This window comes from Nitrosomonas marina, from assembly GCF_900111605.1.
Classification (GTDB): domain Bacteria; phylum Pseudomonadota; class Gammaproteobacteria; order Burkholderiales; family Nitrosomonadaceae; genus Nitrosomonas; species Nitrosomonas marina_A.
Genome location: NZ_FOIA01000001.1, coordinates 173,015 through 230,685, shown reverse-complemented (window position 1 = coordinate 230,685; position 57,671 = coordinate 173,015). Strand labels below are relative to the sequence as shown.

Below are 57,671 nucleotides of genomic sequence, written 5' to 3'. Positions count from 1 at the left end.
TCTCATAATTTCACTGATCAGAACACTTCCGGGCTGACAGTTTTTTTCGATACGAGAAGCTGTATTTACAACATCACCTATTGTTGTCCAATCCAGTCGTTCCGGTGTACCAACATTACCTATGATCACTTTTCCCCAGTGTATTCCAATACGTAACTGAAGTTTCTCCAGATCCGCACGTTCTCGCAATGAATTGATATCTTGAGAGTGTCTTTGCATTTCCAGCGCCGCCATCACCGCATCGTATGGATTTCGAAACAACACCATAATACAATCACCCATAAACTTGTCTATAAATCCGCCAAATTTTTTTACAGACAATGAAATTCTGCGCAAAACCGAATTTAATACATGAATAATTGACTCTTCCTCTTCACTCTGTTCTACAAACCTGGTAAATCCAACAATGTCACAAAACAACACAGCAAAATAACACTCTTCATTTTTGAGCAAATTGCTGCCAAGCCTGACCACTTCCCTGGCCTTCTTTTCAACCAGTTGTGGTACATAATTTCGGGTTATATTATGTACCTTGGCTTCATTGATAAGGTCGCCTTCCGACAGGTTGTTCGTATTACCACCATCCAGCGAAATTTTTTGCCATAACGTGTGAATGGTCGCATTGCCATCACGGAAGCCGCTGACATTAAACAAGACTGATTCTTCAGGATTTTTTTGCGTCTTTACTCGTACTCTGTAATTTTCAAATTTACCGCTCGATGATTCAAGCACCATACCCCATATCACATCGTTATAAAAATGAATTGAAATGGATCTGGCGAATATTTCATGAGACGCCTTATTTACCTGCAACCCAAGAAGTCCCAAGATTGACGGCGAAACTGCCTGAATACCACCAATTCCGGTAAAACACACTATGCCGTAGGCAAGCTGAGAAAAAATGTCCTTCAGGCTGCTTAACTCATTCTTCCTTGTGACCAACTCCGGCAGAATGTCAGGATGCTGATTCGCCAGATGTTTTACAAGTTTAATCGAATAATATCTTGCATTAGACGCCGGTTTGTTGTTTTCAACTGCGTAACCCAGTGTTTGAATCAGTTTATGACTGCGTTGCACCGCATCTCTACAGAATTCTGGTGCATTGATTACAACAATGGTTTCTTCTGTATCGTCAAAAGCCAGAGAAATATACAAATCATTCAATTCACAGAATTTAGCGATATTTCTGTCACCATGATCGGCCAGTTCGCTATTAAACAGCGCTTTCAGTTCTGTTTCATCATTGTTTGCCCCCAAGCCGAAGTCAGTTCGTACGACTTGCCGAAACACATTGTAGTGTAAAGCATTAATCAAATTTGTCACCAGCTGGTGCATCAAAAAAAACGAAGGCTCGGCTAATTGCTCTATCCGGAGCTTGCTTAACCTACTATTCAGTAAAATTTTCACATCGTCCCAGATATTCTGCTCAAGGGATGTAATAATGATATGTTGTGTTAAACGTGTATCAGCGCTTGCATCCATAGACATCAATGATCATATTAATCGCCCCGGCCTTATCCGTACTTCAAATACACAACCGATAGATTTCGCTTTGAACCAGTTGCTGCATAAACGATTCATCCAATAGATAATCACTAAAATTATCGCTTGCACCCAATTTCATCAGTTTCTCCTTGCGTTCTGACGGATCGGATTTGTTTGCACCAAATCCCGCATATTTGACAAAACTATTCGCAATAGCTAAAAAATGTACAGCACTGCTATTTGCCGGAAAAGTCGCTGGCGTATCGAGATGGGTAGCAACGTAGTAGTTAAAATATGCAGGTAATCTCCATTCAGCAACCGCTTTCTTGCCAACTTCATAATGATCGATTCCGAGAAATTTTTGCTCTGCATCTGCATAGGAACAAGGCGTTTCTAATGCATGGCCAAGGACCAGACTGTATTTATCCGGACTATTGTAAAATAACAGTACTTTCCCTATATCATGCAATAACCCCGCAACAAACGCTTCTTCGGCATGCGATTTCTTTCCCATTTCAACACAAATTTGCTGGCTTGCCAGTGCTGTCAACAATGAGTGCTGCCAGACATGCTGCTTAATCAGCCGGTTTTTATTGCGTGTAAAAATAGAGCGGGATACCGATAGCACCGCTAGAGAACGAATAACATTGATACCCAACAAATTAATCGCATGCGGTATTGTCTTAATATCTTTGCCTCTGCTATACATTGCTGAATTTGCCACACGAAGTATCAAAGACACAGCGCCTTGATCGGTGCGTAACAGGCTATCCATTTCCTGAAAACAACGATCTGAGTTTGCATCAATGTGAATAACTTTTGCCAGGAAATCGGGCTGTGCAGTGATAATTTTATAATTGATTGAGTCGGGCTTCATTCAACGTATTGAAATCTAGGCAAATGAGTCATATACATGTCATATCTGTGCTCGGCATCATTTAACGCAGCCGCGAATAGATAACGTGCTGCGAACCTCCTCTATGTATCAATACTGCAGATGCAGTTAATGTCCACGCAAAACAATATTGTATGTATAAACATCCATACCATCATATTCATCGGTTTTTTGTGCAACCATAGCTTTCTGCTCCTCCTGGGTTTTGTTACTAAACAATAAATCGGATGCATTCAGCGGTTCATTAGGAAAATACATCTGCGTAATCAATTCCGGATATCCCTTTTTGAAGATCTTAAAATGAATATGTGGTGGGCGCGTCCACGATCTGGACGCCGGATATGCACCCGGTTTAACCGTCTTGAAGCGAAATAGGCCGTTCGTATCGCTATGGATTACGGCCCATCCCTGGAAGTAAGGATCCACTGGGGCCCGATTCGAGTCCCGCGGGTGATCGTATCGACCGGCAGCATTTGCTTGCCAAATATCAATAGTTGCATTTTCGACTGGAACGCCGAAGCGATCTTTTACAGCTCCACGAATAATAATATACTGACCAAGTGCCTGCCCGCTGCGTCCAGTCACCTGCGTCATATCCGCATCCTTGTCTATTTGATCAGCAACCGGATAAAATGGCCCCTCGACTTCTTCCGGTGTTGGCATTATTATCACTTCACTCCAGCTTTCGGTCGCTTTGGACAAACCTGCAACCGCGCCAACTACGCCAAACTTCACCAAATCTCTTCTGGACAGTTTTTTCATCATGTTCTTTCCATGTTGACTGTAGTAACTTCTACCATATCGCCCATCTTTAATAAACAAAATTTAAAAAAAATCACAATTTTCTGCTTTTTTTAAAAAAATACTGTGCAGTTAGTATATTTATTTGGCAGAATTAGGCATTCACGAATAACCTTTCTTATACCGGGGAAATAAAAAGATGAAATATAAAAGTTTTCAGGAATTCTGCGACTATGTCGCGGGACGTAATCCTGTTCAGCCGGAATTTATACAGGCTGTGAAAGAGGTCATGGAAAGCTTATGGCCATTTATCAGCGAACATCCTCGTTACGCTGAACATGGCGTACTTGATCGCCTGGTTGAACCCGAACGCGCCGTTATTTTTCGCGTGGCGTGGGTGGATGATCAAGGAGAAGTTAAAGTCAACCGCGGCTACCGTATACAGCACAGCTCCGCAATCGGGCCTTACAAAGGCGGCACGCGTTTTCACCCTTCGGTTAATCTGTCAATTCTTAAATTCCTGGCATTTGAACAAACATTCAAAAATGCTTTAACCACATTGCCGATGGGAGGGGGAAAAGGCGGATCAGATTTTGATCCCAAAGGAAAAAGTCCGGGTGAAATCATGCGTTTCTGTCAAGCATATGCCTGCGAACTGTTCCGTCATATTGGTTCAGATACCGATGTTCCGGCTGGTGACATAGGTGTTGGTGGGCGTGAAGTCGGTTATATGGCCGGAATGGTCAAAAAACTTGTCAACCGGTCTGATTGCATATTTACCGGTAAAGGATTGAGTTTTGGCGGCTCACTGGTTCGCCCCGAAGCAACCGGCTACGGTACGGTTTATTTTGCCAATGAAGTCCTTAAACATGCCGGCCGCTCATTCGATGGCATGCGCGTGTCCATTTCCGGTTCAGGCAATGTCGCACAGTACGCGATCGAGAAAGCCATGACACTGGGTGCAAAAGTTATTACTGTATCCGATTCGAGCGGGACAGTTGTTGATGAAGCCGGTTTCACAACGGAAAAACTGGCCATTCTGTCTGAAGTCAAAAACCATTTGTATGCACGTGTTGACGAATATGCCAAACGGGTCAACGCGACATTCCTGCCAAACACTAAACCATGGCATGTACCCGTCGATGTCGCACTCCCCTGCGCAACTCAAAACGAAATCAGTGAAGTAGATGCAAAAGAACTGGTTAAAAATGGCGTTATTTGTGTTGCCGAAGGTGCAAATATGCCGTCAACCGCCGAGGCCGTTGAATGCTTCGAACAACATAATGTACTGTATGCGCCGGGCAAGGCCAGTAACGCCGGCGGAGTCGCCACTTCGGGTCTGGAAATGAGTCAACATGCAATGCGACTTTCATGGACGCATGATGAAGTTGATGCGCGTTTGCTGGAGATCATGCAGGCGATACATCGTTCCTGCCTGCAATATGGCACCAAACCCGATGGCAGCGTAAACTATGTAGACGGTGCGAATATCGCCGGTTTCGTAAAAGTTGCCGACGCCATGCTTGGACAGGGAGTTACCTGATTATTTCAGGATATTTGAAATACAGCGTATAAATGCATCAGAATAACATTGGTGAACTGCCGCAGCAGGATGATCATGCTGCGGCAGTTTTAATTTGACACGGTAGTGCCGATACAACCTATACAGCCTGTTGTCGCGCATTCGTCTGCGCGGTTTTATTTGATAATTTAGGATCAGATTCTATATTTTATGTCCAGTTTGTATCCCCCTGCTACAATCAAATTCCTGATGGCGCTGGCTCTCGTGATTTATTCCGGTACCTTGCCTGCAAGCCTGTCGCAACTTGACGATCAATTCCTTGCTGCACGCAAAGCGTTCCAGGAAGGCAAAGCCGCGTTGGTGCACGAGTACGCCCAGCGTTTACAGCATCATGTATTAGCACCTTATATCGAGTATTATCAGCTGCGCATGTATTTACGCACAGCCGATATTACAACGATAGAGGCCTTTCTGACACGCTACGAGAACCATCTGCTCGCAGACAGGCTGCGTGCAGACTGGTTAAAAATGCTGGCCAATAATCATCAATGGCAACTTTTTGAACATGAATTTCAAAAACTGATCGACAAAAAAACCGAATTACTTTGTCTGGCCTATCAATATCGAATCGAAAAACAGGATCAGACTGCAATTGATAGCGCGCGCGCTTTGTGGTTTACCGCCAACAGTATGCCCGATAGCTGCACACCGGTTTTTAACACACTGATCTCAAGAAACATTATTACTGTAAACGACCGATGGGCACGTATCAGGCTGGCGTTGGAAGCAGGACAAACCGGTATGGCACGTTATATCAATCGTCGAATACCAGAAGGTGAGGCGCTTAATGTCGATGAATTAAACGCAGCAGCACAAAATCCACTGCACTACCTCAAAACACGACAGAACAGGATCAGAACACGTGCAGATCGTGAAATTGCTCTGTTTGCGTTATTGCGCCTGTTAACCAGCGACACCAATCCTGCTCTGGTAAAATGGCATAAATTCAAGGACAAGCTTACAGCCTCAGACCAGTCCTATTTTCTTGGCAGACTGGGGTATCGGGCAGCCATGCGACATGACCCGCGTGCATTAAACTGGTTTCATGACGCCCACCGCACCAAGGATCCCTACCCGATGACCGATACGTTACTGGCATGGCAGGTACGTGCTGCACTGCGTGCTGAGAACTGGGACGGCGTCCTGGACGGCATTAACCGCATGTCTGCAACCGAACAGGCTGACAGTACATGGCAATACTGGCAGGCGAGAGCGCTCAAGGCAAAAGGAAAATTAACCGAAGCAAATGCTTTACTGATTCCGCTCAGCAACCAGCACCATTATTATGGTCAGCTGGCCAAAGAAGAACTGGGCACTGTGCTTGGCGCGCCACAAAAATCTATTCAGGTCAGCGAAGCAGAAGTAACTGCCATGGAAAAAACACCCGGCATTCAGCGCACGCTGGCTTTTTACCGTATGAACTTACGTACGGAGGCGTACTGGGAATGGGTATGGACTATCCGTGATTTCAATGACAGGCAATTGCTCGCTGCAGCTGAAGTTGCCCGGCGCCATGGACATTATGATCGCGCAATTAACACCGCCAGTAAAACCATTGATCTGCATGATTTCAGGCTGCGCTTTCCTACACCGCACCGGGAGGTGTTACGCCATATTCTGCAAGATCAGGAACTTGATGAAGCCTGGGTTTATGGTCTTATCCGCCAGGAAAGCCGGTTTCTGGCTGAAGTCAGGTCCAGTGCAGGTGCAATGGGATTAATGCAATTGATGCCTGACACCGCGAAATGGGTCTCCAAGCAACTCGGCATGGCCAATTTCCAGCAAAATCTGATTACGCAAATCGATACAAATTTAAGACTAGGCACCTATTATTTAAAGCATGTCCTCACCACGCTCGACAATCAGCCTTTACTTGCTTCGGCAGCCTACAATGCCGGGCCAGGCCGTGCAAAACGCTGGCGCGATACGGAAAGAAACCTCGAGGGCGCGATCTATGCTGAAACCATTCCATTTAGCGAAACACGAGATTATGTAAAAAAAGTACTGAAAAATTCCGTTTATTACTCAAATGTACTTGAACAGGATCGCACTCCCCCAACATTAAAAGAACGTCTGGGTATTGTTGCAAAAAAATGAGTATCTGCAGTAGCATACATTTAATAATCGCTACTCGGGATATGTATGCCAAAGATATTTACAACAACTTTATCCAGCAACCCATTAACTATTTCTATTTAAACACGTTGTCTTGAAAGTTTATCTGGTTGGCGGCTCAGTTCGCGACGAACTACTGGGGCTGCCCGTTAAAGATCATGATTATGTAGTTGTCGGCAGCACCCCTGAGGAAATGGAACAACTCGGCTACCGTCCAGTCGGCAAGGATTTTCCGGTGTTTCTGCACCCCGAAACTAATGAACAGTATGCGCTGGCGCGAACCGAGCGTAAAATTTCGCGCGGTTACAAAGGCTTTGAGATTTTCACCACACCGGCAGTCACATTACAACAGGATCTGGTCCGCCGCGACTTGACCATCAACGCTATAGCCAAGGACGAGGCGGGAAACATCATTGACCCGTTCAATGGTGTTGCAGACCTTGAAGCAGGAATTCTTCGCCATATCAGCCCGGCATTCTCGGAAGACCCCGTTCGCATACTCCGTACGGCACGTTTCGCAGCACGGTTCAGTTTCCGGATTGCACCTGAAACACTCACTCTGATGAATGATATGGTTCACAATGGTGAAGTCGAAGCATTGGTGCCGGAAAGGGTCTGGCAGGAAATTTCCCGGGGACTGATGGAAAACAATCCATCCCGGATGTTTTATATGCTTAGGGAATGCGGCGCCTTGACTCGTATTTTACCTGAAATCGACGTATTGTTTGGTGTGCCCCAGCCACCAGAGGCGCATCCTGAGATCGACACCGGATTGCATACCATGCTTACAATAGACTATGCAGCCAGCCAGCATCATTCTCTGCCGGTACGCTTTGCCGCGCTGCTTCACGATGTTGGCAAAGGCATAACACCGCCTGAACAATGGCCAAGACATATCGGTCATGAACAACGCAGTATACAGCTGATCGCAGACTTATGCGAACGCATTAGAATACCCAAAGATTCGCGCGACCTGGCCATCCTGGTTGCTAAATTTCATGGTACCGTGCATCGCGCTGAAGAACTTAGGCCGTCAACAATTGCCGATTTGTTACAAGCCACTGATGCATACCGCAAGCCAAACCGGTTTGCAGAGTTCATACAGGCATGTGCCTGCGATTTTCACGGTCGTCCCGGTTATGCCCAGAAACTTTATCCACCCGCAGCCCGCTTACACAACGCACTATCTGCCGCCAGCAATGTCAACGCTGGAGAAATTGCCGGCTTGCTTCGGGAAAAAATAACCGACAGTGCTTTGTTGCCTGCAGCCATCAATACGAAAGTCCGCGAGGCACGTATATCAAAAATCAAACAGTCACAAAATCAGCCTGACTGATACTACAGTCCGGACATAACATATTTCTTTCATGGTTTTGTAGTAAATAAAATTTAGTATGACTGATTTACCAATAAACTTACATAACCAGTCATGCCACACGGTCAAAAGAAAATATTTGTGCTGGACACTTCAGTTATTCTATACAACCATCAGGCGATATACAGTTTTGCTGATAATGATGTGGCCGTTCCGATCACCGTGCTTGAAGAACTCGATCATTTTAAAAAAGGAAACGATACGAAAAATTTCGAAGCAAGGGAATTTATTCGGATCATGGACAATCTGTCACTCCATCATTCCCTGCAGCAGTGGATTCCGATCGACCGGCCGAATCACGGCCGTTTCAAGGTTGTCATGCAGGAGCACGCAAACGGACTCGATGCAACGCATATTTTTGGAGAAAACACGGCTGATCATCGCATTCTCAATACTGCCATTTCGCTGAGCAAGGAATTTACAAGAAAAAAAATTATTCTGGTCACCAAAGATATCAATTTGCGGTTAAAAGCCAAGTCGCTGAATATCACTGCTGAAGACTTTAAAACCGGAAAAATCAAAGATCTTGAGTCACTTCATAAGGGCAGCGCCATTTTAGAAGGTCTGTCAAAATCGGTTATCGACGGCATCTACACCAACAATTTCTGCTTGCCTGAGGACATAGGCATTGATACAGCCACACCCAATCAGTACTATATCCTGAGGAATGGTCGAACATCGGTATTGGTTTTTTTCAACCCGGCATCACAGCGAATAGAACGCATACAAAAAAAATCCGCTTACCGGATTTCGCCCCGTAATGCGGAACAGGTGTTTGCCTTACATGCCATCACACATCCCAACATCAAACTGGTCACACTGCAGGGTGTTGCCGGAACAGGAAAAACACTGCTCGCGCTGGCAGGTGCGCTGGACCAGAAAAGAAATTTCAAACAAATTTACCTGGCGCGCCCCATTGTGCCGCTGAGCAATAAGGATATCGGCTATTTGCCTGGCGATATTTCATCCAAAATCAATCCGTACATGGAACCACTCTGGGACAATCTGAAATTTATTAAAAGCCAGTTCAATGAAAGAGACCGGGAATTCAAGCAGATAACAGAAGCCGTTGAACAGGAAAAACTGACCATTACACCGCTTGCGTATATTCGTGGCAGAAGTATTTCGAATGTGTGCTTTATCGTTGATGAGGCACAGAATCTGACACCCCATGAAGTCAAAACAATAATTACGCGCGCGGGCGAGAACACCAAAATTATTTTCACTGGAGATATTTATCAGATTGATACGCCCTATCTGGATTCTCAGAGCAACGGCCTGTCATATCTTATCGACAAAATCAAACATCATGAGATTTTTGCACACGTCCGGCTGGAAAAAGGCGAACGATCACATCTGGCCAATCTTGCGAATGAATTACTCTAGTACTATCAATATGATATTGCCGGGTTCAGTGAGCTTGCCAGTGTTCATGGCAAGGCGTGTCTTGCTGGAAATAATCGTTCTATTACCAAAAGACACAACGCAGCCCATGGACGCTGACAAGCTCACCAACAGGGCGGTTACCGTGGTGTCCTGCAGCCGCGTTACAGTACTTGAAAAGGGAACAACCCTTTCCCGCGTACTGTGCCTTGCTCCATAACACCACGGCAACGCTGTACCTGGCAATATCATATTGATAGTACTAGAACTTTCTGATACCTGGAACAGTGTAAAATGCCCCGTCAGGCAGACAGGATTTTGTCAGCAATAAATAACCTTTGACCTAAATGATTTTCAATCTTCGTTCAGTGCAGAAGGTAGCAATTTTTTTTCATATAAAAATGGGAAGGCCGTTTTTAAAGATAAAAGGTGGCCTCCAGCAGCCACCCTCAGCACCCACAATGCCAGGACGTTGTTTACCGCTAACTTCCAACAACACCGCCATCGTCTTTTGTAATCACAATAATGGAAGAACGCGGTTTATGTACAGACACACCGGCAAAAGTGGTTGAACCGTTATAACCATTGTCCGGCCAGGCCGAATTATCGGTAAAGTCCGTTTCCCAGTCTTCTCCGGGATGCTGAATACCCACAAACATGGTTCGACCGTCAGGTGTCGTGACAACACCGGTTACTTCTGAATTGGGAGGGCTGGTCAGAAAACGCCTGGTTTCACCGGATACGGGATCGGCGCACATCATTACATTACCGCCAATGTTGATCCAGTCGCCGGTGGCATCGCCCGACTGATCAGTCTGAATCCACAGACGCCCCTCCCTGTCGAACCAAAGTCCATCAGGTGCGCCATAGTCATCTCCGTTGATATTACCGGTATAACCATCATGACCATCGGCAACATAGCCACTGCCGAGCGTTTTGGTTGTGGCTTTGTCACCGCATTGAACAAAAATATCCCATTCAAAATACGTTGACTGCACACTGCCACGATCATCACGCCAACGGATAATATGGCCGAAATCGTTATCCGGACGTGGATTTGCTGCATCAATGGCAGGACGCGAACTGCCCGCACCGCTGGTTCCGTCAAAATTATTGCTGGAAGTCGGCGTGCTGCCACGGCGGTTATTGTTGGTTAGCGTCAGATATATCTCATTAGTAACAGGATGTGCAGCGATCCATTCAGGACGGTCCATCATGGTGGCACCAACACGATCAGCCGCCTGACGGGTTTTGATCAGCACTTCCGCCTGATCGGCAAAACCATTCTCCGGCGTCAGGCCGTTCTGTCCCCAGACCATGGGCAACCATTCGCCGCTGCCATCGGCATCAAACCGGGCGACATACAAAATACCTTCTTCCAGCAAATTACGATTGGAAGCAGCGTTACCGCGCTTCATTTTACTGGCACTTACAAATTTATAGACATACTCATTACGTTCGTCGTCGCCCATGTATACAGCCACGCGGTCTTCACGATCCACAACCACCATCGCGCTCTCATGCTTAAAACGGCCTAAAGCGGTGCGTTTGACAGGCGTGTCCCAAGGATTGAAAGGGTCTATTTCCACCACCCAACCGAACCGGTTTGGTTCATTACGGTGCATTTCAACGTCAAATCGTTCATCCACTTCGTGCCAGCGATAACCGAATCCATTTTTGCTGATACCATACCGACTTTCATGTGCCGAAGGAGAAAACGCTTCTGACCGGCTGCCAAAATAGCCGTTCCAATTCTCCTCGCAGCTAAGATAGGTACCCCAGGGTGTATAACCGTGGGCGCAGTTATTAAGCGTGCCCAGGACATGCCTGCCCCTGGGATCGGTGGCTGTTTTCATCAAATCATGCCCTGCGGCGGGACCGCTGATTTTACATGGTGTATTTCCGGTAATACGGCGATTGAATGGTGATCGGCGATTGATTTCCCATTGCCCTTGTCGCTTGCTGATCATGACTATGTTGACGCCATGCGCTGCCTGTTGCGCACGAACCATATCCAAAGTTATCGCGGCAGTGCTGTACTCGACAGCCGGTGTGATGTTATTGACAAGTGCAGGATCACAATACTCGCTGTTAGCAACCAGTAGCCCTCGCCTGTTTCCCAGTGGTCCGGGCATGGGAAAAAAATGCATGCCGTCAGTATGTGCGCCGAAAGTATGAAGTTGAGTCGCTTCATCCATGGCACCCGCAGTGTCCCAATGCGGTTCCATAGTCAATGAATCCCCCCATGAAACAAGAACTCTGGCAGTATACCCTTGCGGGACACTGACACCATCGGTCATGGGTGCTGTATTGGGACTGATTGCCGAGAACCCGATTGCACCGATTGCAGGTTCAATCTTTGGGTGACGCTTTGCGGTAACTTCCTGGGCGGCAATCCCCAGAACGGTCGCAGCACTGATGCCGGCAACAGTTCCCGCTGAAGATTTCAGAAAATTTCGTCGGGTGACCCGGCGCTGCTCGATAATATCAAGAATAGAGTGATTTGAACTGTAATTGGTAACCAAATTACTCGGATTGAGCTTACCATCAGGATGTAGCTTGCTGCTCATTTGAATATCTCCTTGTTTTTATTTAATCGATTTGTCTGCGAATAAACTGGAAATTAACCCAAAGACATGACGAATCCATGACATTCAAATGAATCTTTAATGAAATCTTGACTATTGCATTAACCCGTTGTTTTCACACATACAAATTGGGCATGCCAGGATGTGTTATATATAACGGTTGCAACATTTGGATACAATACAAAACATGCGCGGCGAATGCTTTAATGTGGATTACATGCTAAGATTGGGCTTGCCTGAATTGTGAATCTGACCAAGGTTGTTCCCGGGTTACTCTCATGTCACTTTTGTTTCAATTGGCAATCAAAAGGAGAAAAAATGACGAGCATTACAACTATTCTAAAAGATGAAACCGACAAACTGCTCAATCATGTCTGCAAGAGCATTCCAAAGGAAACGCTTCATCTACCGGGGCCGGATTTTGTTGATCGCGTGCTGATCGACAATAATCGAAAACCAAGTGTGTTACGCAATCTGCAGGCGCTCTACAATCACGGGCGACTGGCCGGGACTGGTTATCTATCGCTGCTACCGGTTGATCAGGGCGTGGAACATTCTGCCGGTGCCTCATTCGCTCCTAACCCAAAGTTCTTTGATCCGCAAAAGATCGCCCAATTAGCCATTGAAGGTGGCTGTAACGGCGTCGCATCCACGTTGGGTGTCCTCGGCAGCATCGCACGCAAATACGCGCACAAAATACCAATGATACTGAAAATCAATCATAATGAATTACTGACCTATCCCAATCATTATGATCAGACAATTTTTGCCAGTGTCGATCAGGCTTTCGACATGGGCGCCTGTGCTGTCGGCGCTACCGTTTTCTTTGGCTCCGCTGAGTCGCGACGCCAAATACAGGAAATCACCGAGGCTTTCGAGCACGCGCACGATCTGGGCATGATCACTATTCTGTGGGCCTACACGCGCAATGCAGCGTTCAAAACAGCTGAAAAAGACTATCATGTCAGTGCCGATTTGACGGGACAGGCCAATCACCTCGCGGCCACCATCGGTGCGGATATCATCAAACAGAAAATGGCTGTTAACAATGGTGGCTATACCGCGCTTAAATTCGGCAAAACCAGTCCCAGAGTATACGACGAACTGACTACCGATCATCCGATCGACCTGGTGCGTTATCAGGTGGCCAATTGCTATATGGGACGCATTGGCATGATCAATTCAGGTGGCGAGTCCGGCAGCGACGATCTGCACCAGGCTGTACGCACAGCCGTCATCAACAAGCGGGCTGGAGGCATGGGATTGATTTCTGGACGCAAGGCATTCCAGAAGCCGTTTGCAGAAGGTATCAAATTACTCAACGCGATCCAGGATGTATATCTGTCCGAAGAAGTCACAGTTGCCTGATAAATATTGCGAAATTTTCAGCTGCGTGAACTGAACCGCGCACCGAAAGCGCAATCCATGAACTGCTTATACCATTCTGGACAATATTTTCACGCAGCCCGCCAGTCACTCGTTAAACCATCCAGCCAAGGGAGATTATTTTCCGTGATTACTGCCATGTGCTATTGTGCAGGACTATAATGATGCCTTGAATCAGGAGGACAAAAAATGAAAACAATTGTTGGCCTGCTACTTGTAGCACTCATAGCAGCCTGGTATTTCATGGGAACGGGCGTATATAATATGGCTGCCACCGAAAAACACTGGCCGATTACCGAAAAGCTCATCGAATGGGTACGTATCAATTCAATAGCGGCACGTGCAAGTGAACTTGAAATTCCGGCTATGGACGATACTGAAATCATGATGACCGGCGCAACACATTACGACGCTATGTGCACCGACTGCCATCTTTCACCAGTCCAGGCGTCCACGGAGCTTTCGCAGGGTCTATATCCGCAGGCACCCGTGTTTCATCTCCGTCAGCCCTTAATCTCCCCAGAGGACCTGCAGGAACAGAGCAAGGCCTATTTCTGGGTCATCAAAAACGGTATCAAAATGACAGCCATGCCGGCATGGGGATTGACGCACGACGATCATACCATTTGGGCCATGGCCTTTTTTGTTCAACGGATGGGAAATATGTCAGCCAATCAATATAAAGAACTCACACATGGCAGCGGTGATCATCCGCACACAAATAAACACCATCATGAACACAAACATGAACTTGATATTGATCTAGAGCTCGAACTTGAACATGATCGGCACGATGAACATGATTGAAGCAAAAGTGACAGCAAGGTTTCATGGAAATTTATTAGTGTGAATCGCATTACAGTCATTGGTTTTCTGGACAACTGAAAGGCGCGGAAATCTGGACTTCTTCCGGTCATTTTACTGTCAGTCACCAAATAACACAACACACTACGCTCCTTTGAACCTGCCTCTCGCACATCAAGGAAAATCATCCTATTCTGATGCTCAATTTAAAACCGGACTTAACCCGGACTGAGATAACGGGCTATAGCATTGTATTGACAAGCACTTTATTTTCGGAACAACCTATACCTGATCCTTTTCCAGCCAGACCGAATGTATGAAACCACAACAAGACGAATCGTACGCAGCCATTGATTTAGGCTCCAACAGCTTCCACATGATCGTTGCCAATTACTCGGACGGACGCTTGCAGATCATTGACCGGATTAAAGAAATGGTCAGGCTCGCTTCCGGGCTTGATGAAAAAAACGAACTGACGGAAGAGTCGATACAACGAGCACTGGCATGCCTGCAGCGCTTTGGACAGCGCATCAAGGAAATTCCGCAGGCAAATATACGTGCAGTAGGTACAAATACTGTACGGCAGGCCCGAAATGACGGATATTTTTTGGCACTTGCGGACTCGGCGCTGGGCCACCCGATAGAAATCATTGCAGGCCAGGAAGAAGCGCGGTTAATTTATCAGGGCGTTGCGCATACCACGTACGATGAAGCCAATAAACGACTGGTCATTGATATTGGCGGCGGCAGCACCGAACTGATTATCGGTCGAGGGTTTGAGATCTTCAGTATGGACAGTTTGTATATGGGCTGCGTTAACATGAGCAAACGCTTTTTTGACGATGGTAAAATCAAAACCAAAAAAATCAATAAAACCATTCTATACGCCCGGCAGGAGCTGGAATCAGTCGAGACTGCCTACAAAAAGACCGGCTGGGATCTGGCACTGGGTTCTTCCGGTACCATCACCACAATACGTGATGTAGTGCAAGCGCAGAAATGGTGCGAAACTGGTATTACGGCCGCTGCGCTGTCCAAATTAATTGATGCGCTGATTGATTTTGGTCACACCAGCGCCATCGAACTAGATGGTTTGTCGGAACACAGAAAACCGGTTTTCGCGAGTGGAGTCGCAGTATTGGCCGGTATTTTCGAAGGATTGGGTCTGGAGAAGATCAGCGTGTCCGACGGTGCGTTACGCGAAGGACTGCTGCATGATCTGATCGGACGCATGCACAATGAGGATATTCGTGACAAAACCATTCTGGGCATTTCCCAACGTTATGGGATAGATCAGGAGCAGGCAAATCTTGTCAGGGAAACGGCAGAAAAGCTTTTTCATCAGGTGAGTGTTGACTGGGCGCTGCAGGATAAAGAATCGTTGAAGCTGCTGCAGTGGGGTGCGATGGTCCATGAAATCGGCCTGTCGATTGCACATGCCCAGCACCATCATCATGGCAGCTATCTGGTCCGCTACTCCGATCTGGCCGGTTTTTCCCGACAGGAGCAAATCAAGCTGGCCAAACTGGTTCGCGGCCACCGCAGGAAATTTCCACTCGCGGAATTTGAGACGATTTCGAGTCAGGCCAGGCAAACCGTGATCAGACTAAGCATTCTGCTGAGACTGGCTGCAGTCCTGCACCGCAGCCGTTCCAATAATTCCCTGCCCGATATTCGAATCGAGGCGGATGAAGATGCCATTAACCTGTATTTCCCACCACAGTGGTTATTCGACCACCCATTAACCCTCGCCGATCTGAAAACTGAACAGGGATACCTTCAGTCAGCCGGTTTCACGCTCACGTTTCAATAAACACTAATCGCAATAATGCTCGAGTATATGCTGCTGGGCCGAGCGCGGCTTCGAACTCGTTTTGCTGCGCTTGTAAGAGCCGTCACTTTGCAGCACCCAAGACTGCATATTATCGGAAAGATAATTCATCAGACCGTATGCGATGACACTGTCTCTGGGACGTTTTTCCTCGATCGGAAAAGAGACTTCCACGCGATAATGAAGATTGCGCGTCATCCAGTCTGCGCTGGAACAAAATACACGGTCTTCCCCGCTGTTATAAAAATAATAAATCCGCGTATGCTCGAGAAAACGACCAACGATGGAACGTACCTGGATATTTTCAGAGACACCCTGAACGCCCGGCCGCAGACAACAGATCCCGCGAACGATCAGATCAACTTTAACACCCGCTTGGGAAGCACGGTATAAGGCCTTGATGATCTCGGGGTCTGTTAACGCATTCATTTTGGCGATAATCCAGGCTTTTTTTCCTTCTGTTGCCGCTTTGATTTCATCTTCGATAAAACCCAGCATACTTTTGTATAGCGTAAAAGGCGATTGCAGCAACTTCTTCAATTTACCCGCGCGACCCAGTCCGGTTAATTGATGAAACAGCTTGTTAACGTCTTCACCAGTTGACTTGTCACACGTTAACAATCCGTAATCAGTATACAGCCGCGCTGTCCTGGCATGATAATTACCGGTACCCAAATGCACATAGCGCCGCAAACTGCGCCCTTCACGCCGAACGACCAGAATCATTTTTGCATGCGTTTTAAAACCGACAACACCATAAACCACATGCGCCCCGGCTTTTTGCAGTTCGCTGGCCAGTTCAATATTGGCCTCCTCGTCAAATCTTGCCCGCAATTCAATTACGACCGTCACCTCCTTGCCCTCGCGAGCCGCCACCTTCAACGCTTCAACCAGTGCGGAATCAGCGCCGGTTCGATAAAGTGTCTGCTTGATCGACAGCACATTCGGGTCTGTTGACGCCTGCCTGACAAAATCAATGACAGGAGCAAAAGACTGAAACGGATGGTGAAGCAGTATATCGCCGTGATGCAACACTTCGAAAATATTGGTGTTTTTTAGCAGCCGATTGGGAATTTCCGGTTTGAATCCGGCAAATTTGAGCTCAGGGCGGTCGACCAGATCGCAAATGGCCAGTAATCTGCCCAGGTTGACAGGACCTGACACTCTGTATAAGTCATCCTTTTGCAATTCAAATTTTTGCAACAAAAAATCACTCAAATGATCCGGACAATTGTCTGCGACTTCCAGTCTCACTGCATTACTGAATCTGCGGGAAGGCAGCTCCCCTTCCAGAGCACGCAACAGGTCATCCACTTCTTCATCATCAATCAGCAAATCGCTGTCTCGTGTGACCTTGAACTGATAGCAGCCCAGTACGTTCATGCCCGGAAACAAGTCCTTGACGTGCGCATGAATAATCGAGGACAGCATAACAAAATCATGATTGCCGTTACTGTGCGCGGATGGTATCTGCACGACCCTGGGCAATGAACGCGGCGCCTGTACGATTGCAAGCCCCGAATCCCGCCCGAAAGCGTCTTTGCCTTCCAGTGAAATAATAAAGTAAAGGTTCTTGTTTAACACGCGCGGAAACGGATGCGCAGGATCCAGTCCTATGGGGCTTAAAATCGGCAGTACTTCGGCGTTAAAGTAACGCTGCACCCAGCGGCTCACCATTGGCTTCCAGTGCGATCGTCTCAAAAGCCTGATTTTGTCATTCGCCATGGCGGGAATAATCATGTTATTCCATATTTGGTACTGCTCTGTGACGATTTGATGCGCCGTTTCGCCGACCCGCGACATCACCTCAGATGGAAGCAAATTGTCCGGTCCTGTCTGTACCGACCCGTACTTGATCTGTTGTTTAAGTCCTGCGACCCGTATTTCAAAAAACTCATCCAGGTTAGTACTTGCAATACAAAGAAATTTCAAGCGTTCAAGCAATGGCAGATTTTCATCTTTAGCCTGCTCGATAACGCGCCGGTTAAATTCCAGCAAACTCAGTTCGCGATTAATATATAACGTCGGATTTTTAAGGTCTGGTGTATCCATGAATCTAGTAACGCTTAATGCAAATTAATTATTATTTTCATATCATATTACAGTGTACCTGATGAACATGACAGAATTAATAAGTCATTTAAATACACGCTACGTTATTACGGTGCACGGCGGCAGAAAAACAAAATCCCGACACCCAAAAGAATGAAAAGAACCGGGAAACACTGCAGGAAACCGGGCGTCAGGCTGCTTCCAGAATCAGATTTTTGCCATTTTTTTTAGCGCGATAGAGTGCCTCATCCGCCCGTTTGAAAATCTGCTCCTGTTTTTCACCCTGTCTGTATTCAGCTACGCCCGCACTAAAGGTAATCAAGATTCGGTTGTTTTCATGCAAAAAAAACTTTTTGGTCATATCGCGTCTGATTCTGGACAAGATATCGATTGCTTCAACCAGATCGGTGTTAGGTAGCAGAATGACAAATTCTTCGCCGCCATATCGTGCTACGATATCATCATTTCTCGTAACGTTTTTCACGGCATTTATCAGATACACGATGGCTTCGTCACCGACTTTGTGACCGTGCGTATCATTGACCTTTTTAAAGTTATCGATGTCAAGAAGTGCGTAGCAGATCGACCATTGCAGGCGCTGCGCGCGATGCACCTCGCGTTCAAACGCCAGATCCAGGCCGCGACGATTTAGAACCCCGGTCAGATGGTCTTCATGGACCTTCTCGCTCATTTGCTGCAGTTCGGTTTCAAGCTGCACAATTTTTTCCTGGGCACCTTCAACTTCAGCACGTGCAGACAAAAAACCGTCCCGATAGTTTTGAGCACTTTTTTGCATCTGCCGGGTATCATGCATGATCTCGATCAGCAGATGGCTCAGGGAGTTCAGATCATCCGCTTTGCTGATCTGCTTGGAATAATGCTCGATTTTGGCGTTGTATTCGCCTGTTTCATCGGAAAATTCTTCAATATTGCTGATCAGGCTGCTTACCATTTGCTTTAACGTGGACCTGGCATCACCCAGACTGCGTTTAATGACACGCTGCCTTTGAATAATTTCATCCAGATAATTTTCTGCTTCGATTATCAGTCGCTTATCCAGTGGCTTGTGAATGGTTTCACGCAGCCTGGATATCTGGCTTTTTATCCATTCATCTTCGTACAAGAGTTTACTGGTACTCTCTAAAAGCTTGTCCAGCAAGCGCAACAGTCCCTGCTGCAATTTCGAACTGCCTTCGGCACAATAATCAAACTTATCCAGGAATAGCCTAAAGGATGAAACGAATCGTTCCAACTCATCCCTGTTGTGAATCTCTCGCACCTGCTGCGCAAGCGCTCCAGCTTCGTTGCTCAGCTCGGTATCAGCATTTTTCACTGCGGCCACATGCTCCAGTGTCTGCGTAAATAAATCAAGCAGCTGATCACTGATATTGTTGACTTTACTCTGGTTTATCTGCAGTTGGCTGTCAACAGAATCCGTTGCTTCATCTTGCACGTCCGCTACCTGTTTCAGCGCCGATATTTTTTCCGGCTCCGTATATTCAGTTTCGGACACCTGATTCTCATTACTCGCCAAATAATCCCATGATTCCATCAATGCAATGATCTTATTCTGCAACACACCGGAATCTTTTGAGAATCCGTTTAGCACACGACCCAGGCCTTCACGCTTTCTGGCAGGCGTTACTTTGGCGTGACTTGCATCCAATTGCTGTACTAGTCTGGCGATTACATCTACCCAGCTATTTTCTTCTGTCTGATCAAGACCCTTCACGCAAACGGACTGCAAAGGGGCTACCGTGTTGATACCGGCAAGTTTCAACAAACCGTCCTTGTACTCTTTCCAGCTTTTGTTCTGGATCGCCTGTTCCAGTCCGTTGGCAATATTATTCAGTTCCCGTGTATGACGTGGAAATTCTTTGACTAATGTGGACAGCAGCTTGATTGTCGTTGAATTCAGCCGGTGACTTGGAAATCCTGCAACCTGGTCATAAATTTTCTGATAATTGTCCGGCGTTGGTTGAAGTTTTAATTCGGCAAGTTTTAGCAATGTTTTACGCGCTATAATCGAAGGGTTCTCATCCATAAGCTGACCCATTTACATCACTCTGAAAATAGAAAATAGTTATTTTTTTATTGCACACTTTTAGTTATTTATAACTTAATAACAAGGTGTTTTGAAAGAAAGCATCATAACCCTATTGACAACCACTATATTATCACAATGCCAACAGCCAGCTATCCTGAAATAATTGTTTTTTTCCCTTTAAACTGTTTTTTTCAGGATAAATTGATCTGCAAAACGATTATCAACAATCTGCAATATTTGCACCATTTAATCGAATTGCCGATAATGCAGGTCTTATCATCTGAGGTGAGATTATGATTACCATACAAAAACAAAATAGTCTGATTATCGTAGCCGTCATTGGTGAATTTACCTTATCCGATTACAAATCTTTTGAAGAGCAGATCATCTATCAATCCACCTTTGAAGGAAAAGCAAACGTCGTTATCGACCTGCGTGACATGATTGATTACACTGTTGATGTTGCCTGGGAAGATCTCAAATTCATGCACGAGCACGGCAATGACTTTAATCATATCGCCGTGGTCACCGACGATCAGTGGCAGGCATGGAGCGCCTGGATTTCGAATCTGTTTACAGATGCCGAAGTGGTTGTATTTCAGGACTATGATAAGGCCATTGACTGGGTTACGCGTGAAGATTCCTCCTCAACTGCCGATTAACCGGGAGCCGCCGATCAATCCTTTTTTGTGATAGCCAATGGATGATTTTATTTTAGCCAGGGTGCTGCACGTCATTGGCGTCGTTCTCTGGATTGGCGGCGTTGCCATGGTGACGCTGGTATTGCTCCCCGCATTAAGAAGCAGGACATCGCCCACAGAGGCAATGGTGTTTTTTAACGGTTTCAGGCGCCGTTTTGCCGCCCAGGCACGCTATACAACGTTGCTGGTTGGACTAAGCGGTTTATATATGACGTATCTACTGGATGCCTGGCACCGCTTCATTCAGTGGCAATACTGGTGGATGCATACCATGTTACTGATCTGGCTGCTGTTTACATACATGCTTTTTATCAATGAGCCCAGATCAAGAAAGCGTTCGCAATCTGCATCACTGCAGGACATCTCCGCACAAACTTTTGACTCGATCCAGCGCAAGCATATGGTACTGTTGGTCTTGAGTCTGATCACCATTGCCGGCGCAGTTGCGGGGAGTCACGGCTGGCTGATTTCGGGAGACAGTCTATGACTTATTCGCTGATCAAAATGATTCATGTCAGCAGCGTGATCACCAGCTTTCTTTTTTTCTTCGTGCGCGGTATCTGGCTTATCAAGGATTCACCAATATTGCACCAGCGCTGGGTGAGAATCCTGCCGCACATTGTCGATACTGTCCTGCTGACCAGTGCAATTACCCTGGCCTTTAAAATTCAGCAGAGCCCGTTTGTAGACGCATGGCTGACTGCCAAAGTTATCGGTATTTTGGTTTATATCAGTCTGGGCATGGTTGCAATGCGTTTCGGTAAAACGCGGCAGACACGCATCAAGGCCTGGATTGCTGCGGAATGCGTCTTTATTTATATTGTTCTGGTCGCCTTGACCAAAAGCCCCGTTCTAGGATTGTTATAACAACACCTGAATCAAAGCAACATTGAAACAGAAACTGGAAACAATCGATCTTTCCCAGCTCATCCTTGAACCGGCCGTTCCCGTTCATTGCCGCGACATCTGCGACTTAATCAACCTGACATACCGTGGAGAGACCGGCTGGACGCGTGAAACACATATCATCGGCGGTGACCGCACCAACCTCGACGAAATCTCCACCGCAATGGCAAAACCCGACGCGCGGTTTTATGTGGTCTATCTGGAACAACTGCTCACCGCATGTATCTATTTGTCCAGAGAACAATGTCATGCGTATATCGGCTTTTTCTCGGTACACCCGAATTACCAGGGTATCGGTGTCGGCAAGCATATCCTGCATCAGGCTGAAGATATCGCCAGGCAGGAACTGGCGGCACGGAGAATCCGCATGTTCGTCGTCTCGCAGCGCCCCGAACTCATTGCATTTTATCAGCGCCGCGGCTATCAGCGGATCGGTAGCCAGGAGCCTTATCCACTACAATTGAAAATCGGTGTTCCGAAGGTCGATGGACTGACAATCGAATATCTGGAAAAGCGCATTTAATATGGACAAATCAATGCGTATATCAATGACATGCCTGGGCGGGCTGACGCATACCTTATCGCATAGTCTCACTGCAATATGTTTGCTGTTTTTCTCTTTTAGCGCACACAGTGATGTCTATTGGTCGCAGGGCAGCGAAGCAATCAGGGACGGTGCAACCTTTATTTATGCCGACGGCTCCGCAAAGCTGTTATGGCGGCGCGAGCTTGGTGACTGGATCGACCGCAATGGCACACCATATGGCAATGCGGCATTCTCGACAACGCTTGTCGAGGACCTGGACACGACCAGACCGGTCTCGCTGGACGTAACTGCGCTGATCAAGTACTGGATTGACAAACCCGGCAGCTATCATGGCGCCTATCTAAAAGAAGAATCCGGTGATGGCGCGATTGTCTTCGACGCAACCGAAGCCGGTTATCCGGCAGCGCCCTTTCTGGCGATAACCACAACCGATAACGAAATTAAAACATTTGAAGTTACACGGGATACCACATTATCGGCCACGACGCATTACTCACTTGGTCATCAGCCACAATTGCAGGTTGGCGCGCATACCCCGGCCCTGATTGCGTTCAACGAACGCTTTCTGGAACTGGACAGTGCTAAAATCAGCAAAGCAAGCTTGTATCTAACGACTACCGACAAGCAATACGGCACCGTGCAAATCGGCGTATATACGGTTGCGCCATTACCGCCAGCCAGTGAAGTTGAACGCGGGATTGCCTGGCATTATCCAGGTGATCACGGGCTGGCCGATCATCCCGATGTCATTCTCGCCGAGACTTTCGATAAGCCACGAGGTTTTTTAACACTGAATGCGGGCTGGCAGGAACACCTAAGCGACGTAGGTCACTACGACACATACCGGCTTGTCGATACCGATTACCGCATCGACCGTTTCAAACCACTTGATGGCAGCGCCCTGCAGATTGCATTCAATTCAAAAACAAATTTTGGTTTTACCGGCCATTACCGATTTAGGCGTCTTATCGGTCGCGAGCCGGAGCAAATGTACTTTCGCTATTATTTACGGTTCGGAAACAACTGGCAGCCAACAGACGGTGGCAAACTGCCGGGTTTCTCGGGCACGTATGATAGGGCTGGATGGGGCGGCAGGGCGATTGACGGTTACAACGGCTGGTCAGCGCGCGGCGCCTATTTTCTGCAGGCAACACCCAATTCGAAATACAATGGTACGATCCCACTCGGCAATTATGTCTATCATCTGGACAGTCAATCAAATTATGGCGAAACGATTTCCTGGAACAATACCTTGAGTCTGCTGCAGAAAAACCGCTGGTACGCGGTTGAACAGTTTCTGAAACTGAACGATCCCGGTATGGCCAATGGCGAATTGACGGTATGGATTGACGGGCGCAAAATCTTTCACAAATCGGATCTTCGCTTTCGTAAAACGACAGAACTCAACATCGAAAGCTTATGGCTCAATTTTTATCACGGTGGTACAGCCAAACCGGCATCTGCATTTTTTGTATATATCGACAATCTGGTGATTGCTTCACGATATATCGGTCCGATGCGATCATCACGCGTTAAATAACCGATTGCCGGTCAAAGCAACACAGCCAATCCGATCAACCCGCAGCTCAACCGTTTTTCCCGGCGTTATGTATCAGTGAAGCGGCTTCCATCAGCAAAAAATCCCTGAATGTTTGCGCCAGGGCGGACAAACGTTTGTTTTTTCGAATGACCACGTGCCAGAAACGTGGTATCGGAAAACCCTGCACATCGAGCACTTTTAATCGCTGTGTTTCCAATTCCAGCTCAACTGTATGAAGCGATACAATCCCCAACCCCATACCTGCCTGCACGGCCTGTTTGATGGCTTCGGTTGTATCGGTTTCCATGCCTTTGTTAATCCGCACACCATGCTGTTGAAAGAACCGTTCCATAGCGCTTCGGGTACCCGAACCGGGCTCGCGTACCAGAAAAGTCTCCTGAGCCAGCCGCTTTACTGAAATTCGCTGCTTTCTGCAGAGTAAATGATTTGTCGGCGCGACAACAACCAGCGGATTTTCCATAAACGACTGACTGGTAATATCCAGATTATCCGGCGGCTGCCCCATAATCGCCAGATCGACAGCATTTTCGTCGAGCTGCTTCAGAATCGATTCACGATTGGAAACATTCAGGCTCACCGTGACACCGCTATAACGCTGGCAAAACTTGGCCAGCAGATGCGGAGCAAAATAATTGGCTGTCGTAACGACCGCAATATTTAGCTTACCGCGCTCCATACCTTTTAGTTCGTCAAGCGCCACTTCCAGATCAGCCAGACGCTGCAGAATGTCCCGGCTGTACAGATACAGTTCGTTTCCTGCCTCAGTTAAATGAATTTGCTTGCCCATTTGCTCAAACAAAGGCAAACTTATATTCTCTTCCAGTTGTTTTATCTGCATTGAAACAGCAGGTTGAGATAGATACAGCTCTTCCGCCGCACGTGAAAAACTCAAATGGCGGGCGACTGTCTCAAATACGGTCAGTTGTCTTATTGTCACATGTAACATCGATCAGTATTTAAATGGATGGCTGGTTGAAGGGTTGGGGGTTACTATAAGCATAATATTATCATATACATCAAAATAATTGATTTGTTCTTATGATAAATATTCTTTATAGTGCCACCTATGTTGCAAATGTTCTCGTTTGTTTCGTTGATTGTTACTTAATTTCGTTACTAATTTGTTACTTAACCCTCCTCTCTTTTCTTGTTTAGTTTTGCAAACCGAATCGAGTGGATTAATCAGGAGAGAAAATCATGGCAAAGACATATAGCGCTGGTGTCAAAGAATATCGGCAAACATACTGGATGCCCGAATATACACCTTTGGACACGGATATTCTGGCGTGTTTCAAAATCACCGCTCAGCCTGGCGTTGACCGTGAAGAAGCCGCAGCTGCCGTTGCGGCCGAGTCTTCAACAGGTACATGGACAACCGTTTGGACTGATCTGTTAACCGATCTGGACTACTACAAAGGACGCGCTTATCACATTGAAGACGTACCTGGCGATGATACCTGTTTCTATGCCTTTATCGCATATCCGATTGATCTGTTCGAGGAAGGTTCTGTCGTCAACGTATTTACATCTCTGGTCGGTAACGTGTTCGGCTTTAAAGCGATCCGCGCCCTTCGCCTGGAGGATGTCCGCTTTCCAATTGCTTTCGTTAAAACCTGCGGTGGACCACCTAATGGTATTCAGGTTGAACGTGACAAACTCAACAAATACGGTCGTGCATTGCTGGGCTGTACCATTAAACCAAAACTGGGGCTCTCTGCAAAAAACTACGGTCGTGCCGTATATGAATGTCTGCGCGGCGGTCTTGATTTGACCAAGGATGACGAAAACATTAACAGCCAACCTTTCATGCGCTGGCGTCAGCGTTTTGAATTTGTGATGGAAGCCATTCACAAAGCTGAACGCGAAACCGGCGAGCGCAAAGGCCACTATCTTAACGTTACCGCGCCAACACCGGAAGAAATGTACAAACGTGCTGAATTCGCGAAAGAACTTGGCGCACCAATTATCATGCATGACTACCTGACCGGTGGTTTCACAGCGAATACAGGGCTGGCCAACTGGTGCCGTGATAACGGCCTTCTGCTGCACATTCACCGTGCAATGCATGCAGTAATCGACCGGAACCCGCATCATGGTATCCATTTCCGTGTACTGGCAAAAGCACTGCGTCTATCCGGTGGCGACCATCTCCATTCCGGTACGGTTGTTGGAAAACTTGAAGGCGACCGCGCCGCTACACTCGGCTGGATCGATCTCATGCGCGACAGCTTTATCAAGGAAGACCGCAACCGTGGCATTATGTTCGATCAGGACTGGGGTTCTATGCCTGGCGTATTCCCGGTTGCTTCCGGTGGTATTCATGTCTGGCATATGCCGGCACTGGTTGCCATTTTCGGTGACGATGCGTGCCTGCAGTTTGGTGGCGGTACATTAGGTCACCCATGGGGCAACGCTGCCGGCGCAGCCGCAAACCGTGTGGCACTCGAAGCCTGTGTAGAAGCACGTAACCGTGGTGTTGAAATCGAGAAAGAAGGCAAAGCGATTTTGACCGATGCTGCCAAGCACAGTCCGGAGCTGAAAATCGCCATGGAAACATGGAAAGAAATCAAGTTCGAATTCGACACAGTCGACAAGCTGGACGTGGCACACAAGTAAACAATTTTCCGGCGCACATGTTTTGTGCGCCGGCACTCGAAATTTTAATCAGGAGTCATACAAATGTCTGAAATGTTGGATTACAAAAGCCGCCTGAGCGACCCAGCCAGCCGGAAATTTGAAACATTCTCTTATCTGCCCCCGATGGATAAAAAGCAGATCAAGAAGCAAGTTGAATATATTGTCAAAAAAGGCTGGAACCCCGCCATCGAGCATACCGAACCAGAGCATCTGATGGACAACTACTGGTATATGTGGAAACTGCCCATGTTCGGCGAAACAGACGTGGCGCGCATCCTGGCTGAAGCGGAAGCCTGCCATAAGGCCAACCCAAACAATCATGTACGTTTGATCGGATATGATAATTTTGCACAAAGCCAGGGTACATCCATGGTTATTTATCGCGGCAAAACCGTATAAGGTTTCAAACACGAGAAATACCATAAGCTTATTGAGGCCCCCTACCCGAAAGGGGCGGGGGTTTTTTTTCGGCCTTTTTTAATTTGTTTATATTTTTTGTTAGACCGCTGACTGATCCATTACTCAACAGCGATCTTCCACCAGACAGAAAACCCTGATGGGTTAATCACAGGAGTTCGTTATGAGCAAAATTACTGACCAATACCGTGTTAAAACAGAACCTTATTACCATCCTGTCAGCGATGAAGTGGAACTTTATGAAGCGGCCTACTCCGTACGTATGCCGATGATGCTAAAAGGGCCCACCGGTTGTGGGAAAACCCGTTTTGTCGAGTATATGGCCTGGAAGCTCAAGAAACCACTGATCACCGTCGCCTGCAACGAGGACATGACCGCATCCGATCTGGTGGGGCGATATCTGCTAGACGCCAGTGGCACCACTTGGCAGGATGGTCCGCTTGCCGTTGCTGCGCGTCACGGTGCGATCTGCTATCTGGATGAAGTTGTCGAAGCACGCCAGGACACAACCGTTGTCATCCACCCGCTTACTGATAACCGTCGCGTTTTACCACTGGAGAAAAAAGGCGAGTTAATCAACGCCCATAAAGATTTCCAAATTGTGATTTCCTATAACCCCGGCTATCAGAGCCTGATGAAGGATCTCAAGCAATCGACCAAGCAGCGTTTTGGCGCACTGGATTTTAATTATCCCAACCATGCGATCGAGAGTGAAATTGTCGCACATGAAACTGGCGTTTCACATGATATTGCAGAAAAACTGGTTTCAATCGCTGAACGTGCGCGTAATCTGAAAGGACACGGTCTCGATGAGGGTATTTCCACGCGCATGCTGATTTATGCCGGCAGCCTGATTGTCAAGAAAGTCGATCCGAAAGCTGCCTGCCGTGTCGCTCTGGTACGACCAATCACAGATGACCCCGATATGCGTGATGCGCTTGATGCGGCCGTATCGACATTTTTTAATTGATATTGCATCAACGAAATAATATTCCACTGTCAGACTAACTAATGCGGGTGATGTCATGAGTGTACATCTGGATGACTACAATGAGCTGCTGAAAAACTTGGAACCTGAGTCGATGGCGCTTTTGAAAAACGCCTGGCCCGAAGCGGTCAAGGTTTTTTCACCGCGCGGCCTGGATAATTATCTGAAAGGCATATCTGCGCTGCGCAACCTGGGTCGCGGGCGCGGACCGGTTGACTGCTGGATTGATGAAATACCCCAGGTTGCCAAGGAAATCGGTGAAGACGTACTCGCCGATCTGGCAACATCGGTACTGGCGCTGGCATCGAAAACTTCCGGCGCAGTAATAGAACTGGTGCTGGCAACGGCACCTACCGCAGCCAGACGTCTGGGGGATGCGCAGTTGTTTCAGCATTATCTGCAGTTTCTCAGCACCCTGATCGCGCAGGCGCCCCGTGGTGCACGACCGATGCTCGACAAGCTGGAGATTCTGTTTGAACATCTCACACTAGGCGGTCTGCGCCGCTGGGCGATGTGGGGCGCGCATGCCCACCGTACCGATTACGAAGAACAGGTGCGTTATTTCAACCTGGAATCCAAGGAATCACTTGCCGTATTACAGAAAGAGCGTAAAGGAACACTGTTTGTCGATGTTCAGCGCCGTATCAACATGTACCTGCGCGCACTGTGGGCCCGTGATTTTTTCATGAAACCCACCTCCGGAGACTATGAAACGCGCGAAGGCTACAAACCGTTTATTGAAAACTATTTCATTCATCTGCCCGATGCATTTGATAATTTCGGCGATGTACCCGCCACCGAAGTTTACCGTGCTGCATCAGCGCATGCTGCTGCACATCTGGTCGAAACCAGGCAACCGATTTCGGCCGAAAGTCTGAACCCGTTGCAGATGGCCGTCATATCCATCATTGAGGATGCGCGCGTGGAGGAATTATCAATACGCCGCTTTCCGGGCCTGCGCCAGACCTGGTCCGCCCTGCACTCAGCTACGCCTGACATGAACACCACCATGGGCGACTTTCTCAACCGCCTCGCGCGCGCCCTGCTGGATCCAGCATACAAGGACAAAGACAAATGGATTGCAGAGGGCCGTCGTTTGTTTAAAGCTGCGCAAAACAGACTTGATGATCACCAGACTTCATGGGATATCGGTGTTCAGCTTGCCCACAGTATTCTTGAAAAAAATATTCCGTTTAACCCGCGTACCGACGTACTTAGCACACCGTACCGCGATGATAACCGTTATTTCTGGGAATTTGAGGAATTTGATTTTGAGAAAGCACAAATCGCCGGTTATGAACCGCCAAAACAGGTACGCAAATATGTCAGCGTCATGGAATTCGCCAATGAAATAGATGTTGAAACTGCCGGCGATGATGCTCAGGAAATCTGGGTCATGGGCACTGAATTCTTTCCGTATGAAGATTCCGGCGTCTCTTATAATGATATGGAAGGCAGAGAACCGGTATCGCCCCCCTTTCATTATTCCGAGTGGGATTACCAGATTCAGCTTGAACGTCCCGACTGGGCCACGGTTCAGGAAAAACGCGCCAGACTCGGTGACATACAGTGCATCGATGACATCGCCGCACAGTACAAACGTGAAATCGGTCGCATGAAATTTCTGCTAGACGCCATGCAGCCTCAGGGAACGCGCCGGATTCGCAAACTCGAAGACGGTGATGAAATCGATATTAACGCGGCGATACGATCGATTATCGATATTCGCATGCATATGCAGCCTGACCCCAGAATCATGATGCGTTCGGTGCGCAAGATACGCGATATTTCCGTACTGGTATTGCTCGATATGTCGGAATCGACCAACGAGAAGGTTGAGGGCCAGGATTTTACTGTGCTCGACCTGACACGTCAGGCCACCGTGCTACTGGCCAACGCCATCGACAAAATCGGCGATCCGTTCGCAATTCATGGTTTTTGCTCCGACGGCCGCCATGACGTGGAGTATTATCGCTATAAAGATTTCGAACAACCCTATAACGAAATTCCGAAAGCCAAGCTGGCAGGCATGACTGGACAGCTCTCTACACGTATGGGTGCGGCCATCCGTCATGCCAGTCAATACCTGAAACAGCAGAAATCGGCAAAGAAACTGCTCCTCGTTATCACCGACGGCGAACCGGCTGATATTGATGTACGCGACCCGCAATACCTGCGCTTCGATACCAAAAAAGCCGTTGAGGAAGCCGGTCGATCAGGTGTTATCACCTTCTGCATGAGTCTTGATCCACGTGCCGATCAATATGTATCTCGTATTTTCGGAGAGCGAAATTATATGGTTGTCGACCATGTGGAACGGCTTCCGGAAAAACTGCCGGTACTGTATGCCGGGTTGACACGCTGATTGACTCACTACCCAGTCTGCTAATCGGAGCAATACCTGAAGCGGATTGAATGAATCAGGCTGGTTCTATCGATGACAGCTTAACGATCACAAAAACCGTGTCATTTGCTGTAAGCTTCAGTTAAGCACACATCAACCTGTCTAACTGCGTTAATTACATATACACATGATCGCTTTACCCACTGCTGATCCGCAGCGCACATCCTTGCATAACGAAGTTCACGCACGACCGAGCCAGCGTATTTCGCTGCCGGCTCTGGTTGTCCGGATTGCAGTGCTTAACAATGGCATAACACCTGAACAGGAATACCGGCACCTGTCTCATCTACCGGATCAGGAATCACTGGCACCCGAGCATTTGCAGAGCAATTTTTTACGTTTAAGACTGCAGGGCTGTACCCTGACCTGGGAACGTCATTCCGAGTATACAAGCTATACATCGGTGCAGCCACTGCCTGAGAGTGCTCAGCTTGATGCGACAGAACCCGAGCTTCTTTCGTTTTTGGCTTTACCAGAAGACTGGGTTACAGGAATACCGGGACAGACAATCGCTGCAATTAAAATTGTCATGGTAAAGGGTGACCTGAAGCGACCCAAAGAAATGCTGGCGTTAGCCAATCACTGGTTTGGCAATCGCCCTGTCGTTGCATCTCTCGTCGGCAGAAACAATCATTCAATTGCCGTGACAGATTTTATGCTGCGAGACAACGGCTTTGAGCGTATGCTCGTCATTTCAGCCGCTGATACATCCAATTCACGGGCGGGCAGAATAGCCCAGCGACTGCTGGAAATCGAAACATATCGCCTTATGGCGCTGCGCAGCCTGCCGATCGCAAGGCAACTCGGCCCTAAACTGACCGAAGCTGAACAGCAACTGGCTGCTATTACAACTCAACTTGAAAACAAGGCGACTTCTGATCAAGCCTTGCTGAAAACGCTTATTTCACTGGCAGTAAGCATCGAAAGAGCCACAGTTGAACATATGTATCGATTTTCAGCGACACACGCATATAACAGACTGGTGAACCATCGCATTGCGGAGCTGAGAGAAAAAGCGGTACCTGGAACGCAAACTATCGGAGAGTTTATGCTGCGGCGTCTCTCTCCAGCCATAACAACAGTTGAAACGACCGCCCAGCGCCTGGTATCGATCTCTGAACGTACGGCCCAGACCAGTTCACTGTTACGTACGCGGGTTGACATTCTGGTCGAGACACAAAATCAGCAACTGCTTGAAAAGCTCTCGCGTGGACAGGAACTGCAGTTGCGGTTGCAGCATACCGTGGAAGGCCTGTCCATTGCAGCCATATCATATTACGTGATCAGTTTGCTATTGTATCTGACCAAAGCAGGCAAGGCTGCCGGATTTCCAGTCCATCCCGAACTGACTGTCGGATTAATGATACCGATCGTGATTTGTGTCGTGTGGTATGTAACACGCCGTATTCACGATAAATTTCTCAAATTGGATTAAAACGGAAGCTTACCATTTCAGCATTTATTCTATTCTCTTTGTGTAACCGGTCACCTGATATCTGGCATACAGACCGTTTATAAATGAAGCTCAATTGCAAGAAATGATATTGCAGAACCAGAACCCAGAGAAACAACTTGTATCTGCAGCAGATTAATACTCAAATTACCAGGCCATGTCCGTCAAACCACTTAATCATTTTCCATCGGATACCCGGCATCACGCCAGCTTTTAATGCCGCCTGCCATTGATAATACATTGGTATAGCCCATTTGCTGCAGCGCATCCGCTGCCAGAGCTGATCGATACCCACCGCCGCAGTACAATATGATAGGCGCATGTTTGTCAGGAATCTGTGTTTCTATGTCTCGTTCGATGATACCTTTACCCAGATGACGGGCACCTGCGGCGTGATCACTCTGATACTCATGATCTTCGCGTACATCGATAAAATGAAATGACACTCCTTTATCCAGCCTGGCCATCACTTCAGCCGCCGTACATTCTCTGATCCGCTGTTTTGCATTATCAACCAATTTCAGAAAACCTGTGTTATGCAGCATTTCTCCTCCTTTTTGTCGGGCATCGTAACTGACGGATGAGAATATAAATTCGCATCATCACGGCTGCAATGCGCACCGTTGAAAACAACATTACTTCAAAAAAAAAACGCAGCGCCGATGAACAAGGGTTTGCAGTCGCATTTTCCGGTTCAAATTGAACAGTCATCATTCTGCCGCTATCCGAAAATGTTTCCCCGTGCGTTGATGGCTACCAGACAATACACGCAAATCGTTTTCCCATTTCTTCAGCTTGTCGTGCGCATGCTCACGCTGCGCTTTGGTAGTGTTATTGTGCAAGTGGGCAATGAAGCTGCAGATATGTTCAGACAGCCTGAGCTGATACGACCGGTAATCGGCATCGTCAGAACGGTGCGTGCGTTCAATCAGTTGACGCAATTCCGCTGCTGCAGCCGAAGCCGGTACGGATTCAGCGGCGATCCGCCGCAAGACGGTCAATGTCGACCGCTGCCTGCGTTGCCGTTCGTTCAACCAAGCTTCGGGATCGAATGGAGAAGCCTGAAGACCGGAGATAATGAGCGCCCGCTGACTCTTGTTTATCGCACCGTACAAATTTTCAACACGCTTGATTGTCCGTTTCACAGCGGCATCCAATCTGTCTTCAGGATCAGGTTGCAGATATTCGCTGCGCAATTTGTCATTGCTTTTTGCGTAACGCTTTTCCAGATGTTTCCATTGCGCCTCACCGAGCCGCAGTGCTATCGGAGCACCCAATTGTGCGCCGTGATCAAATGCAGGCGCGAGCATTTCCTGCAGTTCCTCTGACCAGCGACAAACCTGTTCTGAAGTCAACGGACCGTCTATCCGGCTGCGTACGTCAGACAGCCAGTCGACATAGACCGGCAGTTGAGCACCGCGGTGCCAGTCAAACCAGTCTTGTATTGCCTGCTTTACATGCGGTTTCTGGTTCCGGTCGAAATCGACATAGCTGTCCAGCCACCACCACGCCAGACTAGCCCCATGATCATATCCCAGCCGCACAACACTGCACCCGCCAGACAGCAACAACAGACCTGACAGCATCATGATTGCAATCGATTTATTCATACACTTTTTCATTTCGTTCAGTTTAAATCATACACAGACGGGTTACAAAACCGAAGACACTTTCATTGTATCTTGGCAGCCAGCTCTGAGCGTTTTTGTTCATTCTGGCGACAGCCGTTTTGATTATCATCATTGCGGCACACGCTTGGAGCGCACAAATCTGCCAAACCATACCATCACCTGGGTTTGTCACTTAACAATAACATGTCGATGTCAATGAAAGAGATAATTTCAGTTAGTTGTTGATGCCATTGGCCATTGCATGATCGCTGAATTTCTCGTCTACGGGTATAATCTATATACGATAACAAGAATTAATCGCATTCTTATTATTGTTAGAATAATAATCATACATACAAAGGGGAATAAGAGATGAAATTTTTTATCAGAATGATGACAACGTTGCTCATCCTGTTTTCCGGGTGTCCCGGTCTTTCAGCCGCCGAAGGGGAATTTGATCCGGCTGAAATTGCCATTGGAGAACGTTTGTTTCTGGAAACCCGCTTTGCCCAGTTCTTTGCTGTACACAACAGTGGCGGCGATACGACAATGGATGTTACCGAAACAACCGGCAGCCCGCTCCCGGGACCGTTTTCCGGGCAATCTATGAATTGCGCAGCCTGCCATCTTGTCGATCAGCACCTTGATACTGAAGATGGCGGCATGCGCACCTATGCTGATTTTGCACGGCGCAGTCCGTTACAACCGCGCGAAGATGGCAGAACGCATGCTGTACGCAACAGCCCGCCGCTGGTTAATGCGTCGCTGCCACGCAAGAAGCGCCCGGGGTTCAAAGGCGGTGTCATGTTTCACTTTGACGGTGAATTCGCATCCCTGCATGATCTGGTCAAAGCCACTTATACCGGCCGCATGGCTGGATGGTTACCCGGAGAAAAGGACGAAGCAATCAGACACTTTGCCCATATCATTCGCAGCGACGACGGACAGGGAGAGCTTGCCCGAGAATTCGGCGGCGCATATGCAGTCATTTTAAAAGGTACCGACCCGTCAATACCGGAAGCATTCCGTTTACCGGAAGAATTTCGAATTGATGTTGAAACGGCCAGCGACGAGGTAATATTTGACGCAGTTACGCGCATTACGGCCGCTTATGTCGAAGATCTGCAATTTTCAAGAGATGAGGACGGAAATTTCAATTTGACACCTTATGATGTGTTTCTGGCAAAAAACGGTCTGCCGCAAAAACCGGCAAAAGGTGAAAGCGATGCTCACTACAGTCAGCGGCTGTCAAAACGAATCAGCCGGTTGCAAAACCCGCAGTATGTTACCGAACAGGATGACGAATTTGTCTTTCATGACCAGCCGTTCGTTTTTGGACCTGAAGAACTGGCAGGTATGAAAATTTTTTTCAATGCAGCAACGCACGGACAACTTGGTGCAGGCAAGGCAGCCAATTGCATTGCCTGTCACCAGGCGCCGAATTTTACGGATTCTGCGGTGCATAATACCGGTATCACTCAAATTGAATATGACAGTATTCATGGTGAAGGTGCATTTTCCACCATGTTCATTCCGGGTCTTGCCGAGCGCCGCAAGAATCCCCTGACATATCTGCCAGCGACTGAAAAACATCCGAACGCAATGGAGCCCTATCGTGCCATACCCGACATCAGCCATCCCGAGCGCATCGATCTGGGTGTATGGAATATTTATGCTAATGCGGATTTTCCAAAAACACAGATAATGCTAAGTCAGTTGCTGTGCGAGGAAGCGCGCAAGGATAAAAACCGGCAGCCGCATTTTTATACTGATACACGGCGCCATCCGTGTGCTGCAGAGAATCTGCTTGATCGAAGTATTGCCATGTTCAAAACACCCGGACTTCGCGATCTGGAGCATTCGGCACCTTTTATGCATAACGGGCAATTCGACACACTTGAAGACGTCATCGAGTTATATAGACAAACTGCCGCGCTTGCACGTAACGGACAATTAAGAAATGCGTCACCGGATCTTCTGGATGTTCACATCCATGAAAACGATGCTGCCCCACTGGCAGCTTTTCTTCGTGCATTAAACGAAGATTATGAATAAGTTACGGACGAGGTAATCGTCTGTCCGCATTTCCCGTTGGCCGGAAACTCTCAGCCGAAAAATGAATGCTGAGTGTTCCGACCCGTCTGAAGTAGATTGCATGATGGCCCTGCCGCTTTTTTCACGAAATGTCATGCTGCTACGACAGTCACACAGATACATTTTTTTGATGGCGACAATTCAAGATGCTGCAGCGCAACCTGAAAACAATGTCGACATAACTTACAGTTTACTGGTGTTAAAAATTGTCAGCCAGCAAACTTTCAGGATAACCATCTGATTATAAGCCAACTTAATTTTCTGGCATATTTCTTGCATTTAGCTCATATATATTTATTCAAACCATCATCATGTAAATAATCTACGAGTATTATCTGGAGGAAAATATGAATAATAAAAATATAGTTAAAACAACTATTGCCACCTGCCTGCTGGCGGGCTCAGTTGCGGCGCATTCGGCAAATATTTTATTTGCCCATGTAGATGATTACGGTGCTTATGTCGACGATGGAAACCGCATAGCCCAGTTTTTGGCTAACGCCGGACACACCGTTACAACACGCTTTCTTGATGCCGCCATCTACTCTGACTATTCGTCGTTTGATCAGGTATTTGTGTACGACCTGTATGCGGGTACTGATCTAAATGCCAACCAGGTGCAAAACTACAATAATATTGGCGACTGGTACAATGGCTTGACCAACCAGAATCTTATTCTCGATGGCCGTATCATTTCATCTGATGTAACCTGGACGAACGCGAATGGCATGTCTTCAGAAGAAGCATGGATTCAGAATTACGCACAACAGCTGGCACTGCGCGGCGGGGGACTGGTGCTGGGTACCGATCATTATTCTTTCCAATCGGGTATTAACAACATTAATGACCGAATCGGCGTTGGCCAGTTCAGCGGAATTTTCGGCGGTTATCCAACGTCACAGGCAGTTGTCGATCCGCTGTCACCACTATTTGTTTCCGGCCTGGATGCCTGCCGTGCCGATCCCTCGACCTATTGCATCAACGACAACTCCACAACAGGTTTTGTCGCGACGGGTCTGCAGGCGAATGGCGACACTTTGACGCCCGGCGCTTACCATGGATCGAACATTGATGCATGGAATTTTGCTGCCGTTTCCCATAATATGGGAAGTATTACTTTCGGCACATGCGGCGGGCCGGGCCAGCCGTCCTGCACCGTTCAGTCACCATCCCCCCTCATGTTACTGATACTGGGACTGGCCACGTTTGGACTGTTCAGACACCGTTTTGCCTGACAGGCCGATAAAGTCCAGCCAAAAGGCCGCCATACGAACAATAACGGGCAGCAGTGCGGCAAAAACTGATACGAGTGACTCATAAAGATATCCAGTATCGTGCTGTTAAACTCTCAAAACAGCGCGATAATGGATATCGCCAGCTTTTAACCTGGCAATGGCCGTGTTGGCGTCAGCCATATCAAAAACCTCAACGACGGGCTTAATATCATGCAGGATCGCAAAGTTCAGCATTTTCGCAATTGTTGATGGATCACCAACCGGAGAACCTGAAACCGACCGCTGCTGCATAATCAGATCGAAGACGTTCAGGTCCAGCGGCTCCAGTGTGGCGCCGACAAAATGCAGGCGGCCTTTGGCCGCCAGCGTGCTTAAATACAGGTGCCAGTCCAGCTTGACATTTACTGTAGAAATAATCAGATCGAAACGCCCTGCAGCTGCTTCAAGTGCCGCCGGATCACGGGAATTGAGCGTTTGATGAGCACCCAGGCCCAATGCCTCCTTGCGTTTGGCTTCGCTGGTTGTAAATGCCGTTACCTCACATCCCCAGGCATTTAAAAACTGCAGCGCCAGGTGACCTAACCCACCAATTCCGATCACTGCAACTTTGTCTGTCGGCCTGACATCAAACTGCAACAAAGGGTTGAATACCGTCACACCACCACAAAACAAAGGGCCTACGATTTCCAGATCCATTGCGTCCGGAATCTTTACAATACTGTTTGCATCTGCATACACCTTGTTGGCAAATCCGCCATGGCGGCCCACAATTGTCTGTTCAGCCGTTGCACAGAGATTATGATCGCCCGTATTGCAGGCGGCGCAATGATTGCAATAACCCGAGTGCCAGCCAAGCCCTACCCGGTCGCCAATTTTCAGTGAAGTCACATTGCGTCCGACTTTTGAAACTGTGCCGGCGACTTCATGACCTGGTACAAGCGGATACGTGCTCATTCCCCATTCATTGTCTATCATGCTGATGTCGCTATGACAGATACCGCAATAGGCAACTTCTATTTCAGCCTGATAATCGCCCAGTGCGCCAGGATCGTATTCAAATGATTGCAACACCTGTTTTTCTTCCATTGCAGCATAGGCCTTAATCATGTCAATTGTCCTCGTTGTCAGATTTTATGTATCCCAAAAATATAAGTATCGGTGTTGTGCATGCCAGAAAGCAAATGCCATTACACTTCGTTTACCCGGGAAAGACAGAAAACACGTTGTATCCTGGATGTATCTGGGCATCAATTAATTATACAGAAAGCAACTTTTAAGCCGGGACATACATTAAACGCTAGTAAAGGCGGATTCTTCAGTTGTTCAACCGCGACAGCTCGATGATGATTTCGGAACCGGTTGCCCGTTTTGTGTAGTCCCGCATTGCATGTTTAAAAATGATTTGTCCTTTACCGGGAGCGATGATATAGGTCGCTGGCACGTTCAATTCGCTAGTGTCGAAATAACCTTCGACATCGCCAATTATGTCCAGATCATTATAGATCTGCGTTATCTCCTGGGTGGCAAAATATGTCATTCCGAGTTTTTTACCGAAATCGTTTGTCAAATCTGTGACCAGAACCGCCGCTTCTGATGAGAAAGTCGATTCCTCGGGCGTTTCTCTCGTAATGACCACGATCTCACACCCCAGTTGTTTGAAGGATTTTGCCATGCCGTTAATCATCTCCATTTGAGCGCGACAGTACGGACACCAAGAAGCCCGCATAAAGGCGATGAGCAGTGGTTTTGTCTGGTGAAATTCACTGATTTTCTGTTCACGGCCGTCGAAAGTCCTGATTGTTACATTGGGCAGGATGCTGCCTACCGGAATAATTTTTCGCTCAATTCTTTCGTTGAGAACTTCGATGGCACGAAGTTTCAAGTGTTCGGTTTTGGATAACATAATCTGATCCTCTGTCAATTGATGCTGAATGATGTTTGTCTGTAGCTGAGCGTATACTTGCTGGCCAGCGTTAATCCTTCATCTGATGTTGAGAAATGACAAGAAAACGTGGAAGAGTCAACACCGGATTTAGTTCGAAATCAGCGTATCTTTCGAAAGCAATCGCGTACTTCTTTAACAAAGATTTGCGGCTGTTCAAACGCCGCGAAATGGCCACCTTTATCCACGAGATTAAAATGGATCAGATTGTTAAACCGTTTCCTGGCCCACCGTTCCGAGGTCTTGAAAAACTCTTTCGGAAAAATACTGCATCCGACCGGTAGGGTAACGGGTTCATTATTGTTCACACTGCTGACAAAGCTTTCCCAGTAGAGGCGCGCCGAGGAGACGCCGGCGTTAGGCAACCAATACAACATGACGTTGTCAAGCAACTCGTCAAAGGTAACGACGCTTTCAGGCTGTCCATTACAATCCATCCATTGATAGAATTTCTCAATGATCCAGGCAGCCTGACCTATGGGTGAATCGGCCAGAGCGTAACCAAGTGTTTGTGGACGTGTCGTTTGCTGCTTGGAGTAGCCCGAATCCTGTTCCTGATAAAATTCAACCGCTGCCAAAATTGATTTTTCAAGTGCACTCAGATCATCCATCGTATCAGGGTCGGGTTTGACCAGCGGCATGGTCAGATGAATGCCTTTACAGTTTCCTGAATTCTGTATGCCAATCATCGTAGTTACGATGGCTCCCCAGTCGCCGCCTTGCGCAAAATACTGGTCGTAACCCAAACGCACCATCAGCGTGTTCCAGGCCGTGGCGATTTTTTCTACCCCCCAACCGGGTATTGTAGGTTTTCCCGAAAAGCCAAATCCGGGCAAGGATGGGCATACCACATGAAATGCATCTTCCAGATTGCCATTATGCGCGACAGGATCCGTCAAAGGTGAAATAACTTTCTGGAATTCAACAATCGAGCCTGGCCACCCATGGGTTAGCAATAGCGGTTTTGCATTGCTATGTGGTGACCGGATATGCAGAAAATGTATGTCAAGTCCGTCAAGATTGGTGGTATACCCTGGCCACTGGTTGAGTTTCTCTTGCCGTGCCCGCCAGTCATATTGATTTAGCCAATAACCATGAAGCCTTTGCATATAGGCCAGTGGAACGCCTTGCGTCCAATCATCGGGCGTTTCTTTGCTGGGCCAGCGGGTCAGCTTAAGCCGTGCTTTCAAATTGCTAAGCTGTTCTTCGGTAGCGTTAATTTTAAATTCGTGAATTTCGTTCATGGTTGTTTTCCTCGTTAATGTTAAGCCAGTCGAATCTTTCAGCGTTATTCCGCAGCGTATCAACTTTATGCACATCCGGTGTTTTTCTGCATTGAATTAAACTGGTAGCGCCGGTCATGCATGCTGCCTATTGGCGATTTTGTTCAAACTGGATTTTTTCTGCCGGTTTTGGAGAAGCGCGCTGTTCCCACAAGCTTGCCTGATATTCCTTCACATCTTCTATAAAACGCTCGGGATAAACATTGCGAAACTTATGTTCATCTTTCGGAATGATGCCCACCATGAAATCTATCATGGCTTGCGGGTCAAGCTGCAATTCATCGCCACTAAAGCGTTTTTGCACATCACGAATCGGTTTTTCCGGTGTAAAATTTTTGGCGGGGTCATACCATTGGTCCAGCGTGTCATACATGCGGTCATTAAAGCCGGTGCGGAACGGGCCTGGATTGATGGTGGCGATCTGAACACCTGTGCCTTCCATTTCCTCGCGCATCAATTGAACAATAGCCTCCAGCGCATGTTTAGAAGCTACATAGGGCGCAAGAAACGGGAAAGTTGAAAACCCGACAATCGAAGAAGTGAAAAAAATCTTACCATAGCCGCGCCTGGCAAAAACTGCAGCAAAACGTTGTGCCAGTGCCAATGTATTGAACACATTGACTTCAAAGACATGGCGAACTCTGTCAACCGGTATTTCAGCAATCGGTCCGGTTTCGCCTGTGGCGGCATTAGGGCAGAAAATATCAATTTTTTCTCCATACTTACGCAGGATGTTGTCGTGATCATCCTTGTTCAGGTAGTCCAGTTTTTCAACAGTGAGTGCTACGCCAGCCTGCCTGGCATCGCTTATCAAAGTGCTCGCCTGCGGCCAGTTCTCAACGGTTGCGATGACCTTGTGCTTGTTTTTTGCCAGCCCAATTGCGGTACCATGGCCCAGGCCGGAACCTGCGCCTGTTATCAAGATTGTCTTATTCATTTTTCAGTCTCCTTTGATTGAATGGTTTTGTTAAATGATTTTTGAGCCCTTGTGAATGACCGGCGCACCATCCAGAATATCTTCCAGCTGTTTAATTGCATGAACCAGATGCGGCGTTTTCCAATGCTTGCGCTCTTCTTCAGCATTTATCCATTTTTCATAGGATACAATTGTGTTGGTATCGTGGTTTTGGTCATGCACGAAAAAATATTCCAGGGCACCCGGTTCTTTACTTGTTTCCAGGGCCAACGCCTCCAGTATTCTCTTCAAATCGCTCAGGCGGCCTTCCTTTGCCGTGAATACGGCAATCGTATAAAAATGTGCGTCCATCTTTAACTCGCTTTCATCAAGTAATCAGGGTTTCCAAACAGTTTGTCTAAATGTGCTTGGAAGCGCTTGAAATCATTGTCGATATCTGCGTTTTTCATGACGTCAAAACAGGCAAACATCTCTAAAGGCGCCATACCGAAGAAGCGGAAATTCATATGCATCGGGAATAACAGGTCATCCACACTTTTACCCTGAAAGAGATATTCGCTGGGATTGTTAAACGCTTCTTCGGGCGCGTTGAAGGTGAGGGACAGCATATATTTCTTACCAGTCATCGTACCGCCCGTACCGTAATTTTCTTTTGGCGCTTCTGCACTACGACCGTCGCCAACGGTCAAAGCACCACGCATTCCTGCTGTGTAAACCTCGTCCATGTATTTCTTAAAAGACCATGGCACCATCATCCAGTTTACGGGCATCTGCAAGATAACCACATCGGCCCATTGATGTTTTCTCAGTTCTTCCTCCACACCATAGCTTTCTTGCGAGATGGTGGTTTTGACTTCATAGTTGTTACTTCTGAAATAGCTGTGCGCCTTTTCAAATAACGACTTGTTTAAAAGCCCTTCTGCCAACGGATAATATTGGTGTCCATTTATCATTAAAATGTTATTCATATACCCTCCTATTCATCAATTTCTTGTAAAGTTTATGGCGCTTGGTTACAATAAGCAACCAGTTACTTTTTTGTAACCTATTTTATTTAAGAAGAAGGAGTTTTTTTCGATAATGGGAAAAATGGAATTTCACACAGATATCACGAGACAGCGTAAAGCGTTGGATCCCTGTTTTGAGCCATGCCCGATTGAACGTGGCATGCGCGTTATTGGAGGGAAATGGACGGGGTCAATTTTATGGCACCTGAAAGATCATCCAGTTCGTTTTAATGATCTGGCCAGACAACTCGGCGGTGCAAGTAAAAAGGTTCTCAATGATCGCCTCAAACAAATGGAAGAAAACAAACTGATCAAACGAGAAGTGATCAGCACCAAACCATTTGCAGTATGTTACGAAATCACGGATTTTGGCCGAACAGCCTTGGACTTCCTGGAGGCCTTAAAAGACTGGTCACTAGAACACAGGATATAAAACATTCACTAAGATCACATCATTTTTATCAGCTTCAAGCATACACCTGATTTGACTGAATAGTTACTATGCAATCATAGCGTGTCATTTGTTTCTTCTGTCAACACCCAGCAATCGAATTCTTCAGTAATTTCGAACCCCACACTGGCATAAACACAATTCGATACACGCATCAAATGATAAATTTCAATACTGCATCCAGAAACCGGGGATCATGTATTTTTACAAAAGAAAACGGCAACCGGACTTATAAAATACTCAGCCATGCAGCAAGACCGGTTAAGGTTACAAGTAATACCGGAACAGTCAATACAATACCTACTTTGAAATAATATGCCCATGTGATGACCATTTGCTTACGCGCAAGAACGTGCAGCCACAGCAACGTTGCCAAACTGCCGATCGGTGTTATTTTAGGTCCCAGATCACATCCAATAATATTGGCGTAAATCATGGCTTCCCTGACCATGCCTGTTGCCACGGATGCATCGATAGACAACGCACCAATCAGTACGGTGGGCATGTTATTCATAACGGATGATAAAAAGGCTGTCAGAAAACCGGTTCCTAAAGTTGCACCCCATACGCCGTAACCGGCAAAAAAATCCAGTAAACTGGTGATGTAACCGGTCAAACCTTCGTTGCGCAAACCATACACCACCAGATACATGCCTAGCGAAAAAATAACGATTTGCCATGGTGCATCAAGAATTACCTTGCGCGTATTTATCACATGACTGCACGCTGCAACGGCAAGCAGTATTAGAGAACCGGTCACCGCAACCAAACTGACCGGCACACCAACTGGCTCGAGACCAAAAAAACCAATCAGCAACAATACCAGCACCAGCCATCCGGCGCGAAATGTGGCAAGGTCACGTATCGCTTCTCTGGGTGCCTTGAGCTGATAAACATCATACTGAACGGGGACACTACGATGAAAATATATAAAAAGCACAATCAGACTTGCGCTTACGGAAATGACATTAACGGGAATCATGACTGCGGCGTACTCGGCAAATCCCACGCTGAAATAATCGGCGGTTACTATGTTTACCAAGTTGGACACCACAAGCGGCAAACTCGCTGTATCGGCGATAAAGCCAGCCGCCATGACAAAGGCAAGTGTGGCAGCAGGACCGAAGCCGAGCGCCAGCAGCATCGACATCACGATTGGCGTCAGAATTAAAGCCGCACCGTCATTAGCGAAAAAAGCAGCCACTGCTGCACCAAGTAATCCAATATACGCAAACAGCAAACGGCCGTTACCGCGCCCCCAACGCGCCACGTGCAGCGCGGCCCATTCAAAAAAACCCGCTTCATCAAGCAGCAGGCTGATAATAATGATGGCAATGAAGGCCGTCGTCGCGTTCCAGACTATTGCCCAGACCACCGGGATGTCACTGAACTGCACCACATCAAACAGAAGTGCCGCTACTGCTCCGATCAGGGCACTCCAGCCAATACTCAAACCATTGGGCTGCCAGATGACCAATACAAGCGTAACGATAAAAATAATAGCAGCAATCAGCATGTCGCTATGCTCAAAAAAACGTTAATGACTTTCATCCGGAATGGTGCTGTATAAAACGCAGGTTTACAATGCTGTCCAGCGCTGCTTTTAAAGCAGAAGTATTTCGGCGCAATTCATTCAACGGCAATGCCAGAAAAGCTTCTATACCCGAACGAAGCGTCCTGTATGTGTGCATAAATGCCGCATCAATTTCATCTTCAGAGCCCGTGGCTATTGCCGGATCGTCAACACCCCGGTGCGTGCGCAGTCCAGTGCCAAGATAAACTGGACAGGCTTCACCAGCCGCATTACCGCATACGGTTATCACGATATCTGGCGCGGCTGGTAGGCTGTCCCATGATTTACTGAAAAGTCCCTCGGTGGAAATACCTTCACTTTCGAGCAACACCAGTGATTGCGGATGAACCTGACCGGCGGGCTTGCTACCTGCACTCATGGCTTGCCATTCATCAGGCGCAAGATGGTTGAAAACAGCTTCGGCGAGAATGGAACGGCAGGAATTCCCCGTGCAAAGAAACAATACGTTCATGATCATGCGCTGCAACAGGAACTGGTTTTAACTGGAACTGGCACATCCTTCCCAAATGTAGGAATCGTTGTCAGCGAATGAAACGCTTCCCATGCAATGCCTTGCGGATCAACCGTCCAGTATTTGTTGGATGTCGCATAACAGCACTGTGCGCTTTTTTGTTCAGTGGCTGACAGGCCTGCCTGAACGAGGCGTTGATTTATTTCATTCAATGATTCATCGGAGTCCGCCTGTATCCCCACATGATCAAGACCCGGTTTTGCACCACGTGCTGATATTGCAAAATTAATCAAAGGATCATCCAGCATCCATTTGGCGTAATCGGTCTTGCGGATTACCGGTTCAGTACCGAATAATGCAGAATAAAAACGGATATTAGCCTGCAAGTTATCGACGGCAATATGTACATGAAAGCGTTTCATAAACAACCTCCCTGATTCAATAAAAGAAAAAAAGTGACTAGCTACGTGTTTCATCACAGTCAATTTCAACCGTGTTGCATGGGATGCCGGCACAGCAATTCTCGGTAAGAAAACTCAACAGTGAATTCATGGTTGCAAAATCCGCCGAATAATAAATGAAACGACCTTCATGTCTGGCTACAACCAACTCGGCATGGACCAGTTCTTTAAGATGAAACGATAAAGTTGCATTCGGAATATCCAGCTGTTTTGCCAGCTGGCCCGCCGGTAGTCCTGACTCTCCAGCCTGTACCAATAACCTGAATATCGTCAGGCGCGTTTCCTGCGCCAATGCACCAAGCGCTCTGATTGCCAAATTCATTTCCATATTTCCAATATAGTGGAAATAATAATGGGCGTCAAATCTTCTGATGACGATCATCATTCAACCACTCCTGATTTTGGCCTGCATCGACTGAATGGCAGAGATGAACCTCAATAATTTTGTAAATAATGCAGCAGCAACATCACTCGGTCTCTGATTATCGTGGTGCGGTAATCTCCACGTGAAATAACCGAAGCGCTGCCGACGTGTTCCGTTGTCCAGTTAAGCGCAATAAATTCAAATGCTGCATCCCTGTAGCCAAGCCACTTACGTTGCGATGCGCGCAGTGCGTTTTGCATTTCTTCACTCAACTGATCCATCAGCTGGCTGTATGCCTGATTCAGTTCCTTGTCCAGAAATTGTTCATATGCCGCGTACGCTGTCAGATAATCCTGCGTCGTTTGTGCAATCTGTTGAATATCCCGTTCATAGGTTTGTGCGCGGCTATTGAATTCAGCGATATAATCCGGCGCATCCGGATTATCAAGCGCCAATGCAGCACCACTTAAGCAGCCAAACCCGCCCAGCAAAACCAGGCCACAAATACAGTAAACCAGATAGCCGTTCAATCTGCCGTGTATTCTGTTACCAGTGCTCATAGATATTGTCGGCATAAATTTTCCACTCGGCGTTGCGCCGGTTGATGAGCCCCTGCATCACTCTGCCCTGAGACTTTTTCCACGCTTTCCATGCTGCTTCCAGACTGGGATAACTGGTCTGTGCAGACGGATCGTTGACCAGTTTGAGTGCGGAAGAACTGCCGAAATTTCCAAGACCGATGTTGAATGCCAGTATCACCAAGGCATCGAACTGATTTTGCGATAAATCAGCCGTCACCTTGTTATTGACACCATCAACAAACGGCTCCAGATCCTGCTCAAATAACATTCTGGCCTGTGCCTTGGTAATTCCCTGTTTATACGTATCCCCCGATCGCTTCCATTCATCCCGGCTGATCAGATGCCCGTAGCCGATTGTCGCACCCTTGACCCATCCCGAAATTTCCGCACCAGTCTGGTCATCATACGGCCTGGCTCTGAATGCCTCGATCGACATAAGCAGCTGCAAACCGTCATCACTCATTTTATGGCGAACAGATTGTTGCATAATTGATCTCCTGAATTTTGTCTCGCTGACGCACCCTGAGGCTCACGACCAGACCGTCTGGAACCTCCGGAAATCTGGATCAACTCAAGGGCTGTTCCAGCACCATAATACAATATACACTGTAATGCGTCAGTCGGGTTTATACTGTGTTGAATGAGGAGGAGACGTATGACAATTGAAGGAATGAATCACTTTACCGTTATCAGCAGCGATCTGGAAAAAAGCAAAGCATTTTATTCCGAAATACTCGGACTGCACGCAGGTTACCGTCCGCCAATGGACTCGACAGGAGCCTGGCTTTATGCAGGCGATCAGAAACATTCCATTCTGCATATCATGGCTGAACGACCGATGCCGGAACAGGCGCCAGGCGTCATTGACCACATGGCATTTACCGCTTCTAACCTGCAGTCGGCAATCGATACACTGAAGCAGCACAATATCGCCTACAAATTGAACCGAATGCAGGAACTTGGTGTCTGGCAACTGTTTTTCTATGATCCGGATGGCGCCAAAATCGAGCTGGATTTTGCTGCTGAGGAACCCGCGCCTGTCGAGTAATCGATGTTGCCAATCAGTTCGTTTGTTTACAAGTGCTTATTTGTATAAAACTTTCCGGCAGACTCTCAGCGCAGCAGAATAACGGGAATATCCGACTGGGTAATCAGCAACTGCTGCTCCAGGTCTGTAAGAAATGCACTGTCATTTTCCAGAAGCAGGATGCGCCCATGAACCTGCTGTATCACCTGTAAAATCTGCTCGGCAGAATTGATCGACAATCTGGTCAGGCTTATTTGCAATGAAGGATCCCGAACATTATTTTGAACAGACTCGCACAGTTGCTGATATTCAGAATCATCAACAGCAGGCAGCACGATGATTAACTGATTATGGTCTTCACGGGCCAACTCAATCGCCAGTGCAAGTGCACGCTGACCGGTTCTGTCTCCGGTATAAACAACCACGACAGGCCGCTCAATACTGCTGCCATACTGCAACACGGCCAGATTGCACCGGGCAGTCGATAGTACCAGCCGAGTAATGCTGCCGATTTTCCGGCTTTTCAGCAACAATTGTGTATTTTTTCCAATAACAAGCAAATCTGTCTGTTGCGATGCATCGCACAGCATTCTCGCAACATTCCCGCGCATGACACTAAAGGTAATTTTAATCTGATTCTCTCGCGCGATAGATTCAACCAGTTTGCGTAGTTGCGCGGTCTGCGTCTGCAGCGAACGCTCCATGGCCATAACATTGATTGAACGACCCACAGGCGCGCCGTAAATCACCTCGCGCACAAATGGCAGTTCAGCAACGTGCAGCAAATCAATATCCTCGATAAACAACACGTTGAGCTCCGCGTTAAAGTGCGTAGCGAGTGTGATACCGGCCTGCAGTACATTCCGGCTGGATGTGCTGGCATCCAGTGCCACCAGAATTCGACTAATCAGTACCTTTTCCATTGTCACCTGATATATCTTTGTCATGCTTGGCCAGATTCTGCCGGATTTTCTCTAAATGAGACAAACGCGCTTCTACCTGGCTGTTAACGTGCTCAGCCGTTTCACCCGTCAGAATTTCCATCGCTTCGTCAACGGTATTGTAGGCATAGACAGCAAACTGGCCGGCTTCACAGGCTTCGATGACGTCGGCACGCAGCATCAGGTGCATTCTGTTACTGGCCGGTATCAACACACCCTGGCTGCCTGACAGACCTCTGAATCTGCAGATATCGAAGAATCCCTCAATTTTTTCATTCACACCGCCAATGGCCTGTGATTCACCACGCTGATTGACAGAACCCGTTATCGCCATACTCTGCAAAATGGGCAGATTCGACAAAGCAGAGAGCAGACTGCATAACTCCGCCATGGATGCGCTGTCACCTTCAATCCTGCCATAGGATTGTTCAAAAACCAGACTGGCTGAAAGTGACAGCGGATAATCTTTGGCATAACGTTCAGCCAGAAAAGATGACAGAATGAACACACCTTTGGAATGAATTGCGCCGCCGAGCTTTGTCTCCCGCTCTATGTCGACTACTTTTCCACTGCCAAGGCGCGCTGTTGCAGTAATACGTGACGGCATGGCAAAGCTGACATCGCCCAGCTGCATGACAGCCAGTCCGTTTATTTGACCGACCTTGGCACCATCCGTATCAATCAACAAAATACCGCGGTTTATCGCCTCGTGCAGTTGCTCGCGTATGCGGTCGCCACGATAGAATTTTGCATCAATTGCACGCTGTACATGCTCACGGCCGACAACAGACTGACTCGATTCGGCGGCATAGTAATCGGCTTCACACAGCACCTCGGAAATGGCAGTCACATTAATCGACAGTTTTTCAGCATCGCCTGCCAGCCGGGCACCATGCTCAATGATGCGCGCCACCGCAGAACACTCAAACGGCCTCAAGTTGTTGCGATGCAGCATACCTGCGATCATTCGGGCATACACGCGCTGATTCTCAGAAGTACGCTCCACACGCTCTTCAAAATCGGCAGCTATTTTGAATAACTGCTTGAATTCGGTATCGTAAGCATGCAGCAAATAATAAAGCATACGATCACCAATCAGCACGACCTTGATTGTCAGCGGAATCGGTTCTGGTTCAAGACTTACGGTATTGACCAGACTGTAAATCTGGCCAAGCGACTGTATCTTAATTTCCCGCGAGATCAATGCACGCTTGAGTCCTTCCCACGCATAGGGCTGCGTCAACAGCTTGAGGGCGTCGATGACCAGATAACCACCGTTTGCCTGGTGCAGGGCGCCCGCTTTGATCAGGGTAAAATCAGTCTGCAACGCGCCCATATGCACAGTGTGTTCAACCGCACCGATCAGGTTCGCATAATTGGGCAAATCGGTAAACACTACCGGCACACCGCCGTCGTGCTGGGTGTGGTCGACAATGATATTGACTTCATAACGACGAAAGGCGGGCATTTTCATGAGCGGCATATTCATATGATCCTGCGCATCTTCATCCCGTCGAAAATTCTGGAGATTTTGAATCACATCCTGCTGTACTGCTTCCAGGTAATTCTGAATGACCGAATGGTCCTGGTATTTGCGCTTCAGTTCATCAATCAGGTGGCCGGATGCGAACATGACGATTTCACGATTGAGTTCCTTGACTTTGTTTCTGGCCTCACGCTGCCACTGCGGCTGCATTCGCAAAATGCCGGTCAGTTTCTCCTCAAGTGCATGAATGGTTTTTTCAATCTGCCGTTTTTCCTGTTCAGGTAATTCATCAAATTCCTTGGGCTTGATCACTTCGTTGTTTCTGATCGGCGCGAACGCAAAACCATGTGGCGTACGCAGCAGACGCATATGACTGGCTTCGGCTTCTTCATTAAGTTGCCCGAAAGCAGACTCGATTGTCTTCTTAAGCTCGTCATCGATTTCCTGCAATCTCAACCGGTATTCGTCTGTTTCAAAAGCCCCTGGAATCGCGCTGCACAAATCTTCGACCAATTGATGCATATCATCGCGAAAAATCAAGGCGTGCTCGCTGGTCAGGCTGATCGCAATGGGTTCGGAAGGCTTCTCAAAATTGTTGACGTATACCCAGTCAGGTGGGGTTTCCCGTGATTTGGACAATGACTCCAGGTATTCCCTGACAACAGCATGCTTACCAAGACCCGGGGGGCCCAGCACAAACAGATTATAGCCGTCGTGCTGTATATTTACACCAACATGCAGCGCCTGCATGGCACGATTCTGACCAATGATTTCCGGTAAATCCTTGAGTTGATCCGTTGTCTCAAAATCGAACCGGCTACTATCGCAGGCGGTGTAAAGTTGACTCTTGTCTAATGGTTTTTTCATGCGTCGGCTCGAATGTTTCCCGTGGCTTCATGTCATTTATCGTGTCTGCCTGATCATTGGCTTGCGTTGCGGCGGTATTTACTTGACGCAATCCGGTTTCTTGCCGACCGCATGAGCCTTTCGCATCAGCTCCATCGCTTTCGGCATCAGCGTCTGCAAATCCTCTATGCGCGTGCCATGAGATGGATGCGTGGATAAAAACTCGGGCGGATGCCCCCCTTGACTGGCCTGTGCCATTTTGCGCCACAAAGTAATGCTTTCGACAGGATCAAAACCCGCTTTGGCCATTATTTCGACACCGATATTGTCCGCCTCGCTTTCATGCAGTCGACTGAACGGCATGATGATGCCGTATTGCGCACCGACACCCAGCAGGCTTACCGCCGTCTGCCCCAGCGCTGTTTGTGGTGCCGCCACGGCGGCAATCAGCGACACCCCTACTTGCGCGCCCAGCTTTTGCGACATGCGCTCATTACTGTGTTTCGCGAGCACATGCCCGACTTCGTGCCCGATGACGGATGCCAGTTGATCCTGATTATCAACCAGGTCCACCAGGCCGGAATGCACGCCGATTTTATTTCCCGGCAGCGCAAATGCATTTAAAGAAGCATCATCAAATACTATCACTTCCCAATTGCCACCGACTTCCGCAGTAATTGCGGTTGCAACACATTGCACAAACTGATTGACACGCCGATTATTGCTGATCGGTTTTTCAGACTTCAGATTATTGAATGCCTGCAACCCCATGGCGTCGACTTCATCGTCAGGCATAAAAATCAGCTGACTTCTTCCCGTTGGCGACGTTGCGCAGGTTGACAATGTCAGCATCAGTAATACGACAATGATAATGCGAATATACATTGATGACGACTCCTTAAAAAAAAGCGTTGAACTGTTGCGCTATTGTATACCGAACCGCGGGCTTGCTTGAGTCTCATCTGATTCGGTATGAACATTACTTTGCCAGCAACCCGGTCACTTCATCATCACTGACTTGCTGGAAAACATGATAAAACTGTCCAACGGCATAAAAAAATACAGGTGACTCAAGACAAACCGTTTCATCAGCGTAAGACGCAACTTTGGTCAAAGTATCCGACGGTGCCACGGGGACTGCGCAAACCAGTTTTTCAGGGTTTCGGGCTCGCAGCGCATGCAGTGCCGCTATCATGGTCGAGCCTGTCGCCAGTCCGTCATCCACCACTATCACGATACGGCCTTCAGGATTCAACGGCGGTCGGACAGGTGTGTACAATTTACGCCGAGACCGCATGATTTCCAGCTGTTTATGTTTTTCCAGCTCGACATACTGCGGATCGTGCACAATCTGTTTTGCTTCCGGGGTCAGATAAGTCCACCCCGTTTCGTCAATTGCTCCAATCGCCAGTTCCGGATTACCGGGCGCGCCCAGTTTGCGTACAAGCACTATGTCCATTTCACCTTGCAGCGCCTCAGCAATGATCTTTGCCATGGGCACAGCACCACGTGGTATCGCCAGTATCAGTGGGTTCCGTCCCTGATATGGCACCAGCCGCTTTGCCAGTTTTATGGCCGCATCGTCACGATTTTGAAACATGGTTGACCTCCGCCTGATTCGCAGAATTCAAATACACACGTATTTTTAAATTCCGCACAGATAGATAAAATAGCAGAAAAAAAATGTATTTGTATCATTTGGAGATTATTTTTTGAAACGAAATACCGCATTGAAAGCGTTATCCATTGAACACCACCACGGCCTGGTATTGGCAAACAAAGCCAAAAAGGCTGTGATGCAAGAGCTGGGCAATGATGACCTGCAAATCGTTTGGAATGAGTTACAGGAACACGCAGATGAAGTACTGATATCTCATTTCGAAATCGAAGAGTCATACATAGCCGCCGCGTTTACTGCACTTGGTGATCCACATCTTAAACAGCTGGCTGACCGGTTGATCGCCGAACATGCAGCATTGCGGCAATTGCTGTCCCCTGATACTCCACGGAGCGCTGCCAGTCTAAAACAGCTTGGTGAACTGTTGCAGCGGCATATTCGATTTGAAGAACGCGAATTATTTGAAGCGGCCCAGACAGTGCTCGATGAAGATACGCTGCAAGCCATTGCCGCAGCAAGTGACGCACGGTGCAGTTGATAGCTCTTTAGTATCTCACGATTTAATTGCCTGCTTCCTGATAGAAGACATTCAGTGAGTTAAGGATAAGTGCCGGTGTCGGCCCTAAGTGGACGGTGAGATAGTACAAATTCCTTTATACAGTGATAATGCCGCAAATCACCGGCAGCATAAAGCGGAGCGGGGAACGAAGAGCGCTTTTTGCTGTCTGGTTGCATTTTGCTTTGTTAGGCAATCATGATTCCCTAGGAACCGGAGACACAAATCCCGGGGGTTTTACCGCCAGCACAGAGCATTGCAATTGATCCAGAATCGCCTCCGCTGTATTGCCTATGATAAAACCTGGAATACCTGTGCGCGCCACCGTGCCCATGACGACCAGATCTACCTTTAACTCTTTGACCAACGCAGGTATCACCTTTTGCGCCGATCCCTTGAGCAAGTGAACCCGGGGAGTTAAGTACTTGTATGCGTCTGCACTTATTTGTTCACTGAGCATTCGAATCAGGGTGTCCATGCCAGCCTTGTGCTGTAGGCGGACGGCCTCAATCATGTTCATCTCGGCTGCTTTTGGATTATCCGCCCATAAACTCGCAAAGCCTGCCTCGGGCACATCCCACACATGCACAAGATGCAACTGGGCAAAGTCGGATAGCGCGAGTGAACTGGACATACCGAGAATCAGTTGATTCAATGCTTGCTCGTCAGATTCGGTTTCGTCGGGATCAAAGTCCACGGCAGCCACGATACGTTCATAGTTGGATTTCTCGTGTGGTTTCATTAACCAGATTGGGCAAGGACATTTACGCAGCAGATGCATATCATCTGAGCCGAACAGCCGCTCGACCCAATCGGGATTCTCAGCGGGCTTGATAACCAAATCGTAATCGTTTCGCTGCACGGCACGAATGACCTCGAGGAATTTTATACCAACGAGAATCTCGATACCGAAGTCTAACTGTGTCGTGTAAGGCGCGATCAATGACTTCAGCATCTGCCGCCGCTGCGCAATCATCGCCGCCGTCAGATCGTTAGAAACAGGACCGCCCGGCGGCATCCCGATCTTTGCCTTTTGCTCTGGAATGACATCAATAATTGTCAGCCGCGCCTGGTTGTTCTGCGCCAGCGACACCGCCCGTGCGATAGCAGTATCTTGTGCGGTGGACTGTTCAAATACATACAAGAGGTTATTAAATAGTTTCATCCCATTTCTCCATTTTTTCCGGGGTTTTCGTCGCGCACGTCCGATAGCAGTCTTTCAGCCGCTTCTTTTGCCGCATCCGCATAAGGCATCAACACCATATCGATACCATCTTGCTCGAACTGGCGCACATCCCGGTGGCTGGCGCTGGCGATAGCAACCTTGCCAAGATAGTTATTCTGGCGCAGACCATGAAGCAGGGTACGGTTAATAGTTCGGTCACGTACAGTACTGACAACCCAACGTGTATGTGCCAGAGGCAGGGTCGCCACTAACTCCGGATCTTCCGCATCACCGTAATGCACCTGATAACCGTCGCGTATATGTTGCTGTACGGTGGTAGGGTCGAAGTCCACTGCGAGTACTCTACAGCCTCGGTCGCGAAGATTCTCCGCCAGTGATGCGCCGTAGCGACCCAGCCCGAACAGCAACACATCCACTCCACCTTTCCCATCAAATGGGCTGTCGAGTTCCCGATGCGTCATCTTGCGCTCAAATAACGACAGCCAGGGCGCGAGACGTTCATAAATAGCGTGGGAATAGAGGATCATGTAGGTGGACGCGCTGATAGTGATCAATCCCACTAGCGTAATCAGTCCTACGGTCTCCTGTTGCAGGTGGCCCAGGCTCAGGCCAAGTGCTGCGAGTACCAAGGAAAACTCGCTGATCTGGGCCACCGTCAATCCGGCGAGAAATCCGGTACGTTTACGGTATCCCATATAACCCATGATGATCATTACAATGATCGGGTTACCAATCAGCACAAACAGCGAGAACACCATAGAAGCACCGACTTGCATACCCAGCGTGCTGAGGTCGAGGATCGCCCCCAGTTCAATAAAGAAAAATAGCAACAAGAAATCACGCAGACTCACCAGGCGTGCGGCAACTTGTTCACGGAATGGTGTCGAGGCAATGGAAACGCCAGCAAGAAAGGCGCCTACTTCCTTGCTGAAACCCAGAGCATCCCCGGCGACGGCACCCAGCACAGCCCAGGCGATGGCGAACAACATCAATAGTTCCGACGAATGGGCCAGGCGATGCAACAGCCCCGGCAGGACATAGCGCATCAACAAGGCCACGACCAGCAGCATGGCGGCCCCTTTGAGAACAACCTTCAGGGCCTCCCAGCCCATGTTGACATCGCCGCCCGCCTGTCCGAAGGCAGTCAGGCCAATCATTACCAGCACCACCACAATGTCCTGCACGATAAGAAAACCGACCGCGATACGACCATGCAGCGCATCTACTTCACGTTTGTCTGAGAGCAGTTTGACAATGATGATAGTACTGGAAAAGGTGAGTGCCACCGCCACATAAATCGCGGCTACATGAGACATACCTAACAACAGTGCGAGCAGGTAGCCCACCACGGAGGTAAAGAACACCTGTCCGAGGCCGGAAGCAAGTGCCACTGGACCTACGGTACGTATGATATGCAGATCAAGTTTCAAACCCACTACGAACAGCAGCAGTGCGATACCGAGCCGGGCGAACAGCTCGATTTCACTACTGTGCGCGACCAGGCCCAGGGCAGAAGGGCCGACCAGAATACCTACGGCAATGAAAGCAACGATCAAGGGCTGACGCAACAGCTGAGCCAGGGCCCCGCCAACAACTGCGAGACCAAGAATGGCCCCGATTTGTATGAATATATTCTCAATCATTGCAACGGATTATCCGTTATTTCCTGCCTTACTAGTACTCTTTCAATTTGATATTGCCGGGTTCAGTGAACTTGTCAGTGTTCATGGCAAGGCGTGTCTTGCAGGAAATAGTCGTTCTATTACCAAAAGACGCAACGCAGTCCATGGACGCTGACAAGCTCACCCACAGGGCGTTACCGTGGTGTCCTGCAGCCGCGTTACAGTACTTGAAAAGGGAACAGCCCTTTCCAGCGTACTGTGCCTTGATCCATAACACCACGGTAATGCTGTACCAGACAATATCATATTGAAAGAGTACTTAGAATTAAATGTCCGAAATGACGCACAATATATTACGTCAAAAATGAATCTAACACTTCAAGTTGCATGCTTTTTCCGTCATTTTGATAACAATACGTTGATTCAGCTTTCATTATAACAAAACCAGATTATCGGAGATTTGTTGAATGTAGTGACTGACCAGTTTTGGCCGATTGTTGCCGAAATCCGATTCATCCGAACTTCAGCTTTCACTGCCGTTTGACACTATTCGTCAGGTCAGCATGAAATAATACAATTTACAGCATTCGGGTTCTGTCTCCACCGGCAAAACCAATCAACGGTTCGGTAATCTGTTTACCAAACGCAATAACCTTGAAGAGTTCACCCATTTCGGCGGGACTGACAAGCTTTTGCAGCTGATTTGCAAGCGGCAAGTAATTGTGCACATCTTCAGCAGGCGTCCGGGCAAGAATTTCCGTCACGCCACAATTCAACAAAAAATGGGCTTGCGTCGTGTAGCCCAGCAGCGACATATCCGTTTTAACAGCGGCTTCGGTCACTGCGCTGAAATCAACATGACTTGTGATATCCTGCAGCCCCGGCAGAAAAAAAGGATCACCATGCGCATGATGCCGGTAGTGACACATGAGCGTACCCTGATCGCGTTGCGGATGATAATACTCGCCCCGGCCAAATCCATAGTCGATCAACACCACCGCACCCACATGCAGAATTTTGGCCAGCGTCTGCACCAAAAAACCGGCATTCAGATTGATTTCGCTGATATAGGAAAAATCACCACGTTGTTCAGGATTGATTAAGCCAGACAATGCAGTCGCAGCCATTTTGAGCGTATTGTTGTCAACAGGCTGATCAACCCAGACAAATTCATTCGCCTGCTCATGGTTATCCCAGGCCACGCCGCGCTCGTAAATTTCATGGTCCTGCCACTTAACTAGATGTACCGGCAGCGCATCGAATACTTCATTCGCCAGAATGGTGCCGCAAAATTGATCAGAAAGCCGGTCAATCCAGCTAACACGCGATTGCAAGTGTGGCATTTTTTCAGTCAACAGGTGTTGCTGACGCTCGCGCAACTCTGCGCTGACTTCGAGAATATAATAGTGTCGCGGCAGGCAATTTTGCCGTTCCAGTTCCTGCAGCAAATCTACCCCCAGTTTGCCTGAGCCTGCGCCTAATTCAAGAATATCGGCTGCACCGGTTTTCTTGTTCACGCATTCGGAAATTTGCCGTACCTGTGCTGCCAGCGTGTACCCAAATAACGATGAAATTTCTGGCGCAGTAACAAAATCACCACTGCCGCCAAGCTTGGTTGCTCCACCGTTGTAATAGCCGAGCCCGGGATGATACAGGGCATATTCCATATAACGCGCAAACGGAATCCAGCCACCGGCCGATGCGATTGCGTCACGAATAAGCGACTGAAGTTTCCGGCTGTGTACCAGCGCGTTGTCATCACATGCTGGCAAACCCGAGAGCATTGTACGGGTTGAAGATGTAGTATCGGCACACATCGTTAATTTGTTCTCAATATGATAAATTTCACTTGGATAAAACCTGTGGTTTTATAATACGTTCAATAAGCAATCAGTATGTATTTTACGGGAGATCACCGTGCAGGGAAAAGTTGTTCTGGTAACCGGGGGTGCGAAACGCGTGGGCGCGGCAATCTGCCGCAGACTCCACGCGCACGGGGCTACGGTTGTCATTCATTATCGCAGCTCGATTGAGGAAGCGCGTGCGCTACAGCACGAACTGGACCAAAAAAGAACGAATTCGGCTTCTCTGGCCCAGACTGACTTACTCGATACCGGGCTGCTGCCAGACCTTATCGAAAAAACCGTGGCGCGCTATGGCCGGCTGGACGTGTTAATCAATAACGCCTCCAGTTTTTTTGCAACACCACTGCACGCATGTACAACCGATGCATGGCACGACCTGGTAGGCAGCAACCTGATGGCGCCGTTATTCCTGACACAGGCAGCCGAGCCGTATCTCAGGGCACAACGCGGTTGCGTGATCAATATCGTGGATATCCATACCGAACGACCGTTGAAAGATTTCGTCATTTACAATGCCGCCAAAGGAGGGTTGCAGGCGCTCACCAAATCTCTGGCGCTGGAAATGGCACCCGATGTGCGCGTGAACGGTGTATCCCCCGGACCCATATTATGGCCCGAGGACAGTACATGGTCGAAT

General features: G+C 47.9%; 51 protein-coding genes (2 of these 51 running past the window's edge). 23 read left to right on the top strand and 28 right to left on the bottom strand.

Features of this window, described 5'->3' with window-relative positions; genetic code table 11:
• From BMY62_RS01010 to BMY62_RS01000, 3 genes are all read right to left on the bottom strand, one after another.
• On the bottom strand, window positions 1–1,488 hold the 5' portion of the coding sequence (locus tag BMY62_RS01010; protein ID WP_090655281.1) for an adenylate/guanylate cyclase domain-containing protein. The gene continues 111 nt to the left of window position 1, outside the view; only the first 1,488 of its 1,599 coding nucleotides appear in the window; the start codon lies at window positions 1,486–1,488; its stop codon lies off the left edge, out of view.
• A gap of 37 nt (window positions 1,489–1,525) precedes the next feature.
• Window positions 1,526–2,362: an HDOD domain-containing protein gene (locus BMY62_RS01005; protein ID WP_090655278.1), complete on the bottom strand. Its 837-nt coding sequence runs from the start codon at window positions 2,360–2,362 to the stop codon at window positions 1,526–1,528.
• A gap of 126 nt (window positions 2,363–2,488) precedes the next feature.
• Window positions 2,489–3,145: a protocatechuate 3,4-dioxygenase gene (locus BMY62_RS01000; RefSeq protein WP_256207372.1), complete on the bottom strand. Its 657-nt coding sequence runs from the start codon at window positions 3,143–3,145 to the stop codon at window positions 2,489–2,491.
• A 175-nt stretch (window positions 3,146–3,320) separates the two neighbouring features.
• Here BMY62_RS01000 and gdhA point away from each other — a divergent pair, with 175 nt between their 5' ends.
• The 4 genes from gdhA to BMY62_RS00980 all read left to right on the top strand — a co-directional run bounded on the left by gdhA (window position 3,321) and on the right by BMY62_RS00980 (window position 9,579).
• Complete coding sequence (gene gdhA / locus BMY62_RS00995; RefSeq protein WP_090655275.1) at window positions 3,321–4,664, top strand: NADP-specific glutamate dehydrogenase; 1,344 nt, start codon at window positions 3,321–3,323, stop codon at window positions 4,662–4,664.
• Window positions 4,665–4,892: 228 nt separating this feature from the next.
• On the top strand, window positions 4,893–6,800 hold the full coding sequence (locus BMY62_RS00990) for a lytic transglycosylase domain-containing protein (protein WP_256207371.1): 1,908 nt from the start codon (window positions 4,893–4,895) through the stop codon (window positions 6,798–6,800).
• A 112-nt stretch (window positions 6,801–6,912) separates the two neighbouring features.
• The gene (locus tag BMY62_RS00985; protein ID WP_090655269.1) at window positions 6,913–8,154 is read left to right on the top strand and encodes a multifunctional CCA addition/repair protein; all 1,242 of its coding nucleotides are present in this window, start codon (window positions 6,913–6,915) and stop codon (window positions 8,152–8,154) included.
• A 93-nt stretch (window positions 8,155–8,247) separates the two neighbouring features.
• Window positions 8,248–9,579: a PhoH family protein gene (locus tag BMY62_RS00980; RefSeq protein WP_090655266.1), complete on the top strand. Its 1,332-nt coding sequence runs from the start codon at window positions 8,248–8,250 to the stop codon at window positions 9,577–9,579.
• 479 nt (window positions 9,580–10,058) lie between these two features.
• Here BMY62_RS00980 and BMY62_RS00975 read toward each other — a convergent pair whose 3' ends face one another.
• Window positions 10,059–12,146, bottom strand: a complete 2,088-nt coding sequence (locus BMY62_RS00975) for a PhoX family protein (RefSeq protein ID WP_090655265.1) — start codon at window positions 12,144–12,146, stop codon at window positions 10,059–10,061.
• Window positions 12,147–12,482: 336 nt separating this feature from the next.
• On the opposite strand from BMY62_RS00975, the gene BMY62_RS00970 reads away from it, so the two are divergent.
• From BMY62_RS00970 to ppx, 3 genes are all read left to right on the top strand, one after another.
• Window positions 12,483–13,532 (top strand): class I fructose-bisphosphate aldolase, encoded by a 1,050-nt coding sequence (locus tag BMY62_RS00970; protein WP_090655261.1) that lies wholly within the window; start codon window positions 12,483–12,485, stop codon window positions 13,530–13,532.
• Window positions 13,533–13,739: 207 nt separating this feature from the next.
• Window positions 13,740–14,357, top strand: coding sequence for a c-type cytochrome (locus BMY62_RS00965; protein WP_090655258.1), 618 nt, complete (start codon window positions 13,740–13,742; stop codon window positions 14,355–14,357).
• A gap of 313 nt (window positions 14,358–14,670) precedes the next feature.
• On the top strand, window positions 14,671–16,167 hold the full coding sequence (gene ppx, locus BMY62_RS00960; RefSeq protein WP_090655255.1) for an exopolyphosphatase: 1,497 nt from the start codon (window positions 14,671–14,673) through the stop codon (window positions 16,165–16,167).
• A 3-nt stretch (window positions 16,168–16,170) separates the two neighbouring features.
• On the opposite strand, the gene ppk1 is transcribed toward ppx, so the two are convergent.
• Together ppk1 and BMY62_RS00950 are read right to left on the bottom strand one after the other, a co-directional pair.
• Window positions 16,171–18,237, bottom strand: a complete 2,067-nt coding sequence (gene ppk1 / locus BMY62_RS00955) for a polyphosphate kinase 1 (RefSeq protein WP_090655252.1) — start codon at window positions 18,235–18,237, stop codon at window positions 16,171–16,173.
• A 190-nt stretch (window positions 18,238–18,427) separates the two neighbouring features.
• Window positions 18,428–20,293, bottom strand: a complete 1,866-nt coding sequence (locus BMY62_RS00950) for a GGDEF domain-containing protein (RefSeq protein ID WP_090655249.1) — start codon at window positions 20,291–20,293, stop codon at window positions 18,428–18,430.
• Window positions 20,294–20,577: 284 nt separating this feature from the next.
• Between BMY62_RS00950 and BMY62_RS00945 the strand changes: the two genes are divergently transcribed.
• The 5 genes from BMY62_RS00945 to BMY62_RS00925 are packed head-to-tail and all read left to right on the top strand — an operon-like array spanning window position 20,578 to window position 23,978.
• The gene (locus tag BMY62_RS00945; RefSeq protein ID WP_090655246.1) at window positions 20,578–20,946 is read left to right on the top strand and encodes a SpoIIAA family protein; all 369 of its coding nucleotides are present in this window, start codon (window positions 20,578–20,580) and stop codon (window positions 20,944–20,946) included.
• A 37-nt stretch (window positions 20,947–20,983) separates the two neighbouring features.
• Complete coding sequence (locus BMY62_RS00940; protein ID WP_090655242.1) at window positions 20,984–21,472, top strand: hypothetical protein; 489 nt, start codon at window positions 20,984–20,986, stop codon at window positions 21,470–21,472.
• Window positions 21,469–21,852 carry a SirB2 family protein gene (locus BMY62_RS00935; protein ID WP_090655239.1) on the top strand — a complete coding sequence of 128 codons (384 nt, stop codon included), beginning with the start codon at window positions 21,469–21,471 and terminating at the stop codon, window positions 21,850–21,852. Before BMY62_RS00940 ends, BMY62_RS00935 begins: the two co-directional genes overlap by 4 nt.
• Window positions 21,853–21,874: 22 nt before the next feature.
• Window positions 21,875–22,414, top strand: a complete 540-nt coding sequence (locus BMY62_RS00930; RefSeq protein ID WP_256207370.1) for a GNAT family N-acetyltransferase — start codon at window positions 21,875–21,877, stop codon at window positions 22,412–22,414.
• A gap of 1 nt (window position 22,415) precedes the next feature.
• The gene (locus tag BMY62_RS00925; RefSeq protein ID WP_090655237.1) at window positions 22,416–23,978 is read left to right on the top strand and encodes a polysaccharide lyase; all 1,563 of its coding nucleotides are present in this window, start codon (window positions 22,416–22,418) and stop codon (window positions 23,976–23,978) included.
• Window positions 23,979–24,024: 46 nt separating this feature from the next.
• On the opposite strand, the gene BMY62_RS00920 is transcribed toward BMY62_RS00925, so the two are convergent.
• Window positions 24,025–24,945: a LysR family transcriptional regulator gene (locus BMY62_RS00920; RefSeq protein WP_090655235.1), complete on the bottom strand. Its 921-nt coding sequence runs from the start codon at window positions 24,943–24,945 to the stop codon at window positions 24,025–24,027.
• Window positions 24,946–25,193: 248 nt separating this feature from the next.
• On the opposite strand from BMY62_RS00920, the gene BMY62_RS00915 reads away from it, so the two are divergent.
• The 5 genes from BMY62_RS00915 (at window position 25,194) to BMY62_RS00895 (ending at window position 31,880) form a co-directional block, all read left to right on the top strand.
• Window positions 25,194–26,615, top strand: a complete 1,422-nt coding sequence (locus BMY62_RS00915) for a form I ribulose bisphosphate carboxylase large subunit (RefSeq protein ID WP_090655232.1) — start codon at window positions 25,194–25,196, stop codon at window positions 26,613–26,615.
• Between the two features lie 63 nt (window positions 26,616–26,678).
• On the top strand, window positions 26,679–27,035 hold the full coding sequence (locus BMY62_RS00910; protein WP_090655229.1) for a ribulose bisphosphate carboxylase small subunit: 357 nt from the start codon (window positions 26,679–26,681) through the stop codon (window positions 27,033–27,035).
• A 181-nt stretch (window positions 27,036–27,216) separates the two neighbouring features.
• Window positions 27,217–28,023, top strand: coding sequence for a CbbQ/NirQ/NorQ/GpvN family protein (locus tag BMY62_RS00905; protein ID WP_090655226.1), 807 nt, complete (start codon window positions 27,217–27,219; stop codon window positions 28,021–28,023).
• A 55-nt stretch (window positions 28,024–28,078) separates the two neighbouring features.
• Complete coding sequence (locus tag BMY62_RS00900; RefSeq protein ID WP_090655224.1) at window positions 28,079–30,406, top strand: nitric oxide reductase activation protein NorD; 2,328 nt, start codon at window positions 28,079–28,081, stop codon at window positions 30,404–30,406.
• Window positions 30,407–30,572: 166 nt separating this feature from the next.
• Window positions 30,573–31,880 (top strand): DUF3422 family protein, encoded by a 1,308-nt coding sequence (locus BMY62_RS00895; protein ID WP_090655221.1) that lies wholly within the window; start codon window positions 30,573–30,575, stop codon window positions 31,878–31,880.
• A gap of 191 nt (window positions 31,881–32,071) precedes the next feature.
• Here the strand turns inward: BMY62_RS00895 and BMY62_RS00890 are convergent, their stop codons facing one another.
• Both BMY62_RS00890 and BMY62_RS00880 read right to left on the bottom strand, forming a co-directional pair.
• Window positions 32,072–32,443 carry a rhodanese-like domain-containing protein gene (locus BMY62_RS00890; RefSeq protein ID WP_090655219.1) on the bottom strand — a complete coding sequence of 124 codons (372 nt, stop codon included), beginning with the start codon at window positions 32,441–32,443 and terminating at the stop codon, window positions 32,072–32,074.
• 165 nt (window positions 32,444–32,608) lie between these two features.
• Window positions 32,609–33,508 carry a DUF6279 family lipoprotein gene (locus BMY62_RS00880; protein WP_090655213.1) on the bottom strand — a complete coding sequence of 300 codons (900 nt, stop codon included), beginning with the start codon at window positions 33,506–33,508 and terminating at the stop codon, window positions 32,609–32,611.
• A gap of 372 nt (window positions 33,509–33,880) precedes the next feature.
• On the opposite strand from BMY62_RS00880, the gene BMY62_RS00870 reads away from it, so the two are divergent.
• Together BMY62_RS00870 and BMY62_RS00860 are read left to right on the top strand one after the other, a co-directional pair.
• Entirely contained in the window at window positions 33,881–35,563 is a 1,683-nt protein-coding gene (locus tag BMY62_RS00870) for a cytochrome c peroxidase (RefSeq protein WP_090655207.1), read from the top strand.
• Window positions 35,564–35,949: 386 nt separating this feature from the next.
• The gene (locus BMY62_RS00860) at window positions 35,950–36,837 is read left to right on the top strand and encodes a hypothetical protein (protein ID WP_090655202.1); all 888 of its coding nucleotides are present in this window, start codon (window positions 35,950–35,952) and stop codon (window positions 36,835–36,837) included.
• A gap of 105 nt (window positions 36,838–36,942) precedes the next feature.
• Here BMY62_RS00860 and ahr read toward each other — a convergent pair whose 3' ends face one another.
• The 6 genes from ahr to BMY62_RS00830 all read right to left on the bottom strand — a co-directional run bounded on the left by ahr (window position 36,943) and on the right by BMY62_RS00830 (window position 41,946).
• Window positions 36,943–37,944: an NADPH-dependent aldehyde reductase Ahr gene (gene ahr / locus BMY62_RS00855; RefSeq protein WP_090655199.1), complete on the bottom strand. Its 1,002-nt coding sequence runs from the start codon at window positions 37,942–37,944 to the stop codon at window positions 36,943–36,945.
• Window positions 37,945–38,152: 208 nt separating this feature from the next.
• Window positions 38,153–38,740 (bottom strand): redoxin domain-containing protein, encoded by a 588-nt coding sequence (locus tag BMY62_RS00850; RefSeq protein WP_090655196.1) that lies wholly within the window; start codon window positions 38,738–38,740, stop codon window positions 38,153–38,155.
• 140 nt (window positions 38,741–38,880) lie between these two features.
• Window positions 38,881–40,023 carry an epoxide hydrolase family protein gene (locus BMY62_RS00845; RefSeq protein WP_090655193.1) on the bottom strand — a complete coding sequence of 381 codons (1,143 nt, stop codon included), beginning with the start codon at window positions 40,021–40,023 and terminating at the stop codon, window positions 38,881–38,883.
• A gap of 127 nt (window positions 40,024–40,150) precedes the next feature.
• Entirely contained in the window at window positions 40,151–40,999 is an 849-nt protein-coding gene (locus BMY62_RS00840) for an SDR family oxidoreductase (RefSeq protein ID WP_090655191.1), read from the bottom strand.
• Window positions 41,000–41,029: 30 nt separating this feature from the next.
• Window positions 41,030–41,329: a putative quinol monooxygenase gene (locus tag BMY62_RS00835; RefSeq protein ID WP_090655188.1), complete on the bottom strand. Its 300-nt coding sequence runs from the start codon at window positions 41,327–41,329 to the stop codon at window positions 41,030–41,032.
• Window positions 41,330–41,331: 2 nt separating this feature from the next.
• Window positions 41,332–41,946: an NAD(P)H-dependent oxidoreductase gene (locus BMY62_RS00830; RefSeq protein WP_090655186.1), complete on the bottom strand. Its 615-nt coding sequence runs from the start codon at window positions 41,944–41,946 to the stop codon at window positions 41,332–41,334.
• A 112-nt stretch (window positions 41,947–42,058) separates the two neighbouring features.
• On the opposite strand from BMY62_RS00830, the gene BMY62_RS00825 reads away from it, so the two are divergent.
• Window positions 42,059–42,418 (top strand): winged helix-turn-helix transcriptional regulator, encoded by a 360-nt coding sequence (locus BMY62_RS00825; protein ID WP_090655183.1) that lies wholly within the window; start codon window positions 42,059–42,061, stop codon window positions 42,416–42,418.
• Window positions 42,419–42,665: 247 nt separating this feature from the next.
• On the opposite strand, the gene BMY62_RS00820 is transcribed toward BMY62_RS00825, so the two are convergent.
• The 6 genes from BMY62_RS00820 to BMY62_RS00795 form a co-directional block, all read right to left on the bottom strand.
• Window positions 42,666–43,952, bottom strand: a complete 1,287-nt coding sequence (locus BMY62_RS00820; protein WP_090655180.1) for an arsenic transporter — start codon at window positions 43,950–43,952, stop codon at window positions 42,666–42,668.
• 31 nt (window positions 43,953–43,983) lie between these two features.
• Window positions 43,984–44,481, bottom strand: a complete 498-nt coding sequence (locus BMY62_RS00815) for an arsenate reductase ArsC (protein WP_090655177.1) — start codon at window positions 44,479–44,481, stop codon at window positions 43,984–43,986.
• A 2-nt stretch (window positions 44,482–44,483) separates the two neighbouring features.
• Window positions 44,484–44,903: an ArsI/CadI family heavy metal resistance metalloenzyme gene (locus tag BMY62_RS00810; RefSeq protein WP_090655174.1), complete on the bottom strand. Its 420-nt coding sequence runs from the start codon at window positions 44,901–44,903 to the stop codon at window positions 44,484–44,486.
• A 37-nt stretch (window positions 44,904–44,940) separates the two neighbouring features.
• The gene (locus BMY62_RS00805; protein ID WP_090655326.1) at window positions 44,941–45,270 is read right to left on the bottom strand and encodes an ArsR/SmtB family transcription factor; all 330 of its coding nucleotides are present in this window, start codon (window positions 45,268–45,270) and stop codon (window positions 44,941–44,943) included.
• 107 nt (window positions 45,271–45,377) lie between these two features.
• Window positions 45,378–45,881 (bottom strand): lysozyme inhibitor LprI family protein, encoded by a 504-nt coding sequence (locus BMY62_RS00800; RefSeq protein WP_090655323.1) that lies wholly within the window; start codon window positions 45,879–45,881, stop codon window positions 45,378–45,380.
• Window positions 45,853–46,374, bottom strand: coding sequence for a lysozyme (locus BMY62_RS00795; RefSeq protein WP_090655171.1), 522 nt, complete (start codon window positions 46,372–46,374; stop codon window positions 45,853–45,855). Before BMY62_RS00795 ends, BMY62_RS00800 begins: the two co-directional genes overlap by 29 nt.
• Before the next feature lie 168 nt (window positions 46,375–46,542).
• Between BMY62_RS00795 and BMY62_RS00790 the strand changes: the two genes are divergently transcribed.
• Complete coding sequence (locus BMY62_RS00790; protein WP_090655168.1) at window positions 46,543–46,935, top strand: VOC family protein; 393 nt, start codon at window positions 46,543–46,545, stop codon at window positions 46,933–46,935.
• A 65-nt stretch (window positions 46,936–47,000) separates the two neighbouring features.
• Here BMY62_RS00790 and BMY62_RS00785 read toward each other — a convergent pair whose 3' ends face one another.
• The 4 genes from BMY62_RS00785 to BMY62_RS00770 all read right to left on the bottom strand — a co-directional run bounded on the left by BMY62_RS00785 (window position 47,001) and on the right by BMY62_RS00770 (window position 51,787).
• Window positions 47,001–47,837, bottom strand: a complete 837-nt coding sequence (locus BMY62_RS00785) for a universal stress protein (protein WP_177170249.1) — start codon at window positions 47,835–47,837, stop codon at window positions 47,001–47,003.
• A complete protein-coding gene (locus tag BMY62_RS00780; protein ID WP_090655160.1) occupies window positions 47,818–50,208 on the bottom strand; it encodes a Lon protease family protein in 2,391 nt (796 codons plus the stop codon). Before BMY62_RS00780 ends, BMY62_RS00785 begins: the two co-directional genes overlap by 20 nt.
• Window positions 50,209–50,286: 78 nt before the next feature.
• A complete protein-coding gene (locus BMY62_RS00775; protein ID WP_090655157.1) occupies window positions 50,287–51,072 on the bottom strand; it encodes a M48 family metallopeptidase in 786 nt (261 codons plus the stop codon).
• Window positions 51,073–51,166: 94 nt separating this feature from the next.
• On the bottom strand, window positions 51,167–51,787 hold the full coding sequence (locus BMY62_RS00770; RefSeq protein ID WP_090655154.1) for a phosphoribosyltransferase: 621 nt from the start codon (window positions 51,785–51,787) through the stop codon (window positions 51,167–51,169).
• Between the two features lie 112 nt (window positions 51,788–51,899).
• On the opposite strand from BMY62_RS00770, the gene BMY62_RS00765 reads away from it, so the two are divergent.
• A complete protein-coding gene (locus tag BMY62_RS00765) occupies window positions 51,900–52,343 on the top strand; it encodes a hemerythrin domain-containing protein (protein WP_090655151.1) in 444 nt (147 codons plus the stop codon).
• Window positions 52,344–52,557: 214 nt separating this feature from the next.
• Here the strand turns inward: BMY62_RS00765 and BMY62_RS00760 are convergent, their stop codons facing one another.
• From BMY62_RS00760 to BMY62_RS00750, 3 genes are all read right to left on the bottom strand, one after another.
• Window positions 52,558–53,526: a universal stress protein gene (locus tag BMY62_RS00760; protein ID WP_090655148.1), complete on the bottom strand. Its 969-nt coding sequence runs from the start codon at window positions 53,524–53,526 to the stop codon at window positions 52,558–52,560.
• Window positions 53,523–55,190 carry a cation:proton antiporter gene (locus BMY62_RS00755; protein WP_090655145.1) on the bottom strand — a complete coding sequence of 556 codons (1,668 nt, stop codon included), beginning with the start codon at window positions 55,188–55,190 and terminating at the stop codon, window positions 53,523–53,525. The genes BMY62_RS00760 and BMY62_RS00755 overlap by 4 nt, the downstream gene beginning before the upstream one ends.
• A 557-nt stretch (window positions 55,191–55,747) precedes the next feature.
• Window positions 55,748–56,953 carry a class I SAM-dependent methyltransferase gene (locus BMY62_RS00750; RefSeq protein ID WP_090655320.1) on the bottom strand — a complete coding sequence of 402 codons (1,206 nt, stop codon included), beginning with the start codon at window positions 56,951–56,953 and terminating at the stop codon, window positions 55,748–55,750.
• A gap of 133 nt (window positions 56,954–57,086) precedes the next feature.
• On the opposite strand from BMY62_RS00750, the gene BMY62_RS00745 reads away from it, so the two are divergent.
• Window positions 57,087–57,671 carry the 5' portion of a pteridine reductase gene (locus BMY62_RS00745; protein WP_090655141.1) on the top strand. Its footprint extends 156 nt past the window's final position, so 585 of the gene's 741 nt are visible here — the first part of the coding sequence; its start codon is at window positions 57,087–57,089; its stop codon lies beyond the right edge, outside the window.

Excerpts from the sequence above, each read along its gene's own strand:
- BMY62_RS01005 (WP_090655278.1), bottom strand. The coding sequence starts at position 2,362 with ATGAAGCCCGACTCAATCAATTATAAAATTATCACTGCACAGCCCGAT.
- BMY62_RS01000 (WP_256207372.1), bottom strand. The coding sequence starts at position 3,145 with ATGATGAAAAAACTGTCCAGAAGAGATTTGGTGAAGTTTGGCGTAGTT.
- gdhA (WP_090655275.1), top strand. The coding sequence starts at position 3,321 with ATGAAATATAAAAGTTTTCAGGAATTCTGCGACTATGTCGCGGGACGT.
- BMY62_RS00990 (WP_256207371.1), top strand. The coding sequence starts at position 4,893 with ATGGCGCTGGCTCTCGTGATTTATTCCGGTACCTTGCCTGCAAGCCTG.
- BMY62_RS00980 (WP_090655266.1), top strand. The coding sequence starts at position 8,248 with ATGCCACACGGTCAAAAGAAAATATTTGTGCTGGACACTTCAGTTATT.
- BMY62_RS00975 (WP_090655265.1), bottom strand. The coding sequence starts at position 12,146 with ATGAGCAGCAAGCTACATCCTGATGGTAAGCTCAATCCGAGTAATTTG.
- BMY62_RS00970 (WP_090655261.1), top strand. The coding sequence starts at position 12,483 with ATGACGAGCATTACAACTATTCTAAAAGATGAAACCGACAAACTGCTC.
- BMY62_RS00965 (WP_090655258.1), top strand. The coding sequence starts at position 13,740 with ATGAAAACAATTGTTGGCCTGCTACTTGTAGCACTCATAGCAGCCTGG.
- ppx (WP_090655255.1), top strand. The coding sequence starts at position 14,671 with ATGAAACCACAACAAGACGAATCGTACGCAGCCATTGATTTAGGCTCC.
- ppk1 (WP_090655252.1), bottom strand. The coding sequence starts at position 18,237 with ATGGATACACCAGACCTTAAAAATCCGACGTTATATATTAATCGCGAA.
- BMY62_RS00950 (WP_090655249.1), bottom strand. The coding sequence starts at position 20,293 with ATGGGTCAGCTTATGGATGAGAACCCTTCGATTATAGCGCGTAAAACA.
- BMY62_RS00945 (WP_090655246.1), top strand. The coding sequence starts at position 20,578 with ATGATTACCATACAAAAACAAAATAGTCTGATTATCGTAGCCGTCATT.
- BMY62_RS00940 (WP_090655242.1), top strand. The coding sequence starts at position 20,984 with ATGGATGATTTTATTTTAGCCAGGGTGCTGCACGTCATTGGCGTCGTT.
- BMY62_RS00935 (WP_090655239.1), top strand. The coding sequence starts at position 21,469 with ATGACTTATTCGCTGATCAAAATGATTCATGTCAGCAGCGTGATCACC.
- BMY62_RS00925 (WP_090655237.1), top strand. The coding sequence starts at position 22,416 with ATGGACAAATCAATGCGTATATCAATGACATGCCTGGGCGGGCTGACG.
- BMY62_RS00920 (WP_090655235.1), bottom strand. The coding sequence starts at position 24,945 with ATGTTACATGTGACAATAAGACAACTGACCGTATTTGAGACAGTCGCC.
- BMY62_RS00910 (WP_090655229.1), top strand. The coding sequence starts at position 26,679 with ATGTCTGAAATGTTGGATTACAAAAGCCGCCTGAGCGACCCAGCCAGC.
- BMY62_RS00905 (WP_090655226.1), top strand. The coding sequence starts at position 27,217 with ATGAGCAAAATTACTGACCAATACCGTGTTAAAACAGAACCTTATTAC.
- BMY62_RS00900 (WP_090655224.1), top strand. The coding sequence starts at position 28,079 with ATGAGTGTACATCTGGATGACTACAATGAGCTGCTGAAAAACTTGGAA.
- BMY62_RS00895 (WP_090655221.1), top strand. The coding sequence starts at position 30,573 with ATGATCGCTTTACCCACTGCTGATCCGCAGCGCACATCCTTGCATAAC.
- BMY62_RS00890 (WP_090655219.1), bottom strand. The coding sequence starts at position 32,443 with ATGCTGCATAACACAGGTTTTCTGAAATTGGTTGATAATGCAAAACAG.
- BMY62_RS00880 (WP_090655213.1), bottom strand. The coding sequence starts at position 33,508 with ATGAATAAATCGATTGCAATCATGATGCTGTCAGGTCTGTTGTTGCTG.
- BMY62_RS00870 (WP_090655207.1), top strand. The coding sequence starts at position 33,881 with ATGAAATTTTTTATCAGAATGATGACAACGTTGCTCATCCTGTTTTCC.
- BMY62_RS00860 (WP_090655202.1), top strand. The coding sequence starts at position 35,950 with ATGAATAATAAAAATATAGTTAAAACAACTATTGCCACCTGCCTGCTG.
- ahr (WP_090655199.1), bottom strand. The coding sequence starts at position 37,944 with ATGATTAAGGCCTATGCTGCAATGGAAGAAAAACAGGTGTTGCAATCA.
- BMY62_RS00850 (WP_090655196.1), bottom strand. The coding sequence starts at position 38,740 with ATGTTATCCAAAACCGAACACTTGAAACTTCGTGCCATCGAAGTTCTC.
- BMY62_RS00845 (WP_090655193.1), bottom strand. The coding sequence starts at position 40,023 with ATGAACGAAATTCACGAATTTAAAATTAACGCTACCGAAGAACAGCTT.
- BMY62_RS00840 (WP_090655191.1), bottom strand. The coding sequence starts at position 40,999 with ATGAATAAGACAATCTTGATAACAGGCGCAGGTTCCGGCCTGGGCCAT.
- BMY62_RS00835 (WP_090655188.1), bottom strand. The coding sequence starts at position 41,329 with ATGGACGCACATTTTTATACGATTGCCGTATTCACGGCAAAGGAAGGC.
- BMY62_RS00830 (WP_090655186.1), bottom strand. The coding sequence starts at position 41,946 with ATGAATAACATTTTAATGATAAATGGACACCAATATTATCCGTTGGCA.
- BMY62_RS00825 (WP_090655183.1), top strand. The coding sequence starts at position 42,059 with ATGGGAAAAATGGAATTTCACACAGATATCACGAGACAGCGTAAAGCG.
- BMY62_RS00820 (WP_090655180.1), bottom strand. The coding sequence starts at position 43,952 with ATGCTGATTGCTGCTATTATTTTTATCGTTACGCTTGTATTGGTCATC.
- BMY62_RS00815 (WP_090655177.1), bottom strand. The coding sequence starts at position 44,481 with ATGAACGTATTGTTTCTTTGCACGGGGAATTCCTGCCGTTCCATTCTC.
- BMY62_RS00810 (WP_090655174.1), bottom strand. The coding sequence starts at position 44,903 with ATGAAACGCTTTCATGTACATATTGCCGTCGATAACTTGCAGGCTAAT.
- BMY62_RS00805 (WP_090655326.1), bottom strand. The coding sequence starts at position 45,270 with ATGGAAATGAATTTGGCAATCAGAGCGCTTGGTGCATTGGCGCAGGAA.
- BMY62_RS00800 (WP_090655323.1), bottom strand. The coding sequence starts at position 45,881 with ATGCCGACAATATCTATGAGCACTGGTAACAGAATACACGGCAGATTG.
- BMY62_RS00795 (WP_090655171.1), bottom strand. The coding sequence starts at position 46,374 with ATGCAACAATCTGTTCGCCATAAAATGAGTGATGACGGTTTGCAGCTG.
- BMY62_RS00790 (WP_090655168.1), top strand. The coding sequence starts at position 46,543 with ATGACAATTGAAGGAATGAATCACTTTACCGTTATCAGCAGCGATCTG.
- BMY62_RS00785 (WP_177170249.1), bottom strand. The coding sequence starts at position 47,837 with ATGGAAAAGGTACTGATTAGTCGAATTCTGGTGGCACTGGATGCCAGC.
- BMY62_RS00780 (WP_090655160.1), bottom strand. The coding sequence starts at position 50,208 with ATGAAAAAACCATTAGACAAGAGTCAACTTTACACCGCCTGCGATAGT.
- BMY62_RS00775 (WP_090655157.1), bottom strand. The coding sequence starts at position 51,072 with ATGTATATTCGCATTATCATTGTCGTATTACTGATGCTGACATTGTCA.
- BMY62_RS00770 (WP_090655154.1), bottom strand. The coding sequence starts at position 51,787 with ATGTTTCAAAATCGTGACGATGCGGCCATAAAACTGGCAAAGCGGCTG.
- BMY62_RS00760 (WP_090655148.1), bottom strand. The coding sequence starts at position 53,526 with ATGAAACTATTTAATAACCTCTTGTATGTATTTGAACAGTCCACCGCA.
- BMY62_RS00755 (WP_090655145.1), bottom strand. The coding sequence starts at position 55,190 with ATGATTGAGAATATATTCATACAAATCGGGGCCATTCTTGGTCTCGCA.
- BMY62_RS00750 (WP_090655320.1), bottom strand. The coding sequence starts at position 56,953 with ATGCTCTCGGGTTTGCCAGCATGTGATGACAACGCGCTGGTACACAGC.